The sequence below is a fragment of the Streptomyces odontotermitis genome (genome assembly GCF_050510915.1).
In the GTDB taxonomy this organism is placed as follows: Bacteria; Actinomycetota; Actinomycetes; order Streptomycetales; family Streptomycetaceae; genus Streptomyces.
Window position 1 is genome coordinate 1 of record NZ_JBNJLS010000026.1, and the last position, 54,575, is coordinate 54,575.

Here is a 54,575-nt window from a genome sequence, read left to right on the forward strand (position 1 = left end):
GGTTCAAAGAGCGCCATCACCCGCTCACCGACAGTCTGGGCAAGCCACTGAGGTTCCAGCTCCACGACTTCCGGCGCCTCTTCATCACCGACGCGATCCTGAGTGGGCTACCCCCACACATCGCCAAGTCATCGCGGGTCACCGCAGTATCAACAGCACGATGGGATATGCGGCGATCTATCCGGTCGACGCGATCGAGTCTCACCGGGCCTTCATCGCGCGGCGCCGATCCCTGAGGCCCGTCGAGGAATACCGGGCCGTCACCCCGCAGGAGTGGAACGACTTCCTCGGACACTTCGAGAAGCGCAAGCTCGCACTCGGCAACTGCGGACGAGCCTACGGAACGGACTGCATCCACGAGCACGCATGCGTTCGCTGCCCCGTGCTCATCGTCGATGTCGGCGAGATGCCGCGATTGGTCGAGATCCGCGACAACCTCGCGGACCGGATCGCTGAGGCCGAACGCGAGGGATGGCTGGGTGAAGTGGAGGGTCTGACCACCAGCCTGGTCGCTGCCGAGGAGAAGATCACCGAGATTGCGGCAAGACGCGAACGCACAGAGTCGCCCGTCTTCCTTGGAGTTCCCTCCCTTGAGCAAGTCACGGCCCGCATTACATAGCCGCGGAACCGGGCTTCGCTGACGAGGTGTCGGCGGAGCCCGGCTCCGGTCAGCCTGGCGCTAGCCGAAGAGGTCCCAGAACTTTTCCACGGCCTTGCTCACAGACCCCTGCACGACCCCTCGCGCCGCGGCGTTCCCGAGGTCCCTCCCCGTGTCGGCCCCCTCCCGGGGTGCTTCGCAGGCTGGGGCGGTCTCAGCGTGCTGTTGCGCCGGAGACTCGGCCTCGCGGCTCACCGGCACCTCGGCAGGATGACGGCGGAAGGACTGGAAGAGCTGCTTGATGGACATGCGATCTTTCCCTCGTTGCCTCAGAACATGAGAGGTGAGGGATGCATCACGCAGATCTTCGCGCGCCGTTCGTCTCCCGATAGACGTCGACAATGCGCGCGCACGTGACCACTCCCAACACCCATGGGCGCGGGAGGGAGTTCTTACCTACGACCTCTGGGAGGGCCGACCGCAGCAAGTGCCCGGAATGCCGAGCAGCCCCAGCATCGGGCCACCGGCGACTCAATGAATCCCAGGGCCGCAACCACGATCAACACGAGAAGGAGGAAACCCGAGGGCCAGAGCGAATGCAGCACCACCACGGTGGGCTCGCTTCCGATCTGGTCAGGGTTCATGAATACATGATGCACCACCCGGCAGTCACACAAGGCGAGTTCGGGCACTTTGGACAAGTTCAGAGAACGAGTAGTCGACGACGGAGACGTCCTCGGGCAGCGCCTGCTCCTGGACGTCGAGGAGCCAGGGCACGTCGATGTACAGGATCATCAGGCGGCGCTGGCCCCGTGATCACGTCGCCGGGCAGGCGGGGCCTCGCCGGGGAACTGCTCGTCGAACTCGTCCGCCAGGCGCTCGCCCCACTGCAGGGCGCCCGCGACGAACTGCCTGCGCTGGTGTTCGCGCACGCCGAGGTCGTGCAGGTACTCCTTGAGGCTCTTGCCCGCCTCTGCTGCCGAGGCCCGGACACCGGCCATTTCGTGTTCGGTGAAGGTCACGTTCAAGGACGGCATACCTCATGGTACCAATCAGGTACCAGCTCGGGGGTGGCCGCATCCACATCCGCCCCATGGCCGTCTGCGGGCCTCCGGACCGCTGATGGGTGGGGCGTGGGCTGGGGCTGTTTCCGGGTCAGTAGCGCAGGCGGGCGGAATCTCCGTTGATCCAGACAATGCATTCCTTGAACAGCCTCATGGGCAGCCCGCCGTCTGCGGGGACCAGTGTCAGTCCGAGGTCCATGATCGGCTGGATGACCTGCATCATGCGCAGGCCGTCCGGGTCTGGTCCGCGCAGATCCGCCTTCGCCTCGAACTCGGCGCGGACCGTGCCCCAGCCCGGGCCCGGCGTGAAGCGGCACAGGAACCACGGCTGGTCGATGGAGTCCACCTGTAGTTCGCCGATCCGGGTGTCGCCCCGCATGAGCCACCACGTCCCGTTCACCGATGTCCTCCCTCAGTTCATGGCCTCAGCCGGGCCGCCTCGCCCAGGAATCCAGTACCCGGTGCGCGAGTGTCCTGCGAGGGGGTCGCCGGTGAGATCCGGACACCTCGCGGAGATTTCTGTGAACCGGATGCAGACAGAGCTCCGGGCGAGCCAGGATGGCGCGGTCGGTCGTATCACGACCTGGCGCCGTGGGGGAGCCTTGATTCGGGTTAGGAGCGTGGCCGGAAGCTACCAGCAGACGTAGCCTCACCGTCTTTGGGCCCGGGACGACCCCTGCCTGCATTTTCCCGATCCGCGACGTACCTGAAAGGACGTGGCGCGCCGTCGGGCCCCTTTGGTGCGCGCCCATTTCCTGCCGTGTACGACGTTCTGCACGCCGCCCTGCCCGAATTCCTCGGTTCCCTTGGGGCTGCCGCCGTGCTCTCTGTGGTCGCCGTGGGTGTCCGCAGGTTCCGCGGCCGGCGCCGCGACAACACCGGGGAGCACGACGGAACTTGCTGACTCTTCGTGGTCCGGCCGCCGCATGTGGCGGCCGGACCACGAAGGCCACGAACTCCACTGTGTCGGCGCCGTGATCGATTCAGTGGCGTGTCTCATTGCCCGGCGGATATACGCGGCGGCGCGACTATGCGGCGCGTCGTCGCATGCGGCGTGGCGACCTCACGCCGCCCTGTCGTCCTGGATGGTTTTGATGGCCGACCCCTCCCCCGCCGACCACGGCGTGCCCGCGATCACCTCCGGACTGCTGATGGCGCATCAGGCCCTGGGCGCCGAGCACCAGACTCTGGCCGAGGAAGAGCGGAACATCGCCGCCAAGGAGCGCCTTGGCACGGTGCGGCGCATGCGCCAGTCCCTGGCCGACATGAATCTGCAGCTGGTCGTCGCGCTGCACCGGCTGGCCACGCTGCACGGGATGGACGCGCTCGGCCTGGACGGCCGGATGTCGAAGGACACCGACGGCCGGGACTACTCCCCGCTGCTGCCCGTGGGCCACCCCTGCGAGGCCCTCGAGGACGCGGCTACCCATCTCGGCCTTGCACTGCGGCACCTGGACCAGGCGTACGCGCCGACGAGGAAGCACCCGCGCCTCGCGGTGGCCCGGTGCCTGCACCAGATGCAGGTCGTTTTCTGCGGTCTGCGTGAAGCCGTCGCCGCCTTGCGCAGCGAGTTCGTCACCCGGGACCTGGCCGAGTGCGCCGCTGAATGGGAGCCGCACTCCGCGTTCCTGGAGGAGTTGGAGGCCCGGGTGTGCCGTCCGGTGCCCGCACAGGCATCCGCGCTCACCGGCGACCAGGTGAGTGCCGCGATCCTCGCGGATCCCGCGATCGCGCGGGCAGCCGCTGCTGCCCTTGCCCGCACCGCCTGATCTGCACTCCCGGGGCTTCACGCACGAGGGCCTCGCCTCGCCCGTGACCGAGGCGAGGCCCTCGGCGCCGACGGCCAACTGCGCCTGCCGCCCCGTCCCGGTCCAGGGCCCGCCTGCGACACGACTGGGACAGCCTCGTCGTTTCCCGCGCCGGGCGGCTGCAGAGCACCCTTCCCACGCTGCTAGCAATTGCTATCATGGGTGGGTGGCCAGTGATCTGAAGCAGCTGAACGTCCGTGTCGATCCCCGCACGCACGAACGGCTCACCGCGCGCGCGAAGCGCCGCGGCATGAGCGTGCAGGCATATGTGTCCGGCCTCGTCGAAAGCGACGTCACCCCCGAGCGCGACGCCTTCGTCTCCGGCCTCGTCGGCGACATGAGCGAGCTGCTGGATGAGTTCGAGGACCGCTTCGAGGCCGGCAACCGCTGATGATCCTGCGCGTCGACGCCCGCTGGATCGAGGAATCCCTCGAAGAGTTCGAACGGCGCAGCGGCCGGGAGGTCGCCATCGATGACTGGGGGGCGCTCGCTGCGGCGGTGTACCGGCATGCCTACGAGCTGCATGCCGGGGAGTCGTTCTATGTGGAGACGCCGGTCCGTGCGGCGGTCCTGCTGCAGATGTTCGTCGTCACCCGCCCGCTGAGCGACTACAACGGCCTGGTCGGCTCCGCGCTTGCGGTCCGCTATATGCGCGACTCCGGCGAGTCTCTCAAGCCCCCGCCCGGCGGCCTGTCCGGCCTCGTCACGGAGATCCGGGACAATCAGCTCGCCCTGCGCGCGATCGCCGCCAGGCTCCGGCACTGGGCCACCCAGTGACCTCCCCCTCGCCCCACCCCAGCGCGGGCGAGGCGACACCGGGGGCGACGGATACCGATCCCACTGCCCGGTCGCACGGCACGGCTCGCCGTGTCCTTGCGGCACCGGCCGACGCCGAGGCCGCTGCCGTCCTTGCCGAGTGGGCCGCCGTCGGTGCCGAGGGCACGCTGGATGCCACGTACCTCAACTGGTCGGGAGCCGACCTGTCCGGCACCGACCTGTCCAGTGCACTGTTCTGCCCCTCGACGGCCCGCGGTGCCGTGCTGCGGGACGCATATCTGTACCGGGCGAACCTCGGCTGGAGCGACCTCACCGGCGCGGTGCTGGCCGGTGCCTGCCTGGTCAAGGCCGAGCTGACCGAGACGGTGCTGCGCGATGCAGACCTGACCGGTGCCGACCTCGCCAGCGCCGATCTGTACGCGGTCGACGCCCGCGGGGCCCAGATGGCGGCGGCACGCCTCGACGGCGCCTCGCTGCTCGGTGCTACCCGGCTGGAAGGCGCCGACCTGCGCGGAGCCAGCCTGCTCGGCACGAGCTTCGACGTAGTCCTCGACGACCACACCCAGCTTGAGGGCCTGCACGGCAGCATGTACGGGCCCGCCACCGTCGCCGAGGATGACGGGTGCCGCGAACTGGCCGGACTTGCCTTGGAGTTGTGGCTGGCCGAGCGCGGCGCGACGGTGGAAGTCCTCAACTCCCCGGCGGACACCACGACGTACTACGCCCGTATCTCAGACGACTATCCGCGCAGCAATCCGGCGGGGATCGTGCGCCGCCGCCGGGCCGGGACCATCGTGCGCGACGACGCCTTCACCCGCAATCTGCGCTGGCAGGAGACGGAGTACCTCTACCGCTACTACCTCGGCCACAACGATAACGACCATGTTGAGATCACCCCCGAGGAAGCCGACGCCTTCATCCGCCACATCACCCGGAAACTCGGACCGAAGAACTGACCGAAGAACTTGGCCGGTCACGGCGATGTCCCGGGGACAACACCCCCGACCGACCGGGCGCAGGAGCCGGATTTTCAAGTCGGCCGGTCACTCGCGGCTCCGGCCACAGCCAGTTGCCAGCATGAGGCGATCGCCGCGGCTCACGCTCCCGAGCGCGCGCGTGCCGGCGCCGCACCCTCACGGCCGAGTGCCAGAGCGACCTCGCCTGCCCCACACCACCCCGTGAACCATGCTCCCGAATGTCCGAAAGCCGGTGCGTCACAGGCGTTATGGGCGAGACGAGCGGGGCAGAAAGAAGCGAACACAAGTACGAAGATCGGGAGTCAACTGTGTTGCACCGCAAGTACTTTGTCGCCTCAGCGGCCGTGGCGGCCTGCGTCATCGCCACCCCCGCCGCGACGGCCAGCCCCGGCCCCATCCGTGACGGCAGCGGCGCGGCGAAGATCGTGGACAGGAGCTTCTACACCCTGTCGTCTCCGGGCGGCGAGGACCCGATCCTGCGGGCGGGGAACGCGAAGTTCGGCCGCGCCCACATCAAGCAGGGCGGCCGCCACCACCACAAGCCCAGCCACCCCTACAATCGCAAGGCCAAGAAGAAGTGGCAGGGCGCCTTCAACAACGGCACCTGCAAGACGGACGGCCGCTACTACACGCTGTATTGCTACCCCTTCCGGGCGGGCACGGCGAAGCGCACGATGTGCGTGTGGGTCGACTACGCCGACTGGAAGTTCCACGGAAAGAACATGGGCCAGAAGGGCATCCAGACCGCCTACGTGGCCAAGGGCCAAAAGGGACCGGGCAAGCACAAGGGACGCGACTCATGTGTGCGGCAAGGCGACTGAAGGACTCCGGAGAGCCGCGGCGCTTCATCCCGGGCGACCGGGTGACGCCGCGGGAGGAACACGACCACCCCGAAGACCCCATCGGAACGGTCATGGTGCGCCTGGCCACCGATGAACTGCTGGTCGACTTCCCCGACGCCGGTGGTGAGATCTATCTGGACGAGCACCTCGACCTCGTCCAGGCGGCGCCGCCGGGCTGGCAGCCACCGCCGCCCGTCCCGGAAATCGAAGTGCCCCGCGACTGAAGGCATGGCAGGTTCGCAGAACCGAGGCCGGCCGTCGGCAGCCGGGAAAACCGGCTGCCGACGGCGCGCCACGATGGCAGAGTCCGGCCATGGCCTTCCTGCGCTGCGCAGCACTGCGATGGGTCGACGATGAGCCCCATCCCGGCCTGATCGAAGTGGGCTTCACCGATGCTGGCGGACGGCAGCGGGTGTTCGTCGACAAGGTGCCCGTCTTCACGAGCGGCGACCTGGGGCCGGACTCCCGCTATCCCGTTGAAGTGCAGGTCCTCTGCGACATCCTGCCCACCGGCAGCGCCTCAGTCACTCCGGACAGAGCCAGGATCTCCGTCGCCCCCTGGGGACTGGAATCGCTGGACGGGCACGTCGAGTTCGAGGTCCGGGCTGATCAAGTGACTACTCTCGGACCTCCATGATTCACGTGCGCCTCTGGCCGTCAGGAGGCGCGGGCTGCTTGTCCCCGTCTTCAAAGAGGTAGGCGAACAGCTTCTGCAGGTAGGCATACAGGGCCCGTTCGTCGTCGAACTCCACGTCCGTGAGCCTGGCGTAGTCGCCGGTGGACAGCTCGCGTTTGGTCAGTACCGTCGCAAGGCCCTCCCGTACGCCCTCCACGTATTCCTTCCGGAAGCCGTGCAATGTCGGGCGCAGATACCCCCGCGTATCGGCAGCCTGCTCCTCATTGAGATAGACCCTGATGAACTTCTCGAGTTCCCTGTTCACTGGCTCCGGCTCCGGTCGCGACAGTTCTCGGCGGCAAGCGGGACCTCGCGCCGCACCTATTCCCACGACAGCTCGGCCTGCGCCTCCTAGCCTGCCTTGATGGGACTGGACATGACGCTCCTGGTCGTCGACTGGGCACACCTGCAGGGCATCCCGCCGCTGGAACGCGAGAGGGGGCTGACGGAGCTGGAGTTTCCCGACGACGAGCAGGGCGGCTACAGGCGAGGGGTGGTGTGGCCTATCCAGGCGGGGACACGCTGGTGTGCCGAGTACGAGTTCTGCACCGGCCTTGGCTCCTACAAGCCGCATTTCTGGGCGGGTGAAGCCTGGGGCGACGCCCGCGCGTTCACCGCACCCGCCCCGCGCGCACTCTTCGACCCATTCCTCGACGGCCTGATCTGGCTGGCCCCCGACACCGAGGAACTCGGCGCGGAATCAGAGCTCCTGCCCCGCTGGAACGGGCAAGGCTTGGTCTCCCTGCTGGTGCTGTGCACCCCGCCCCAGGCCGCCGCCCGGGCCCACGCCTGGCAGCACGCCGGACCCCACCTCGAGGAACTCCGCGCACCGTTCACCGCGCACGCCGCCGGCCGCTGGAGCTGGATGGACACCTTCGACAACTTCGCAGCCCTGCTGCGCGACTGGGGTGAGGTGACACTCGAGGCCGAACGACGCGGCTGGGGACTGATCGGACTGCCGTACTGAACCCCGGCCCGGCAGCGTGCCACCGGGCCGGGGACCGGCGATGAGGCCCGGCTCCGGTGACCGGATGGACGGATCGAACACACCGGCCGGACCGGGCGGGCTGCTGCCTGTGCTGGGCACCGATGCGGAGGTTGTCGCGTTCTTCGCTGCCGTCGCGGACCTCGACGCGACGGACCCGGCCGACTTCGAGCTCAATGACGACGTCCATCTCGCCTCCGGGGCCCGGCTGGAGCAGTTCGCGCGAGGCGCCTCGGGGGACGCTTACTGCTTCGTGGGTGAGGGCGGTGAGGAACGGCCGGTGGTGTACGTGAGCCTCGACGGCGAGGCCGGACTGCTCGCGCTCGGACTGCCGGAGCTGGTGCGCCTGTGTCTCGTGGCGCCCTGGTGGCGGGATACGCACGGACGGTCGGCCACACAACTCCGGGCGGTCGCCGACGAGTACCGCACAGACTGGCCCGACCTCGACCAGCGCCGTGACCGCGCGGCCCAGGTGCTCGGTCTTGACCCGGCCGGGCTGCCGTCCGAGGCAACGGTCCTGGCCCGGCTCGAGGAGCTCTCCCTGGGGCCGGTCGCCGCAGCCTGCCTCGTCCTCGGCTACGAGGGCACGCCGCTGGACCCACTCTTTGATTCCGCCTTCGCTCCCTGACCGTCAGCAGAACGCACACCCGTGGAGGGACCCGTCCTTCTCAAGCCGCTTGTCGCAGCGGGGACAGAACGTCACCTCCTTGAGCTTGGGGTTCCAGCGGCTGCCGGTCAGGATGTGGAGGATCTCCTCGCGGGTGGGGCCGGGACGGGGCGGGCAGGTGCGGCAGCCGCCCTCGCCCTGTTCGAGATCGGTCAGCCGCACCCGCTGCACCTGACGGCACCGCAGACACCGGCTGGTCCACGCCCCCGCGCGGGCCCCGCGGTAGTTCTCGGCGGGCTCCAGCCCGTACGCGGCCAGCAGCGCCTCCGCCTCACGCTGCGGCAGCCGCGCCAGCACACCGTTCTTGGCGCGCGCGTTCTGGTGCGCGCTCGGCGCGTCTGAACGCCCGCTTCCAGGCGGGCCGTTCACGCTCGGGGGCGCCGATGGCGTGCAGACAGGCGTAGAGCATCCGCAGGCTGGTGGGGAATGCCTGACGGGCCAGGAAGCGCTGCGCGGCCGAGCGGGACAGCGTGCCCAGGGCCGCGCTGCGGGCCTCCGCCCGCCGCTCCACGACCCGCTCCCGCACTCTGCCCGAGGCCACCAGCCACTCCCCCGCCCTGGCCCGCACCGCCCTCGACCTCTACACCGCCCTGCACCTGGACCGCGCCCGCGTACGGCACTTGACCCTGCGCGCCGGTCAGCTCATACCCTCCGAGCACACCCACCACCAGCTGCTGCTGGATCCAGCCGACGACAAGGTCCACCGCCTCGAAGCCGTCGCCGACGCCGCCCGCGCTCGCTTCGGCCCACACATCATCCGGCCCGCCGCCATCAGACCGCCCGGGTCCTGACTCGCCGGTGGGGCCTGCTGGATACGCTCCCAGCCATGACGATCATGTGGGCATCACGGTGAGCCAGTACTTCGGTGTGGGGGATGACACCCTGTGGAACCCGTCCAACACGGTGGCCCGGCTGTTCCTTCGGCAGGTAGCGGTATTCGAGGCGGAGCTGGGTCTGCCCTCTGGGATCGGGCCGATAGAGAACGACGAGTGCGACATCGACCCGGACGTCCTGGGCGAGTTCGCCCGCACCTTGCTCGCACACTACCGCCGCACCCAGCACCCCGTCCTCGCGGCGCTCTGCGAAGGGTTCCTCGCCACCCTGCTGGTTCTCGCCGAGCGCGCAGGCATCGACGTGTCAGGGACCGCAGCCGGCAAGGACAATACGTCGGGCCCCGGCGCCGCGGCGCACCGGTTGCACACCACGATGGAGGCAGTGGGCCCGGCGATGGCGCGGTGAGAATCTGCCGCGCGATGGTGGGTTCGTGGTGTCTACGATGCCCGCGCGGTCGGATTCTGCCCGCGCTGTGCCTACCGGATGCGCTCAACCAGCGTCCGGACCTTGGAGTTGAGGAGGTTGAGATCAGGGGCCGGCGTGGTGTCGTATCCGGGGCGGCCCAGGCGGAGAGCGCCATAGACCGGGGGGCCTTGGTGTTGCCCGTGGATGCTGTGCCGTTCAGCGGGACTCTTCGCCCTGGGCGACCTCCACCTCGTGGTGGAAGCTGACGACCCCGGTGGCTCCGACGGTGGCGGAGAGGGCGGCACAGCAGGCGAGCAGGACGGCTATCCAGTATGTGGCGTGCGCCCGGGGTGCGGGGGCGAGCAGGGCGGCGACGCGCTGCGGGACGGGACCGGAGGTGGCCGCGGGGGCAAAGTCGGGGCGTGTGGGGTGCTTGGTGCGGGCGGCGTGTGTGGCGAGTGCGGCGCGCGCGATGGCGCGGGCGGTCAGGCGCCGGTCGCCGGTGGCGCGGGCTGCGGCTTCGTCGGCGGCGCGTTCGACTGCGAGGCGGATGGCGGTGCGGGGTGCGCGCAGGGCGGGGTGGCAGTGGGCGGCGAGTTCGGCCGCGGCGAGGAAGTAGTGGTGGTGGGCTTGGTTGTGGGCGCGTTCGTGGGCGAGGAGGGCGTCGCGTTCGGCGGCGTCGAGGCTGCGCAGCATCGCAGTGGTGACGACGACGCGGTGCGGCCGGCCGGGCAGGGCGTACGCGTCGGGGTGGGGCGACTCGATGACGCACAGATCGCCTGCGGTGGGACGGCGGTCGGCGACGTCGGTTGCCGAGCGGAAGGAGCGCAGTTGGCGCACGGCCCAGCGGGTCAGGGTCCAGGTGCTGATGGCGAGCGCCCCCACGGCGGCGCCGGCCACCGGCAGGGCGAACAGGCCGGTGGCGGTGTGCAGAGGGTGGACGAGTTCGGCCAGTGCGGCCAGGCCGTGGAGGGTGAGCAATCCGGCGAGGACGAGGGTGCCGAGCGTGATGACCGACGCGCCGGCCAGGACGACGGAGCTCGCCGTGAGCACGTACAGCGCGGGAATCGGGGCCAGGCGCCGTGCGGCACACCGGGCCAGTGGATGCGCCGCGATCGGCAGCACGAGTGGCACCAGGAGCGGGCTCACGTGCCGTCGCCTTCGAGGAGCTGACGCAGCATCTGCTCGTCATCGGGCTTGAGTCCGGCCACGAAACGCGCCAGGACCGATTCACGGTCCGTGTCCCGGTCGAGTTCGCTGTGCATGCGCTGCGCGGTCAGGCCCGGCGCGTCCTGCACCGGGTAGTAGGCGAAGCCGCGTCCCTGCCGGTTGCGGGCGACGACGCCCTTGTCGTAGAGCCGCGTGAGGATCGTGGTCACCGTGGTCCGTGCGAGATCGCGCGCGAGGTCGGCCTGTACCTGGCCCGGTGTGAGCGGCCCGTCGGCGGCCCACAGGGCGGCCAGGACGGCGGCCTCCAGTTCGCCCGCCGGCCGGCGTTCGTCGGTGTTGTCTGTGTCGGTCATGGAACTGCCCTCACCCCACTATCGTCTACAGTCACGTAGACCGTCTACAGGATTGTAGTCAGTCGCCGGGTGCGCCTGCGTGCCTCCGGCCGGTCACGACCAGAATGGAGGGCTCACGGCGATGCCCCCAGCCATCCACCTATCGTCGCAGCTCCCTGTCAACGTGCTGGACGCCCGTTCTCTGCTGTCCGCCTTCGGTGTGCTGGGTGTGGCGGCTGTTCTGTTCGCGGAGACCGGGCTGCTGATCGGGTTCTTCCTGCCGGGCGACTCCCTGCTGTTCACGGCCGGGCTGCTCGCCACCGGCAGTGGGGGCAGTCTGCACCTGCCGCTCGACGGTGTGCTGATCGCTGCCGTGGGTGGGGCGCTGCTCGGGGCGCAGACCGGATATTGGTTCGGCCGCCGCGCTGGAGCGTCCCTGCTGGCCCGGAACCGTAGCCGGCATCTGACCAAGGGCGCGGCGCGCGCCGATGAGTTGCTGTCTCGCTACGGCCACGGCAAGGCCATCGTCCTGGCCCGCTTCGTCCCTGTGGTGCGCACCGTGCTCAATCCGCTCGCCGGAATCGTGAAGGTGCCCATCCGCGTCTTCACGCTCTGGCAGGTCGTCGGCGGCCTGGTGTGGACGGTCGGTCTGGTCCTCGCCGGGTACGCGCTGGGCGCGAGCATCCCGAACGTCGACCGCTACCTGCTGCCGCTGGTCGCCGCCATCGTCGCCGTCTCTCTCCTGCCGCTGGCCCTGGAAGTGCTGCGGGCCCGCCGCCACTCCGCCGGGCAGGCCGACGAACCGTCCCGGGAGCCCAGCGCATGAAGATCACCTTCCTGATCCACAACGTGTACGGGATCGGCGGCACGATCCGCACCACGCTCAACCTGGCCTCCGCGCTCGCCGAGCGGCACGAGGTGACGTTGGTGTCGATGCTGCGCCACCGCGCCCGGCCCCGGTTCACCGTCGACCCACGCGTGAGCGTCGTCCCCCTGGTCGACCTGCGCGAGAGCTCCGACGACGCGGCCGATCCGCGCATGCGGCAGCCCGCCGGCATCTTCCCGAGCGCCGAGAAACGCCACAAGCAGTACAGCGTCCTGGCCGATGTACGCGCCGAAGAGTACCTGCGCGGCTGCGATGCGGACGTGATCATCGGCACCCGGCCGGGTGTCAACGTCTACCTGGCCCGCTTCGCTCCGCGCGGCGCCCTGCGGATCGCGCAGGAACACCTCACCCACGACACCCACTCCAAGAAGCTGCGCGGCCAACTGGCCCGCTGCTACCGCGACGTGGACGCTGTGGTCACCATCACCGAAGCCGACGCCGCCGCCTACCGGTCGAAGATGCGGCTACCGGGCGTGCGGATGGTGGCCGTGCCCAACAGCGTGCCGGACCCCGGACTGCCCCTGGACGGCGAGCGCGCACCGGTCGTCGCCGCCGCCGGACGCCTGGTCCGCGCCAAGCGCTTCGACCTGCTCATCGACGCCTTCGCCGACATCGCCGCCGCACACCCCGAATGGAGTCTGCGGATCTACGGCACGGGCACCGACAAGGACCGCCTCCAGCAACTGATCGAGAAGCAGGGGCTGCAGGGCCGCGCCGAGCTGATGGGCCCGGCCTCCCCGATCGAGGCCGAGTTCGCCAAGGCCGCCATCGTGGCCTCCGCCTCCGACGCCGAGTCCTTCGGCATGACCCTGGTCGAGGCGATGCGCTGCGGCACCCCGGTCGTCTCCACCAACTGCCCGCTCGGCCCCGCCGAGATCATCACCGACGGCGTCGACGGCCGCCTGGTCCCCGTCCGCGACAGACAGGCCCTGGCCGGTGCGCTGGCCGACCTGATCACCGACGAGGCCGCGCGCCGCCGCATGGGACGGGCCGCAGCCCGCACCGCGGCCGACCGCTACGACCCCACCCAAGTCGCCCGTACCTACGAGGAGTTGTTCACCTCACTGGCTGCCACCCGACGCTCCCGCGCCTGGCAGCGCCGCACGGCACGCTGGCGTTCCCGCGCGGGTCGGCAGCTGCGCCGTCTGCGGCACCGCTGACCGTCGCTGCGCCGCGCCCTCCCATGGACGCGATACGCCCTGTCCCGCCTCGACCCGCTGACGCGGTCGTCACCCCACCTCGAAACGGATCCAGATGAGCGTCATCAACCTCGGGCAGTCCGTGGTCCTCGGCATCGTCGAGGGCGTCACGGAGTTCCTGCCTGTCTCCTCCACCGGCCACCTGAAGATCGCCGAAGGGTTCATGGACATCCCCGTCGACGACCCCGCCGTGGTCGGCTTCACTGCGGTCATCCAGGTCGGCGCCATCGCCGCCGTACTCGTCTACTTCTTCAAGGACATCGTGCGGATCGTCTCCGCCTGGATTCGGGGCCTGCGGCACAAGGAAGAGCGCCACCACCACGACTACAAGTTCGCCTGGTGGGTGATCTGCGCGACGATCCCGATCGTGATCGTGGGCCTGGCCGCGAAGCCGCTCATCGAGGGCCCGCTCGCCTCTCTCTGGGTGGTCGCGGGCTCCCTGATCGCCGGATCCGTCGTCCTGTGGGTGGCGGACCGGTGGGGTCGGCACAAGCGCGGCGAGGACGACACGACGTTCAAGGACGCGATGCTGGTGGGCTGTTCACAGATCCTGGCCCTGCTCTTTCCCGGCTTCTCCCGTTCGGGCGCGACCATGTCCACCGCGCTGCTGCTCGACCTCGACCGGGTGGCCGCCACCCGCCTCTCCTTCTTCCTCGGCATCCCTGCTCTGACAGGCGCGGGCCTGTACGAGCTCAAGGACGCGGTGGGCGCCGGGGTCGGCGCGGCTCCGATCCTGGTGGGCACCACGGTGTCCTTCGTCGTCGCCTACGCCTCGATCGCCTGGCTGCTGAAGTTCGTCGCCCGGCATACCTTCAACGCCTTCGTCATCTACCGCGTGCTCGTGGGTCTGCTGCTGTTCGGGCTGCTGGGTGCCGGGGTGCTCACCTCGTGAGCACCCAACGCCCGCCGGCCCGAGTGCCGCGCCGCATACCGTGGCTGGCGCTGGTGGCCCTCGCCTACGCGGCGGTCCAGCTCACCCTGGTCGCCCCGCATCTGGGCCTGGGCTGGGATGAGACGGTCTACCTCTCTCAGGTCGACCCGCACCGCCCGGCCGCCTACTTCAGCGCCCCGCGCTCGCGCGGCATCACCTTCCTGACGGCGCCCGTGCTCGGCGTCACCGGCTCCATCACCGCGCTGCGGACCGTCCTCGCGCTGCTGTCCGCCGCCGCCCTCTACGCGGCCTACCGGTGCGGGCAGCCGTTGCTCGGTCACCGGCGAACCGCCCTGGCCGCGCTGTTGTTCGCCGGGCTGTGGGCCAGCGTGCTGTACGGGTCGCAGGCCATGCCCAACCTTTGGATGGCCCTGTCGGCGCTGGCGGCGGCCGGCTGGTTTCTGCGCGCCGTACACCCCCATGAGCAGCGGCGAGCTCTCATCGGCCTGGGCGCCATGGTTGCGGCCGCCACCTGCTTCCGCTTCTCCGACGGCGCATGGCTCGCCCTGTCCCTGCTCGCGGCGTGCGCGGCCGTCTCCTCCTGGCGTCGACCGGGACCCGCACTCGCCGTGGTCACCGGATTCGTTGCGGGTGGCGCAGAGTGGATCACGGAGGCGTATCTACGCTGGGGCGGCGTCGGCGCCCGGCTGCACGCCTCCAGTGCGATCGAAGGCGGCATGGGCCTGCACTGGGCAGGCGGCATGGCTTGGCGCAGCCTCAACGGCCCCTTGTTATGCCGCCCTTGCCAACTCCCGCTCACCCACCCCGCGTTCACCCTGTGGTGGCTGGCCCTGCCCGTCCTCGCCCTGCTCGCCTGCGTCGCAGCCCGGCACAGCCGAGACCGTGCGGTGACCCTGCTCCCCGTCGCCTGCGCGCTCGCGCTGAGCATCCCGTACTTGCTGCTCATCGACTACTCCGCACCGCGCTTCCTGCTGCCCGCATACGCCCTGCTCTCACCACCACTCACGCACCTGGCCGCACTCGCCGCCCGCGTCTGCCGACCGCCCGGTCTCCGCATCCTGACGTCCGGCCTGGGAGCCCTGCTCCTGGCCCTACACCTGGCCACGCAGTACCCGACCCTCGTTCACACCGTCGCGACCGCCCGCGCTGCCACCGCCCGTTACCGCACTGCCGCCCGCGACCTGCACCACCTCGGACTCACCCCGCCCTGCCTGGTCAGCGGCACCCACGCCCCACCCATCGGCTACTACGCCGACTGCGCTTCCGCCAACGTCGGCGGCAACAACCGCGACACCACCTCCCGCGCCCTGCTGCACCGCGCCACCAAAGAACCCACCGCCACCCTCACCACGTCCCGCTCCACCCCTCCCTCCTACGCCCGTAACTGGAGCGCCCACCCCCTGCCCGGCACCGGACTGACCGCCTACGCCCCCTCTGGCCGGGCAGCCCAAGCACGAGAGGCACGCAGATGAACCTTTGCGCACCGCGCCTCGCCCACCACAGGCGACTTGGGAGCACGATGCTTCGGCCCCGGCACGCAGCGTCATGAACCGCCAGGACGTCGCGGACCTGGCCGGCAGCGTCGGCCTGGGTGCCTGGACCGCCTTCAGCCTCCTCACGATGATCGTGATCGGGCGCAACGGTGCCCCGCTGACCCCGGACGATCAGATGCTGGCCTGGTCCCTCCTGCACCGCCCGGATGAGCTGGTGGCCCTCGCCCGCGGCGTGACCGCCACCGGCACCGGCGTCATCCCCTATGCCCTGATCGTCCTGGCGGGCCTGATCACGGGGCGCACCGCGCAGCAACGGCTGGCCACCGCCGCGCTCGGGCTGCTCTGCCTCACCGCGGAACAGGCCCTGCGCTACGGCCTCGTGACCTTGATCCACCGTCCCCGCCCGCCGCACGCCGACTGGGCCGCGCACGCCTCGGGGTGGTCCTTTCCTTCCGGGCACACCACCACGGCCGCCCTCACCGCCTGCGTCCTCGTTCTCGCCATACGGTTGCGCGCGCCGCGCGGCCGAACGCTGTTGACGGTCGTGATCGCGGCCTGGGCAGTCGCGGTCGGGCTGACCCGCGCCGAACTCGCCGTGCACTGGTGCACCGATGTGCTCGGCGGCTGGCTGTTCGCCGTCGGCTGGGCCGGGCTGTGCCTGTGCGCCGCATCCTGGTGGCTGCCTGAGCAGTTCATCCCCCGTACGGCGAATGCGTCGATCAAGCCGGTGGAGGGCCATGCGCCACAAGATCCTGGTCGTTGAGGACGATCATGCGCTGCGCGACGTGCTGCTGCGCGGCCTGCGCGAGGAGGAATTCGATCCGCTGCCCGCCCCGGACGGCGCCACCGCGCTGCGCCTGGCCTCCCCCGATGTCGCCGCCGCCGTGCTCGATGTCGGGCTGCCCGACGCCGATGGCCGCGATGTGTGCCAGGCCCTGCGGGCAGGCGGACTCACCTTCCCCGTCATCTTCCTGACGGCACATCACCGGCTGACCGACCGGCTGTCCGGGTTCTCGGCGGGCGGCGACGACTATCTGCCCAAACCGTTCCACCTCGCCGAACTCGCCGCCCGGCTGCGCGCGGCGCTCAAACGCTCCGCGCCCGCGCACACCACCATGGGTGACGTGACACTGGACGCGGTCGGCCACCGCTGCACCGTCGGCGACAGCGAACTCCCCCTGACACCCACCGAGTTCCGGCTCCTGGCCGCACTGATGGCCGCCTCCGGAGACGTGGTGCGGCGCCGCGAGCTGATCAGAGCCGCCTGGCCGGAGGGGGCCCGGGTCAACGACAACACCCTCGACCAGTACCTGACCCGGCTGCGCCGCAAGCTGCGCCAGGCGGGCAGCTCCCGCACCATCGGCACGGCCCGCGGGATCGGCCATCGCCTGTCATGACTCCGCTGCCCCGCCTCGTACCCGGCACCCTGCGCGGACGGCTGTCCCTGGTGGCGCTCACCGGCGCCGCGCTCCTGATCGCGGTCCTCACCCTCGCCTTCAACGCGGTGGCCCGTCAGCACCTCCAGCGGCAGGCGGACGACGAGCTGCGCACCCGGGCCGCCGCCGTCGCCACCACTGTCGACACCAGCGGACCTGCCGTACACGTCCACGAAGGCGCGCACGACGACCTCCTGGACAGCAACGTCTGGATCTACGCCGGCCGCCGTCTGGTCGAGTCGCCCCCCAACGCCGCCCCTGACAGCCCGGTCAGCCGCGCCGCCCGCGTCCTGGCCACCGCCAGCGGGCATTCCTGCACCACCCTCGGCGGGCCACGACCGGTGCGCCTGTGCGCAGTCCCGCTCCCGGGCCCGGCAGGCGGTGCCACGATCGTCACCGCGCTCGACCTGGCCCCCTACCGAAGTTCGGCGGACACCCTGCTGTTCGGCTCGCTCGCGCTGGACGCCGTGATGCTCGCCTGCACCTACGTCCTGACCCGGCTCGCCGTCGACCGCGCGCTGCGCCCGGTCCGTGCCATGACCGACCAGGCCACCCAGTGGGGCGCCGTCGCCGCCGACGAACGGTTCGGCGCGCCACAGCTGCCCGCCGAACTCGCCCTCCTGGGCGCCTCGTTGGATGCCCTGCTCGACCGCATCCGCGCACTGCTGCGCCACGAGCGGCAGCTCACCGCGGAACTCTCCCACGAACTGCGCACCCCGCTCAGCCGCATCATCGCCGAACTGGACTGGTACCAGACCCGCCCCCGCACCCACGCCGACACCCGGGCCACCCACACGGTGATCTCACAGGCCGCCGCATCCATGCGCACCATCTGCGACACGCTCCTGCGCGACGCCAGCGACAGCATCCCCGCCACCCCCGGCACCACCCTGGCGCTGCCCACCCTGCGCCACGTCGCCACACAGCTGAACGCGCCCGGCCACCTGCGGCTCACCGTCACCACCCAGGACCCGCACCTCGAAGCCGGAGTCAGCGCCGCCCTGCTCGAACGCATCGTCAGCCCGCTGCTCGCCAACGCCGCGCGCTACGCCGCCACCGCCGTCACCCTCCACGCAGCCCGTGACGGCGCCGTCGTACGCATCGAAGTGACGGACGACGGCCCCGGAGTGCCGCCGCACTTCCTCAGCCACCTCTTCACGCCGGGCCGCCGTGCCACCCCGGACGACGGACACGACGGAGCGGGCCTCGGGCTGCCACTCGCACGGCGCCTGGCCCGCTCCGTCGGCGGAGAGGTGCGCCACGACCGGCCGCACCACCCCGGCGCACGGTTCGTGATCAGCCTGCCCGCTGCGTGATCTGCCCCAGCCGGGTCCGCTCGCGCCACTGCGCATAGCCCATCAGGCCCACCAGGACAGCCAGCAGCACCGCCGAGGAACCCGCCGTGCCCAACGCCAGGCCACCCTTGGCGACCGGCTTGGTCAACAGGTCACCAGCCGTGGCCCCCAAAGGACGCGTCAGGACGAACGCGATCCAGAAAAGCACCACGTTCGCCACCACGCGCACCCGCATCAAAGCAGCCAGGACAGCGAGCGCCCCGGTCACCAGGAGCGCGCCACCGGCGTAGCCGAGCCCGGAGCTGTCGGAGAGGAAATCCCCCATCGAGGTGCCCAGGGTGTTGGAGATGAGGATCGCCGACCAGAACAGCGCCTCCGCACGGAAAGTGACGATGTCACGGATGACGAAGGTCATCCCGGTGGCCTTCCACGCAGCGAAGATCAGGAGCAGAGCCGAGACGAGGATCGCGGCGCCGACCGGATAGCCGAGCCCCAGTCCCTGCGGCCCCCAGCCCAGCGACGTGGCGCCGGGCGCGAGATACCTGGCGCTGGCGTCACGATTCATGAAGTCCGACATCGTGGTGCCCGCCATGCTCGTCGAAAGGATGACGGTCCAGTAGAAGAACGGGTTGTAGCGCCGGGACGCGAGCTGAATGACCAGTGTCACCACGAAGACGACGAACAGCGCGACCGTGGTCAGGAAGTAGCCGAGCTTGAGAGTCTGGGCGAAGAGGTCACCCGCCGTCTCCCCCAGGGTCGTCGCGGCGATCTTCATGACCCAGAAGGCCAGGGTGACCTCCGGCAGCTTCCGCACCACCTGTCCCGCGACGGCCGCCGTACGCGCGTCGTGCGCCTGCGTCCGGCCTGCCGCTTGCAGAGCGGTCTCTGACTTCTCCAATGCCGCACACTCCCATACTCCATGCCTGTGCCCTGCGGCCGCCGACCAGGCGCGTCACGAGGCCCGGTCGGCGGATTCCCGCCTCTGACCTTGGCGAAGGCTTCCTGAACAGTTCCTGAACACCCGCCCGCCGCACGGCCGTCGGCTCAGCTGCCCGCCAAAGCCGCGGTGTTGAGGTCAGCTCGTATGGCGGGCGCGCCGCTCCTGCTCGGTGACGTCCCTGCGGGTCGTGGCCAGGTAGACGACCAGGGCCAGGATCACCACCAGGAACAGGGCACTGGTCCCGACCGTGCCCAGCCCCAGGCCGCCGTCCGCGGCAGGCTGGGAGAGGTAGTCGCCCATCGAGGCACCCAGCGGGCGGGTCAGGACGTAGGCGATCCAAAAGCTCCACACCGCGTTCAGACCGAGCGCGAAGTGCACCACCGCGACGGCGGCGATCGCCAGGGCGAACAGCACCGCGGAAAGCCAGTAGCCCACCGCCATCCGCTCGGCGACCAGGTCACCGGCGGCGGTGCCGAGCGCGAAGGTGAACAGCACCGTCAGCCAGTAGAAGCACTCCCGGCGCCCGGTGTCGATGCTGTGGATGGACAGGGTCCGCTCACATCGGTACCAGAGCGCGAAGACCACGGCCAGACACAGCGCGAACACCGCGGTGCTCGTCTCCAGCGGCACCCCCAGGTTGTCGGTGAGGTTGTCGCTGACCAGCGTGCCGACGATGCTGATCAACGCGACCGCCGTCCAGTAGACGCCCGCACGGTAGGCGGCCGTACCGAACTGGACGACGAGTACGACCGCCAGCAGCATGCTCATCAGCAGCGATACACCGGTCAGACCGAGCCCCAGCTTCTCGTTGAGCATGTCGGCGGCGGTCTCACCGACCGTGGTGCACAGCACCTTGATGATCCAGAAGTAGACGGTGACTTCGGGGACCTTGTTCCAGCGCAGTCGACGACCGGGCGCCGTGGCGGCTGTCGTGCTGGTGACGGATGAGGTCCCGGAGATTTCGGATGTCATGGGGACGGACGCTGCCACCGGGAACCTGAACGCATCCTGACTGCCGCCTGGCCCGGCCTGCGCACCGTACCCGTCGCACGCAGCATGAAGGTCATGAACTCCCGTTGCGACCGGGCCACCGGCCTGCCGCGCCACCACCTCGGGTGGGCCGTGTGCGCTGCCTACCTCACCGCGCTGCTCCTGCCCGGCCCCGGCACGTGGCTACGCCAACCGCATGCCCCCACGCTGGGTCCCGCCCTCGCCCCGCGCGTGCACACCACCGCCTCACTGCTGGCCCTGGTGCTCTTCTCGGCCGGACTCCAGGTACCGGTGCGCTCACTGGGGCGGCTGCTGCGCCGCCCTGGCATCCTGCTGGCCGGGACCGCGCTGCACCTGGCGGCCCCGCTGCTGATCATCCCGCCGGTCGTGTTCCTGCTGCGCCAGTCCCCGGACGCCGACGGCGGCAGCGGTCTGGTCACCGCGATGATCCTGATCGTCGCGATGCCGCTCGCGGCCGGTGCCACCGTCTGGACCGGCAAGGGCCAAGGCGACCTTGGTGGGACTGGTCCTGGCCTCCACCCTGCTGAGCCCCCTCACCATCCCCCTGACCGTGACGGCGCTGGCCCCGCTCCTCGGCGGCGGCTACGCCCACACCCTGGCCTCAGACTCGTCGCGCACAGCGAGAACGCAGGGCCAGCGGAGCGGGCCCAGTTGGGGGAGCCGGACCGCTACGCAAGGGCAGCCGACGCGGTGGTGAGGAAGTTGGCGACGTTCCAGGACGCACCTGAACAGCGGATCAGGGCCGCAGACAGAGCTTGATCGAGGTGAGGGTGACGGTGCCGCGGAAGACGTAGGCACGCTTGTCGAACCTCGTGGTCACGGCCCGGGAGTTGTTCAGGGCGTTGATCGTTCGCTCAACTTCGTTCCTGTACTTGTAGATCGTCTTGTCGAAGCCGGCGGGCCGACCACCCCTGTTCCCCCGTCTCCATCGGCACCCACGACTACAACGGCCCTGTCGGCGACGGCACCGACATCCTCGACCAACGCCAAGTCCACGACCCGGGCGGCAACTACACCCCGCCAACCTGCCCGAACTGCACCACGCAGCTCGACGAAAGCGCACACATCACGCTCGTCCAGCACTGGCTTGACCAAACGGAACCGTTTGCGACCTGCAAAAACTGCGCTACTTCCGCCTTACTGGGCGACTGGACCGGCCAGTGGGCCATCCACGTCGCCAGCGTCGCGGTGCACTTCAACAACTGGCCGACGCTCGGCGATGCCGTCCTCCACGGGCTCTCCGATCACCTGGGCCCGCGATGTCGCCTGATCCAAAAGCGAATCTGAGGCGTCTGAAGCCTGGGCACCGCGCCGGCGGCGTGCTCGACTACGCCACACCCCGCACCCTGAGCCCGGAGTACACCTGGCCGCGCTCATGCTCACCCTGCCGGCCGCACGCGCCGGAACCGGCAACATCACCGGCCAGGACATGACCGGCTGACTCCAAGACGACGCCGAGCACGTACTCGTCGCCGACGGCTGGCTGATCCTGCCCGCCACCACCGCCGAGGTGATGGCCTCCCAGCCCGTGCACCACCACCCGACCACACGTGGCGAACCCACCTCCCCCTTGCGACCATCCCGTCAGGTTCACACGACACTGACAAACAGCCCCTCGTCTCAATGCCACGGAATACCACGGAATGCACACCCACGCGAAGAGACCACGAACCTGCAGCGGCACCGCGCGCCAACGCGGACCGCCCCGCGAAGGGGCCAACCACCGTCGGCTCCTTCACACATCCGCTGCCCACATCGAGCTCGACGGGGAGGACAGCCATGGCCGGGAGACGACCGCTGCAGCCGAGGACATGACGCGCACGGTCTGCAGCACCACGCTCACCATGGCCATCACTCAAGCCCAGACCGTATATTCCAGCGCATGAGCCAACAGCCGCCTGTACACAACGAGTTCAACGGAACCATCGAGGGCAACCTCGTGCAGGCGGGCAACCTCGGCAGCAGCCACGCGCCGCCCGAACCGGACAACCCACCCGGAGCCCAAGCCGATGAAGCGCAGGCGGCAGGCCCGCTGTCCGTACGCAACATCGCGAACGGACACTTCACAGGAGACGTCATACAGGCTGACACCATCCACAACCTGAACCTCTCCAGCTCCCCGGGACACGCCCAACCGGCCACCGGAGAACCGCAAGACACGACCGATGAGTCCCGCATCCGCCGCTACCTCCGCAGGACCCGCCGCAATCGCAGCTAGGATCCGGCGCCCGACGCTCACTCACCCGCGCCCTCCAGACAGTCTCGTCCCGCTACGAGCTGGAGATGGCCGTGAAGCAGGCCATCCGGCACCCGGGGCCGCGGGCTGCGACCGGTGCCTGACCGACGTGCCAGGGCACCTGGACGCCTGGGCGCCACCCGCGATCCGCGCGGCCGGCATCGTCCCCTTCAGACGGGCGGGCGCCGCGTGCCGCCCCCGCTTCCATTCAGCGGGATCAGCGTCTCCAGATGCGCACCCTTGACCCAGGAGCCCAGCAGGTCGCGGTGCAGGGCCACGATGTCCTGGCGTACCACCAGGCCGAGCGCGGCCTTCGTGAACGTGCGGCACGTGGTGACGAACAGGGCGACGTCCGCGCCGTGCTCGGGGCGGGCGGTGCCGACGAACCTCTGCATGTCCTGTGAGGACACGCTGCGCTCGGGCGCGTACTTCTTGACCTGGACCACGAGCTTGCGGCCGTCGGCAAGGTAACCGACGACGTCGGCGCCCAGGTCGCCGCTCCTGCCGCTGACGACGACGTCTCGACAGCCGTCCCGGCGGCACAGGCCGGCGACATAGCGCTCGAAGTCCTGCCAGGTCAGCGCGTCGACCTCGGCCATCGACAGCTCCCGCGCCTTCGCCTCCTCCTGCGCCCGCCATTGCCGGTCCTTGTCGACCGCGGACCGGTGCGCACGCAGGAGGCCCCAGCCGATCCCACCCACCACCACGGCGGCGAGCACCGCCGCCATCACGGGCCACACCGTCGCCCAGTTCCCGGCCACCCACACCGCGGCGAGAGCCGCTGCCACGATGCCCCACCCCTGCACCTGTCGGCGGGTCCGCTTCCGCAGCCGCCGTCGCCGTCGCGCCGCCATCAGTCCCCCACTCTCCCGTGCCCGTCAACCGCAGTGTGAAAGTGCTACCCGGCCCCGGCAAGAAGGTCTGCCCCGCACCTGGGACCACCGCACGCATCAGGCGTCGAGAAACTCCTTGGCAGCCTTGATGCGCTCGCTGTTGAAGGAGCTGTACCACGCCCTTGCGGGCACTTATGAGCGCGATGGTCAGGGTCACAGTTGAAGTGAACAGCGCGGCAGCGAGGGGAACCCACGGGGTCATGACGACAGCATTGTTGGGCCGAACCGACCCCCGGTCCACTGAAGGACATCTTGAGGAAACGGACATCAGCTACAGGGCGGGCAGTCCGCCTTCGAGGGCAGCGACGACGAGCAGTCCAGCGCAGCCGTGAGTACGTGATCACTCGCTACTGCGGTCTCCGAGATCGCCTCCAAGGCCGCTGCCCCGGCGATAGGTCGATACCGACCTCGACAGTGATGCTCGACGGGTAACCGTGACGGGGGATGCCCGTAACCACTCGATGTCTCCTCCTACCGAGCCAACGAGCATCCTCCAACTCCCCTACTCGACCCGCCCCGCCTGGGGCAGAGGAGACTCGCGGTGGCCGAGGCATCAGCGCCCCTGCCGCCGCCGCGCATCGAACTGAGACAGCACCCGCACCACACGCCACACTGCCGCAGCCAAACCCAGCACAGCCCCCGCCAGGAACAGGCCCTTGCGCACCGGCCCGGAAACACCAACGATCCATGCTGGGATCAGGAACACGGCGAAAACCGCCCCGCCAACCACCACAGCCGTCACCAGGGCGAACATGATCTCCACCGTCATCGCGTCCTTCTCCCAACGCGACTCACGCCCCATATCCATGCCGCAAGTCTCACACGACCCCCAGAGCCCCAGGCTCGCACCAGCGCGGACCATCCGAGGCGGGGCGTCAGTCCGCGGAGTTTCTCTCCGGCGTCCCGTCGTTCACGGTGTCCGGATGTGCGACGCGGCCGGCGGACTGGTCGTCGGTGTGGTCCGCCCCTTGCGACTCGATCGTGGCCGCCCAGCGTTCCGCCCAGTGGGCGAGGGGGTTCGAGGCGTGGCGTGCCTCGTGTCCCAGCGGGGTGAGTTCGTAGCGCCTGTCGGGTAGTTGGTGGATCACCTGGGCGTCCAGGAGTTCGGTCAGGCGCTGGCGCATCACGCTGGAGGACATGTCGTCGCACCGCTTCTGCAAGGGGCGGAATCCCAGCGGACCCCCTCGGACTGGTCAGCCTAGACTTGGGTGTGGGCGAGACGGTAGGAGTCGGTACCGCCTCCAACCGCAGAAGGGTGTGGCTCTTCCTTAGAGAGTTGCCAATCCGTAGTTATCCACCGGAGTGCTGCGCGATGCTGACGAGATGGAAGACGAGTCCTTTGAGGTGTGGGCACGGCGGCGCGAGATGGCACGGCAGCGTAAGAAGGGGCGGCTGCGCCTCAGCGCGCTGACTTCAGGGCCGGAGCGAGGCTCGCATGTGGACCCACAGGCCCCGCGGGTGATCTCGCGATGGGATGGATACGGGTGGGAACCAGTCGCCGTCGCTCAAGACTGGGCGGCGGCCGCGGAGATGCAGCGACCGCTCGGTGATGCGGACGAGCGTGCTGGCCGGACGGACTCAACTCGCGCCGGTGGCTCGCGCGCAGCCCAGACGCGCGAGAGAAGCGGACTGACGACCACTGAGCGAAAGCGGGGAAGAGTACGCGAACTACTCGATGAAGCAAGCTGGAGATAGCTCTTCGGCCGGGGCTTGTTGAGCAGGCATGACGTCTGGGTGGACTGTGGTGACGGGCTCGTGTCTCCTACTGTTGCGGCAGGACTTTGGGGGCTGCGATGGGCTCGTTGAGTGAAGAGCTGGAGCATCGAGAGGAGACCGGCTCACCTTGAACGCCACCCTGATCGAGACCGGCACCGAGTCCTATCGCCTTGCCCGCACCAAGGCCAAGAACACCGGACTCCGCTGACCACCGTCGTCCAGGGACAGCGCACGCCGTGTCCCACTGCGGTGGCTAGATCCAGTTCGCCCACCCGAAGGTGAAGAGGTATGCCCGCCGCAGCGCGTCCTCTCCCCGCACGCCTCGCAGGAACATGACCAGCAGTGTCGCGAAGAACAGCACGGCAAACGCTCCGCCGATGCCGGCACTGACCGCGGGTCCTGCCGCAAAGCCCGCGGTCACGCTCACCACGATCACAATCACCAGACCGAAGTTCGCGGCAGGCAGGTCAGCACGAAACACCTCTCTCAGTGCCCCACGGGCCGCCTTCATGTCGGAGTCATACCGCTCTCGTGCTGCCACCGGATCGGCTGCTGGACCCTCGGGCCACTGCTGCACCAATTCATCCCCTCTGCGTGATCAAGCCGTACTCTCCGCCGGCCCCAAATCACGCCGCCCTACGGGGCTGCACTACTACGCCCCAGCTTCACTGATTATCCACAAAGTGGGGCCATCTCAACTTGCTCCAGCGGGGCCACTAATGAACGCCCTGGCAGCGCGCCGAACCCCACCTCGAGGAACTCCGCGCACCGTTCACCCAGCACGCCGCCGGCCGCTGGAGCTGGATGGACACCTTCGACAACTTCGCAGCCCTGCTGCGCGACTGGGGCCAGGTGACACAGGAGGCCGAACGGCGCGGCTGGGGACTGATCGGACTGCCGTACTGACCCCCGGCCCGGCAGCGTGCCACCGGTATCGATGTCATCCGGTGGCGCGACATACCGGGCACCCGTGGTCAGCAGGACTCTGGTCACAGCGAGGGCAGGACGTCAGTTCCCTGAACCTGGAGTCCCCGAGTCGGCCCGTGAGGATGTGCAGGAGCTCCTCGCGGGTGGGGGCGGGCAGGTGCGGCAACCACCCTCGCCCTGCTCGAGATCGGTCAGTCGCACCCGCTGGACCCGACGGCACCACAGACACCGGATCGTCCACGCCCCCGCACGGGCCCCACGGTAGCTCTCGGCGGGCACCACCCGTACACGGCCAGCAGCGCCTCGGGGCTCTCCCTCACGCTCGGGTAGAGACCCAGCCCGCTGAAGCCGCGCACCTGAGCAACAGCAGCACGATGCGAACGAACCTCTTACGAAGAAGAGAGGGTTGAGGACCTCTTTGCCTGCCCGAGTACAACCTCGCGCGGACTTTCCCTGCGTTTGACCGTGTTCTCTACGCGCGTCAGCGCGCGTGACGCACGTCACTGCTGTTGCTCTAAGCGACGAACAGCCGAGGGCCAATACGGGACAGAACTAACCGTTCCGGTCGAATCGCCAAGGCGACATCGAAGGTGCGTCACTTTTAGGTTCCCCCTACATGGGGTGGGCTCTGCGCGGCAGGTCTAGACCGGTTGCCCGTGAAGAGACTGAGTAGCTACTGTCCCCCCGTCTTCACCGAGCCTGCAGATTCAGTCGCGGCGACGGGGGTGAAGGCATTCCACCAACACCACTGTTCCTGGGGGGACTTGTGTTGTCTTTAGGTAGAACTCTGGCGCGTGTGGCTGTAGCAGGAGCGGCGGTGGTCGCTATGGGCGCCGTGGTGCACACGGCGACGGCGGCCGATGCTCCGACTCCGGCGAACTTGCTTGCTGCGAAGGCCACTCCGGAGGCGAAGCGGATGGCGAAGTCCGCTCCGCAGGCGGTCGCGCTGGCCGCCACCGTGTGTGGGGACGGCTACGCGCTGCAGAACGCCAAGCCGCTCGGTGACCCCGACCCGAACAAGCGGATCGCCACGATCTTCAATTACACGAAGGGGGGCAACAGGGGCGGCTGCACCATCTACGACAACAACCTGGGCACGAAGAAATACATGAGCTTGACCGTGTGCGACATGAACAAGAAGTGCGCCTCGGACAAGGGCGTGTTCTTGCAGTACGCGGGGCCGGTGTACACCTCGGCTCCCGTATGCGCCACCGTGGATGCGTTCATGAAGGACTCGTCGTCCGCCTCGGTGAAGTACGCCACGTACCACTCCGACTACGCCTACCTCTGTGACTGAGGCGAGAGGCATGCGTCAGGTGCTGGCCGGGGCCGTGGTGAGTGTGGCGGCCGTTTCGGTCCTCACCGGCTGTGGCGGGAAGGATGACTCATCCGCCCAGTCCAAAGCTGCTGAGGTACCGTCTGTTTCCGCGTCACCCTCGGCCTCGCGTGGTGAGAACAGTGCGGCGCGAGCTGCGGAGAAGCAGGCGCAACGGGGACGGGCGGCAGACGCTCCCAGCGGGGTTCCGGTGAGCGGAGCCCCCAAGGGCGGTGACGACAAGAACTTCGGTCAGCCCCTGTTCTCTCAAGGTGATGTGACGGTCTTTCACCCGCGTTCCACAGGGGACACAGTCACCGTGCCTGTCAAGATCACTAACTCTGGAGATGCCCGGTACTTCTACCGTGTGACGCTCCAGGTGAAGGGGGAGGGAGGCTTCGTGGCCTCGCGGCGCTTTGCCACTGATGTCGTGGGGGTGTATCCCGGGACCTCTGTGCCCACGGAGCTCACCTTCACCAGCGAGGGCAAAGCGGCTCCCCGTAGTCCGAAGGTGTCGCTCACTCGCGTCGAGCGCAGCAAGACCTGACCTTCGTCTGGCGGGGCCGCACCTGGAGCAGGGGGCGACCCCGCCTCTTTCACTCCTGTCACCGCGCCCGGCCACCGGGCCGCGGCGCCTTCGTGCTGGACAGGCCCGGCATGCGAACACCCAAAGCTCGCGACCGGGTTGGCATGTGCTTCCGCTCACGCGGAGCACACGCCGGTGACGACCCTCCACATCACCGCCGACCGCCGCCCGTGTCAGACGGGCTGGTCTCGCGCTCGGGCCCGGCACGGACGATACGCAACAAGAATCGGGGAACATCCTCTTGAGATCCATAAGACGCACGCGCGCGCCCTGGGCCGCCGCTTTGACGTGCGCCGCTCTGACGGGTGGCCTGATGCAGGCCGCCCCGGCCGTAGCCGCAGCCGGCCCCCACCCAGGCGGCAAGCAGGCTGCGCCACCGCAGCCTTCAGACCGGGTGGCCAACCCGGACAAGGAGCTCGGCCGCGGCTGGAAGGTCTCCGAAGACCGTGCCGTCACGGCAGCCGCCGACAGCGATGGCCTGAAGATCCTTGTCGCCGACAGCAGCAAGGCGTACGCCTGGAAGACCGCCGCCACGCTCTCCGAGCCGGGTATGCCCGCAGATTCGTGGATCGGCAACCAGTGCGTCATGGACGCCGAGCATGTCGCGGTCGTGTATGCCCCGCGTGCGTTCACGAACAAGCCGGATCTGATGCAGGGCGGCGCGTTCGCCGCCGTGGTCAACGTCCACAGCGGTGCGGTGACGAAGCTGCCGTTCACTGCGTCGCTGGCCTACTTTGACCCTTCCTGCAACACGGTCACGCACATGGCCGCGTTCACCGCCTTCCGGGACATGAACGACCCTCAGAAGACGAAGACGCGCGTGGTCACCGTGAACACCAGCGGAAAGACCACGGACGCGGCCGCGGCGCACGGCGAGATCACCAGTGCGGTCCCGGTGAAGGGCGGCGCGATCGCCGCCCGCGGCAACCACCTGATCCATCTCGACCGCTCGGGCAAGGTGAGCAACCTCGCCGACGCGGACAGTGTCCCGTTCGACATCCGGCCCACCGTCGGCGGGAAGATCGCCTTCATCGACCTCGAGGGCAACCACACCGCACACGCCAAGGTATTCGGCGGCAGCGGCAAGCCGTCCACGATCGCCTCGGGCAAGCTCGGTGGCCTCGACCTGATGCAGGGCGCGGCGGGCAGAGTCTTCCTCACCGGCCGCCCCAGCAGCACCTCCGCTGTAGCGGGAAGCGGGATCACCCGCATTGACGCGCCGGGTGACACCGCCCTGTCGACACACGGCCGCCTGGCCATCGAGCCGGTCCTCACCCCCGGCGTGCGCGCTGGGCTGGCGCACATCAAGGACGCCGGCCAGGGCTTCACCAAGGCCGAGCCCGCCCCGGAAGGCCGCTCCACCGCGCAGGCCCCGGCGACCATGACCGGCACCGCGCCGGTGACGGTCACCAGCACCGCCACCACCACCGGCACCAAGCTCGTCCAGAGCGTGCGGCAGGAGGCCACCAACGGCTCCGGTACCAACCCTTCCCCGGCGCTTGGTACCGGCTCCGGGACCCGCAAGCCGATGCACACCGCCGCCGCCGTGTCGCACGAGCCGACGGACGGCGACCGCTGGTGCGCCGTCTCGCGCAACGACGTGAAGGTACAGGCCCTACAGCCGACCCCGAACCAGGTCGAGTGGGCCGTCGACATGGCGGTGCGCGGCAAATTGCGCTCCACCTACATCCGGCAGGGCGGCTACCGCGACCAAGCTGGCCTCGGCACGATCGACCCCCAGGGGCTGTTCCCGCCGCCGACGCTGAGTGGCGGGGGCAAGATACCCGCGAACGTGCTGCTGGGCATCATGGCCCAGGAGTCCAACCTGTGGCAGGCCGAGGGCGGTTCGGTCCCCGGCCAGATGGGCAACCCCCTTGCCGCCGTGGACGGTTACTACGGTCACAAGGCCGATCCGAACGACCCGGCCGCGTACTGGCAGATCAACTGGGACAAGTCTGACTGCGGCTATGGCGTCGGGCAGGTCACCGACGGTATGCGGATGGCCGGTCACGAGAAGGACCACGAGACCAGCCTCTCCCCAGCCCTGCAGAAGCTCGTCTCGGTCGACTACGCGTCGAACATCGCCGCCTCCATGAAGATCCTCGCGGACAAGTGGAACGAGGTGCACAAGGACGGGCAGAAGGTCACCGTCAACAACGACGACCCGGCCATGGTCGAGAACTGGTTCACGGCCGTGTGGAACTACAACCTCGGCTTCAACCCGCCCTCCGAGGCATCCAAGCATGCCGGGCACTGGGGCCTGGGCTGGTACAACAACCCGGCCAACCCGCTCTACAAGAAGAGCTGGGGCCACCCCTTCATGAACACCGACGTCGACGGACCCGAGGCCAACAAGGACGCCGCGCACCCCCAGGACTGGCCCTATGAGGAGAAGGTGATGGGCTGGGCCGCCTGGTCCATGGACACCGGCTTCTCCTACAGCACTGACGGCCGACAGGACTGGCCCGGTGAGTCCGGATTCTCCTCGGCCGGATTCCGGCCTGCCTGGTGGACCACTCCCACCGACCGCACCGCCGTCCAGCCCTCACTGGATGTGTTCTGCAACAGCAAGAACAACTGCAACCCTGACACGCCGCCGGACTGCCCGGACGCGGAGTGCTACGCGAAGTACTGGTGGAACCAGACCAATGCGACCTGGAAGATCAACTGCGCCAGCACCTGCGGCCACGAGAACATCAAGTACCAGAGCCTGGTCTCGGAGCCGGGACGGGGCTATCGCCTCAAGACCGGGACACCGGTCTGCTCGGGGGCCCCGGCCGGATCCAAGATTGTCGCCTCAGTGCCCGACGGCACCCCATCATGGAGTGACTGCGGCTCGATCAGCTCGGCGGGCAAATTCCAGTTCACGTTCTATCCGGGCACCGAGAGCCGCTACCAGGCGAAGGCGGACCTGCATTCGGTGGGCGGTGGCTACGGCGGCCACTACTGGTACACCCACACCCGAAACAGCAGCCACTACGGCGGCCTCAACGGCTACATGACCATCGACGGCACCTGGACGCTCGGACAGAGCCTCAACTGGGCCCGCGTCCTGGTCCATCTGCCCGACACCGGCGCCCATACCCGGCAGGCCGCCTACACCGTCGGCGGTACGGACAGCACCAGCCCCACCCGAGTCGTGCTCCAGCGCGCCGGCGGATGGGTCCCTCTCGGTGCGTTCCACTTCACCGGCACCCCGAAGGTCACGCTGTCGAACACCACCAAGGACGGCACAGCTGACGAGGACGTCGCCTGGGACGCGGTGGCCTTCCAGCCCCTGTCCGGCAAACCGGCGAACTCGGTCGTGGCCATGGGCGACTCCTATTCCTCAGGTGAAGGAGCCACCGCACCGGGCGGCAAGGACCTGTACCCGGAGACCGACCACTACGACAAGCAGAACGACAAGCTCATCGACAAATGCCACCGTTCCACGCTCGCTTGGTCGCGACAGACGACCCTGCCTGAGGAAACGAAGTCGATCGGCAACCTGGCCGACAGTCTCGACCCGCGGATGGACTACCACTTCGTCGCCTGCTCCGGAGCACGCACCTACAACGTTCTGGCTGAGGGCCAGTCCAGCGAGGTTCCGCAGATCGACTCCGGCTATCTGGACGGCAACACCACGTTGGTGACGTTGTCGATCGGCGGCAACGACGCCAGGTTCGCCGACATCATGACGAAGTGCATCGACGTCCCGGTCCCGTCCACGACGACGTGCCCGTACGCCGAACTGGACAACATCGACCCTGCTACTGGCGACAAGACAAGCGGGACAACGGGGGACCTCAAGGGCTGGGCCCCCAAATGGCTGCACGACTCGGTTCGGCCCCAGATCGTGAAAACACTCAACGCCATTCACCGCAAGGCGCCCAACGCCAAGGTCGTCCTCATGGGCTACCCGCGACTGGTGGAGAAGGACCACGGCTGTCTCCCCGGCGCCTACGAAACCGTAGAGAACGACTGGGTACGCACACTGGCGGACACACTCACGACCGAGATGAACGGTGCCACGCAGGATGCTGGTTCGTGGGCCGTCTTCTCCGACCCCCGGGACGAGTTCGACGGCAAGGCCATCTGCGGTAATCCCGAGAGCATCCACGGCATCGTGGAGACCGGTCGGGAGCAAGCAGACAACGATGCGCCCGCACCGTCGATGCAATCCTTCCACCCCAAGCCCGCAGGGGCTCGCCTCTACGCGGACGCTCTGGAACACACACTCCAGGGAAAGTGACAGGATTCGAGCCGGGGGCCTGAGTAGAAGTACTCAGGCCCCCGGCCATCGCATAGGGAAACCTGCTGGCATGAACACACCCCGTCCACAGCCCCGGCCCGCCTCTTCACAAGCAGCCGGGGCGGCCGTCACCGGCGCGCTTCTCGCCTACGGCGCCTGCCAGTTCTTCTCCTGGACCAGACACCACAGCAACCAGGCGTGCCAGAAGACGGACGGCCTCTGCTTCACCTGGTGGGACGTTGCCGTCATCCCCCTCAGCTTCACGACAGCCCTGATCGTCCTGACCGTTGTGTATAAGCGGTTGGGCATCAGACCGCTGATCGCCGTCATTCCACCGACCCTCCTGCTGGCGCCCCTTCCTCTGATCGCTGCGCAGACGACCGCCGGCTGGTGGGCTGTCACCATTACGGGTGCGACGTGGTCATTCTTTGTCGCGCTGACCGCGTGGAGCCGCTATCGGATCCTGGGCATCTCAATGTCGGTCGCGCTTCTCCTCGCTGCCCTCATCGCCCTGTATCACTAACGCGTGATACACAAGGCTGGAACGATCTTCGGATCCGGTCCGCGGGCGCCCGCCAAGATGGTGGAAACCGGTACACAGGCGGGCGGTTGACCTTGTTGCCGATGGCCGAAACTGAGCATGATCGCCGTTGTGCAACACCCTTTAAGGCGTGTTGCACACGGCCGTGAGCTGGGCATCTCCGGTGTATGGCTGGAGTGTTGAGGGCCGAGCGGGTGTGGGTGGAGACGTTCACCGGGCTGTCGATGGATCAGTTCGGACGGCTGCTGAAAGCGGTCCAGGACCGCGGCGGCAACGGCACCTTGCGGGGCCGACCATGGAGCCTTCGGCTGGCCGAGCGGGTCCTGGTGGTGGCCGTGTACTACCGCACGAACCTGACCATGCGGCAGCTCGGGCCGCTGTTCGGGATCTCCTCCTCGACGGTGTGCCGGGTCATCCAACGGCTCGGCCCGCTGCTCGCATTGAACGAGCCGCACCCTGCCCAGACTGCTGCCCGTCGGCAGCGATGGGTGGCTGGCGGCCTGGTGGCTGGTCCGCTCACCTGGCGGGATGAGGCTGCGGCATGGCCACAGCCTCTCGAAGAGGACCGTTCGCGGGTGGAGGATCCCGACTCCGTCGGGATCCGCATTACGGGTCCTGCGGATGCCGAGCTCTCTGTGGTGCTGTTCCGAGGTCGCTGGGCCGATGCCGACTTCCTTGCGGGCCTCGCCGACGAGGTCGTGCGTGAGAACCCGCAGGTCGGTTCACCTCAGGTGGTTGGTGAACTCCTCGACGACTACGCGTTCCGGGCACTTGGTCCATCGTAGTCGGCTTCCGGCAGGGGGGCGGAAGAGAGACGGTTGAAAGGCTGCGATCAGTGGCCACTCTGAAGAAGGTCACTGGCGTGCCGGTTCCACAGTCAAGTCACCGTTCGTTGTCGACAGATCCAAGCGGTACTTGCCCGTCGGGTCGTTCTTGAACGCCACCTTCTTGTCGCCGTGGGAGTCGCTCGCTGAGATCTGGTAGTTGGTGGGCGGGGCCGTGACTGTGAGACTGCCGCTGGTCGTGCGGGCCTTGATGTTCTGCGGGGTGGCCGTCTGGATCGTCACCTCGCCGTTCGACGTCTGCGTGTCGATGTCACCGCCCTTGGCCTCCTTGACGTGCACGTCACCGTTGGACGTGCGCAGCTTCACCGGGCCCGTCGCCTTGTTCACCGCGATCTCGCCGTTGCTCGTGTGCACGTCGACCACGCCGACACCGCTCAGTGTGAGGCTGCCGTTGGACGTGCCACCCGTCACCGCCAGACCGGCGGGCACCTTGACGACGTAGTCGACGCCGCACTCCTTGCCGCAGCCGGAGAGCGTGAGGACGCCGTTCTCCACGCTGAACGAGGTACCGCTCGGCTTGTCACCACGGTAGTTGACCTTGCGGTGCACGGAGGTCGTTGAGATGTCCGCCGAGGCGTCCACCTTCACCCCGCCGTTCCCGCTGTCGAGACGGATCGAGGTGATCTTCTTGAGCACCTTGGCATCGTCCTCGAAGGTCTTCTGGTCGAGGACCGAGCACGCGGAGAGCCCGCCGACGGTGAGAGCGGCCAAAGCCACTGCTGCAAGGAGACGCGTCTGCAGGCGTCGCATGAAGTTCCCCCGTGTGGAGTGAGTTGGATCGTGATCAGTCACCGCGACCTTACGCAGCCACAGTCCCGCCCACGATGGGGAAACCCCCCAATGCCCGGACTGGGCTGACCTTCACGGTGACCACAGCTATGCGCACCGGGCCGCCGTACGCAGACGCCTCGCGCGCCAACGCGCTGAGCGCGGCCTCCAGCTTCTTCGACTACCTCGACAAGGTCGACGACACCGCGGTGGTGAAGAACCCCTTCGCGGCCGTGGCCCGGCCGGTCATCGATCCGGACTACAGCCTCACCGTGGACCTCACCGACGAGCAGGGGATCGCCCTGCTGGTCACCGCCCGTGACCACCACCGCGTCAGGGCATACCGCAAGCGTGCCTACGCCCTGCTGCTCAAGCGGTACACGCTCTGCCTGCGCATCAGCACGCTGCTCAACGCCCGGGTGGAGCACCTCGACTACGACCGGGGCCACCACGTGCTGACCATGCACGTCAAGGGCGGCGCCTGGAAGAAGAAGCCGATCCCGCCGCATGTGGGCGACGCGCCTCGGCGTCGACGACTCCACCGTTGCTGTCGCTGCGGATCGTCAGAGACGGCGGCTCGCCGGCGGCCCGGAAGGAACTGTAGACGACCGGCCAGTGGTCGCTGCCCCGGTTGGTCTGGACCGTGGCCGGCCAGTTCGGGGTGTTGACGTTGGACACCATGTAGTCCAGCTCACCCCCGGACACCTGAGTGGCCTGTCCGCTGTTGTAGAGGCGTGCTCCGGGAGGGGTACTCAGGGACTCGGGTTCGCGGTTGAAGTCCCCCAGCACAGCCCAGTTCCAGCCTCGGGCGCTCGCGTACTGCTGGGCAGCGGTCACCAGGCGCGGCGCATCGAACCCGCCGGGGCTCCCGTTGCTGCCCGCGGAGGCGTGGATGCGGCAGTACATCGTGTTGGCATCGCGGTTGAATACGCACAGCAGTGGCCGCACAGCACCAGGGCTGATGATGAGGAACGCCTGCATCGGTGTCGTGGTGACGATCGCCAGGTTCCGCGCGTATACCGAGGACGTGTGCAGCCAGTGGTAGACGTACCGCCACGCGGGGCGGGGGTCGGAGCCGGCGTTTCACAGGGACTCGGTGACCGGGCCGGTTGAATGAGGGTCGGTCCTGAAGCTCGCGTCCGGGAGGTTGTTGGGCGCCTCTTGGAGAGCCACGATGGTGTGGCTGCGCGCCAGTTCACCGACGGCGTCATACTTGTCCGAGTTCTGCTCGACGTTCCAGTTCGCGGGCTGGTCGGCCCCCGGGGCGGCCTGTGCGGTCGCCACCCCCGAGAAGAGTGCCGAGGACGCGGTCAGTGTCGCTGCCACTGCAACGACCAAGGCGCGGAGCATGCCGCGTCGGCGTTGCCTACCCCATGTCAGGATTCCCCTCTGTGCTGGATTGGACATGGCTGGCGATCTCCCGGGTTCATGTGCCGTACGTGGAGAGATGGCGACCGGCGCCATTCCTCCCGCGTTACGGGTGGTAGATCTCGGCGACCGAAACGGCGATGTGGTCCGAGTCCTTGAGCACCTTCACCTTCACCTTGACGGTGCCCATCTTGGCGGCCTTCACCAGGTCGTCGTAGGTGCACTTCCTGTTGGCCGCGCCGGTGTCGTCGACGGAGACCCTGCCGTCCGGGGACCCACAGATCGCTGCGGCACCGAGGATGTTGGTGCTGTTCTGGACCCAGAATGCCTGGTTGCCGACCATCATCTTGTGGTCGGCGAGATAGGTGAGCGTGCCGGTGTACGTGCCCTCGCTGTCGGTCCCGGTGTTGGTGCCGTCCCGCTGGGAGGAGCTGTCGGAGCCGGTGGCAGTGCCGGTGCTGCCACCCTGGTTGCCTCCGCCGCCGGCGGCGGGCTTGCCACTGGTGGAGGCTGAACTGCCGTTGGATGCGGCGGAGTTGCCCGGTGCCGTCGAGGCGGGCGCCGAAGCGGAGGAGTCTCCGGCGCCGGTGTCCTTCGTGCCGTTGCTGTCGTTGCAGGCGGTCAGCGAGAAGGCGAGCGCCGCGGTGGCCGCGACGGCGAGCAGGGCGGAACGGGTGGTAGCGCGCATGGCTGGATCCCCCAAGGAGCAAGGTGCGGACGGAAGTGACGAGTGCTGTTCCTCGTGCATGGACGAGGCTGCCCCGCCCCGCTGGCAGATCACTAATGGCCGTGCCGCGCCCGCTAATGCCTGGCTAACCTTCCAGGTTCCTGGCCCGCGCGGCCTCGTCCCCACTCCCCCGCCCGAGCATGCGGTTCCCCCACAGCCGTGCCGGCAAGCCCGTGAACTCGCCGACGCCGTCCGTGTACTCGGCCTCGACGCTCCCCCAGACCTCACCACCGCCGCACACCACATCGACACAGGGCTGCACCACGACGAGTCCAGCCCGCACGGCACCTAGCCGGCCTTTCAGGGGTCGCCTTCTCGCAGGCGCTGCCCGCCACCGCGTCTACCTGACGCCGGGTCCAGGCGGGGCGAGATCGGCGTATCCGCCCGCCACGGACCGCCGTCGTGAGCCACTGAGATCCAACAGCAGCCTGCGCGAAGGACGGTGAGGCCATGCCGAAGAACCAGGTGTGGCTGTGGACCACCTACGAGAGCCTGGTCCGCGCAGACCAGATCAAGGGCGTACTCCCTGGCCCGGGGAAGCTCTACATACGGATCCCCGGGCCAGCGCGAGCCCGGCGATGGCTGTGTCAGTGCCTTCGGGGTCTAGGGCGCTTCGTTTGGATCACTGGTGGCGGAGGCATCCTTGGGTCGAGGGTGCCGATGGGTCGGGGGTGCCGATCCGGCGCAGTGGAGTGCTGGCGCGGGCGGCGGATTCCAGGTGGTCGTTGCCGGGCATACCGGCGCGGACTTCCCCTTCGATCAGACCGCCGGAGGCGGTGTTGACCCGGATGCCGACGGGTCCGTACTCGACGGCCAGGTATCGGGTGAGCGCCTCGAGTGCCGCCTTGGAAGCACCGGTGCTGGTGTAGGCGGGTAGTACGGTGCCCGCTCCGGACGAGGAGACGTTCACGATGGCCGGCCGCCGGGCCCGCTCCAGCAAGGGACGGGCGGCCTGCGAGCACCACAGGGGTCCGGCCGCGTTGGTGGCCAGCGCCCTGAGCCAGTGCCGTTCATGGACCGCGTCGACGTCGGTGAACCGGCCTGAGGCGGCGTTGTTGACCAGGATGTCGAGACGGCCGTACCTTCCGGTGATCTCGTCGAACAGAGCGGCGACAGCGGCCCGGTCGGCGACGTTGCCAGGGAGCAGTTGCGCAGAACCGCCGCTGTCCAGGACCTCGTTGACGGTGCGCTGGGCGGAATCGGGGTCGCGGAAACAGTTGACGATGACCGCTGCGCCCTGGTCAGCGAACGAGCGCCGCAGGTCTCCGACCGGGCCTTCCCGCTAGAGCCTGTCGGGCAATCAGTGATCGAGCGGGGACGTGGCTTGGTTCAATTTGCCTTGCCGTTCCGGCACCGCGCGGCGATTCTGGGCCGGTGCCAGGACAGGGGAAGAGGAAGCGGCGGCGAGAGGCCGGGAGAGAGCGGCTTGCTGCACTCATTGCGCCGGACGCGGGGAGGTGGGAAGTGATCTTCGAAACACGGGACGAGGTTGAGTTGCGCGCCCAGCTGCGCCGCCTTCGCGAGGCACGAATCGATGCGTCGACGATCCGGATCGACACGCTGTGCGGCCGCCTGGCTCAGCCGACCGCCTATCGGCTGAGCCGGTTCGTTCGTGACGAACCCCGCGTGCAAGTCCGGCCATGAGCACACTGACCCTTGATCTTGTGGCAAGTCGAGGCGAGTCGAAGCACGCGGCGTGAGAGCGGCCAGAGCCGCTGTCGCCGGAGGCAGACGGCCGTGGTCGCCCGTGGCCTGCCGCTCTTGATCGTGCTGTCGCCCGGCAACATCAATGGACGCCGCCGCGTTCGGCCGAGTTCCTCGACGGGACCCGCGTCCCGCGTGCCACAACGGATCGCCCGTGCACAACACCCGAGCGCGTGCCGGGTAACAAGGGCGTGCTCCAGCGCCACGGCCTGGAATGGGCCTGGCGCCTCGCGCTCGAGCCGCGCCGCCTCCCGGCAGAAGGTCCCGCAGAACGGCGTGCAGGCGGTTCGTGGTGCGGGTGCGCTCGTTGACCAGGTCGTTGTGTCGCTCGGTCAGAAGTCGGAGGATCGTGGACTGGTCCTCCGCGGTGACCTTGCGCAAGTCGGTTCGGAAAAGCGCGACTTGAGCGACGTGGAGCGCGTCGGCGGGGTCGGTCTTGCGGTCTCCGCCGGTGGCCAAGAGGCGCGCCCTGGCGGACAGGGTCGAGGGCACGTCGACCACGTCCTCGCCGGCGGCGGCCAGCTGCTGGGCGAGGATTCGTCCGAGGCCGCCGGCGCCTTCGACCGCGAAGCGGCGCTCGGGCCACTGCTCGCTCCAGCGCATGAGCTGGCCGAAGGTTCCGGCGTTGACGACGACCCGACGCTGGCCGGTCTTGTGGCCCGTGGCGTCAATCGCGACGGCGGTGTGCGAAGACTTGTGGGGGGCGATCCCGATGGTGATCACGCGCGTCCTGACCTGGTACTCGAAGCGGCAGAAGTGTGCGGTGGGCACCCTGACTTGAAGTTGCGGTCTCACACGTTCATGCCTCTGTCGAGCCACACCGCGCGGGCGCCGATCGGCGGTGGCACGCTAATCATGAGCCAGCCCTGCGGGGCGGCATGAGGCAATGCGAGCCCGTGCCGACCGGCACCCTGGACGCTACGGCTGCAGACCGGGCGTCTGAGGTCGATACAACAATTCAGGGGCATGACCACCGGCCTTTTCGCACGTCGGGAGGCTCTTCGTAATGTGGATGTGGCGATCAGTGCCGTGGCAGGGCCGGGTGAACAGCACCGAAGGATGCACGACGTGATCGACACCAGTGACATCGACGTCTACCTCGGCCTGGACGTCGGCAAGGGCGAACACCACGCCACCGCCCTCACCCCCACCGGCAAGAAGACCTTCGACAAGCGGCTGCCCAACAGCGAACCCAAGCTCCGCGAGGTCTTCGCCAAGCCGCAGGCCAAGCACGGCACCGTCCTCGTCATCGTCGACCAGGTGGCTTCCATCGGCGCTCTGCCGCTGGCCGTCGCCCGGAACATGGGCTGCCACATCGCCTACCTGCCCGGCCTGACCATGCGGCGGATCGCCGACCTCTATCCCGGCGAGGCCAAGACCGACGCCCGCGACGCGTTCATCATCGCCGACGCCGCCCGGGCAATGCCGCATACACTCCGTTCGGTCGACCTGGACGACGAGACCCTCGCCGAACTCCAGATGATCGTCGGGTTCGACGACGACCTGGCCGCCGAGGCAAACCGCCTCTCCAACCGCCTGCGGGGCCTGTTCACCCAGATCCACCCGCACCTCGAGCGCGTGATCGGCCCGCGCATGCAGCACCCGGCCGTACTCAAAATGCTGGATCAGTTCGGATCGCCGGCCCAGATCCGCAAGGCCGGACGCCGACGGCTGGTCACCCTGATCCGGCCAAAGGCTCCGCGGATGGCCGAGCGTCTTATCAACGACGTCTTCACCGCGTTGGACGAGCAGACCGTCGTCGTTCCTGGCACGGATGCGGCCGCGCTGATTGTCCCGAGCCTGGCCAACTCGCTCCAGGCCGTGCTCGACCAGCGCAAACTGCTGGCCCACCGGATCGAGCAACTCCTGGAGGCACACCCTCTTTCCCAGGTCCTGATGTCCATGCCCGGCATCGGCATCAGGACCGGAACCCGCATCCTCATCGACGTCGGCGACAGCACCGCGTTCCCGTCCGCAGCCCACCTCGCCGCCTACGCCGGACTCGCCCCCGCGACCAGAAGCTCCGGGTCCTCCATCCGCGGAGAACAACCCTCCAGACGAGGAAACAAGCAACTCAAACGCGCCTTCTTCCTCTCCGCGTTCGCCGCGCTGGCCGACCCACCCTCGCGCACCTACTACGACAAGAAGATCACCCAGGGCAAACACCACACCAAGCCCTCCTCTGCCTCGCCCGCCGCCGAGCCGACGTCCTCTTCACCATGCTCCGCGACGGCACCTTCTACCCACCACCAACCCCGATCACCCCTTGGCCAAAGTCATAGGGGCACCCCCCACGCCTTCGACGCCGTGCTCTGCCCCGTCGTCAAGAACGGCTACGCCTCTCTCTGACCTTGAAGATTCCCGTTGTTCAACATACGAGCGGCCGAGGCCGGTGACCGCGAATCGTTGCTCGCTATCGCCAACGAGCGAGAGCTGTCCTTGTCGGCACACGGTCTGACACCCCACCTCAGCCTCTCAGGCATCGCCCGGCTGCGCCTATTCAGCACCCGAGGGCCTCACGCTCCTCGTCCTCAGGGGGACGAGGAGACGGTCATGGGCTGGACGGCTGTGCGCTCGGAGGTGGCCGGAGCGGCATGGACGGATACCGAGCTGGCCGAGCCGACCGTATCCGTCGACTTCGCACTCACCCGGCCGGATGCCACCTGCAGGCAGGCAGCATGGCTCATGACCTGTTGGCTCCTGGATCACGCGGCGAGCTTGGGCAGCAGTTGCGAATGGGGGCGATGCACCGTGCCACATGTGCGACTCCGAGACCAGCTGATGCGCTGGCGCTGGGAGCCCGTGCGACGCGACACGACCTCGGACGGCCCCCATGCCTGTCTGATGCAGCACCGCCCCGGGCCATGCCCAAGGTCGACGCGCTGATCCGCAACAGCAACGTCCGCCATGCGCTACATCCCCGTCCTGTCTGACATCAGCATCCGCTGAGGAACTCACCCTGCCACCCCGAAATCCTCAGCCCAGGAACACAGGACGCACGGATCCCCGAACCCTGCCAGCCGTAGCGAACACGAAGGCGGCCGCACCCGCGCAGTCACAGATCCAGGGTGAGCCGTTCGCCCTTCGCTCGGGACACGCACACCAGCAACGTGTCGTGGCGGGACCGTTCCTGGGCGGTCAGCACACTGTTGCGGTGGTCGACCTCCCCTTCCAGAACGTCCGTCTCGCACGTGCCGCACGTGCCCTCGGTGCAGGAGTAGAGGACCTCGATGCCCGCTTCCCGCAGTGTGGCGAGGATGGATCTCCCGGCCGGAACCGTCAACATGCGCCCCGAACGGGCCAGTTCGACCTCGAACTCCCGGTCGTCGGCGGGATCGTCCACACTCGCCGTGAAGCGCTCGGTGCGCAGCGCCTCGGGCGGGACAAGTTCCTCGACGGCGGCGAGCAGGGCCTCCGGACCGCAGGCGTAGACGAGCTCACCCGGCCGCAGTCCGGCGAGATAGGGTTCCACGTCCAGTGGTCCTTCCTGGAGTTGGATGCGCCCGGCCGGGTGCCGGCCGGCCAACTCCCCGGTGAACGCCATGGACGCGCGGGACCGGCCCCCGTAGAGCAGGGTCCACTCCTCGACGACCGTCAGCATCGGCAGGATCGGCGTGATGCCGATGCCGCCCGCGACGAACCGGTACGCGGGCGCCGGTTCCAGCCGGAAGTGGTTGCGCGGTCCGCGCGCCAGGACCCGGCTGCCGGGGTGGAGCCGGTCGTGCACCTGGGCCGATCCGCCCCGGCCGTCGTGTTCGCGCAGGACGGCGATCCGCCAGGACCGCGCATCTCCGCCGCACAGCGAGTACTGACGTTCGAGGCCGTCTTCGAGGAGCAGATCGATGTGGGCGCCCGGTTCCCAGGCAGGCAGTGGTGCCCCGTCCGGTCGGTGCAGGGTCAGGGAGACGACCTCGGCGGCTTCCTGGCGGCGTGCGGCGACGACGAGGTCGAGCGGCTCGGTCACGGGGCGGTGCCCTTCTGGGTGTCCTGTTCCCGGGGAGGGGTGGGGTGGTCGGGGTGGGCGAGCAGCCATGTCCACATCGCCACGGGGTCGTCACAGATGTGCCGGGCGCCGCAGTGGCAGCGGCCGTTCAGCAGGTCGGTGTCGGGGCGCCAGTCGATGCGGAGGACGTCGCCGCTCATCCTGCGGCCCGCTTCGCGAGGATGCGGCGGGCGGCCAGGCCGCCGGTGTCGATGTTGATGCTGAGTTCCTGGTAGCCGTCGGGTTCGGTGTCCAGGGTGCGCTGCAGCAGGTTGAGGGCGTCGACGTCCTGCATGACGACGGTGTGGTTGAAGTCCCGTAGGAATGTGGTGACTTCTTCGTCGTCGACGACGAAGTTCCGGGACACCGCCCAGAAGTCGTAGACCGTGCCGGGTGTCGACGGCGTGATGGCGTACGTGATCTCCGTACGGAATCGGGGGGCGTCGGCGCCGGTCGGGGTGATGGTGCTGTGGAGCAGATACAGGCACGGCGCGTGGTACTCGATGTCCTGCAGGCGCTTGATGCGGCCCTCGATGCCGGTGGAGCGGGCGTAGAAGGGCGGGCACTCGGCGTCGAGCATGTGCCGCGACACCCGTACGACACCTGCCGCCTCGTCGACCTCCGTCCTGATTGGGGTCTGCGCGACCTCGGGCGTGCCGATGTAGCCGCCGTGCAGGTACGTCTCGTGGGAGAGGTCCATCAGGTTGTCGACCAGCAGCATGTAGTCGGCGTCGATCGGCTCCATGCCCTGCACCGTCGTCCAGCCCGCCTCGGCCAGGTGCGGGGCGCGGGGAATCGTGCCGGTGTCGGCGCGTTCCGGGTCGCCGATCCACACCCACACCATCGCGTCGACCTCCGCCACGGGGTACGAACTCACCCGTGCCGTACGGGGGATGCGCTGCTGCCCGGGTACGTACACGCAGGTGCCGGCGGTGTCGTAGGTGAAGCCGTGGTAGCCGCACACCAGCCGGTCGCCGTCCAGACTCCCGGCCGTCAGCGGGTAGCGGCGGTGCACACAGCGGTCCGCGAGGGCGACCGGCTCGCCGGCCTCGGTGCGGTACAGGGCGAGCGGCTCGCCCAGGATCGTGCGGCCGAGGAGTTCGCGGCCGACCTCGCTCGACCAAGCGGCGACGTACCACTGGTTGCGGGCGAAGGCAGAGTGGCCTGGGTGGGCGGTCATGGCAGGTGTCCCTCCTGTCACCGCGCGGCGCTGTCGCCGCGCGTCACCGCCCAGACTCGGAGCCGGGAACACGGGCCACAACAGCACTTCCGTCAGACGGAAGCCCGAGGCGACGACGAGACGGGGTGCCAGCCGAGAGCCCGGGAGATGCCCCGTCCGGCCACCCGGACCGCCGGGATCAGCGCGGGCGTTCGCGCACCCGCCGCCGGCACGACGACGGAGACCGCTGCGACGACCTCGCCGCGCGGGCCGCGCACGGGTGCCGCCACCGAGAGGGCGTCGTCCGTGATCTGACGGTCGCTCACCGCCACGCCCGCGTGCCGCACGTCGGCCAGCATCAGCCGCAGCCGCTGGGGCTCGGTCACGGTGTACGGGGTGAAGGCCGCCAACTCCCCCTCCCCATACCGCTCTTGGAAGTCCGGTCCGGTGTGCGCGAGCAGGGCCAGGCCCACGCCCGTCGCGTGCAGCGGCCAGCGCGCGCCGACCCGCGAATGCACGCCGACGGCCGAACGGCCGGAGAGCCGCTCGATGTAGACGACCTCCGTGCCGTCGCGCACGGCCAGATGCACGTTCTCGTGAGTGGCCTCATACAGGTCCTCCAAGTACGGCAGCGCGGCCTGCCGCAGTCCCAGACCGCGCGGGGCGAGCGCGGCGATCTCCCACAGCCGCAGCCCCACGTGATAGCAGCCCGCGGCATCCCGCTCCAGCGCACCCCAGCGGGCGAGCGCGCCGACGAGCCGGTGCGCGGTGGCGAGCGGGAGGTCGGCACGCTGGGCGAGTTGGGTGAGTGTCAGGGCGGAATGGGCCTGGTCGAAGGCGCCGAGCACATCGAGCAACCGGTCCGGGGCGGAGCGGTTCACGAGGATCCGCGCGGTGCGGGCCCGTCCCCTGCGAGTCGATCCATGGCACCTTCCTCACACGATGGGGCCGTCGGGTGGTGCCGGAACCGTACGGCGCGACTCACCATTCGATCAAGGGAGTCGTCAGCCGGTCGGCGCCGCTGCGCGGCCGGTCGGCGGGGAGATCATCCCGGCGCACAGGCCGCGCGCAGCGAGTCCCTGCGCGATGCGCGGGATCGCGGCGCGTGTGTTGGCGGCCCAGTCGTGCATGAGGATGACCTGGCCACTGGTGAGCCGCGCCGCCGCCTGCACGATCGCATCGGTACTCGACGATGTGCTCGTCCCCACCGCGCCCGTCTCGGCCGGGGAGCTGATCACGAAGCCGGTCCGGCGTAGGTCTGCATAGTTACCTTCCCCTGCGGCCGCTCTACCCCAGGACGAACCCGCCCCTGGCGTCCGACCAGTAGAAGAGCGGCGCCTGCCCGTCGATGGCAGCGCCCCGGACATTCCGGAGAAGTCCATGATCTTTCTCCATCGTGACCACCAGACCGTCGTAGAAGGAACAGCCGGCCCCGGCAGCAGTCTCCCCTTCCTGGACCCGGTACAGGCCGAACGCCCAGGAGGTATTGGCGATCAGAAGCACCTCACCGCCCTCGGCTCGACGCAGCACCTCAGCAGCCTTGCCGCCATCCCCGGGATAGGTGCCCTCGTCGAGGAGCTGCTGCAGATCCGCGCGGGCCTGGCCTTCCCCCTGGAACACCTCCCACCGGTACTTGGCGACGGACGGCCCCGACCCCGAGAACGGCGCGGACACAGCCATCCAGGACCATCCGGGGCCTGCGTTTGAACCCGCGTGCGGGGGGTTCTTGTTCGGCAGGATGGTCGTGAACGGACCTGGCGAAGGCGGGTATCTCACGAGACGTTTCACGGTGTTTTCCCTTCTTGCCCGCGATGGCCGGTCTCCAGTAGCGACGCCGGGCAACAGCCCTCCGGTTCAACGAGATCCATCCCCTCTGCCCTTGTAGACATACACGACGCCGACGCATTCCTTGTCATGAATGCCTCACGCGCAGGTCTGAGGGCTTTCGGGCCACACCGAAGGCCCTACTCGCGGCTGCGGGGGGGCTGCTGCAGTTCCCCTTCTCATCCGCCCTGTCGGCCGCGCTCGCCGTGCGCGCGGGTAGCCAGGCTGCGTCGTGGAGAGCGGGGCCGCCCGGACCATCCGAGACAGTGCCGGGCGGCACCACGACATCCGGTCTCGATGCCGCACACGGGGGGATGCGGCACCGAGACCGGACCGCCACGGTAGCGACAAACCGCTGAACGGGCCCTGAACTCCGCCGCGATCAGCGCGAATCGAGCGGCTCGGAGCGCTGCACCATGAAGGGAGAGCCGATCGGCGGTGCCGAGCCGTACAGCACCTGCGGCGCTTCTTTCCGTGGTGCGTAGGCTTCCGCCGTGGCCGATGAGAAGCAGTACCGCGTCACCGCCACCACCAGGGAGATCGCCGGATGCAGACCGGGTGGGGGAAGAGCGAGAAGACCGCCGAGGACAAGTACGTCCGGTGGATCGGGGAGAGCGACGGCATCGACGACGTCCGCAGCGAACTCGCCATCCGCGACGGCGACGCCGGCGAGTGGACGGTGCTCACGAGCTCCCCGGCCTGGAAGACGTGAGCGCTCCAAGGCACTGACATTGAGACTTGCGGTGGTGCTGCTCGCGGGCCTGACCCAGGCACTGGCTGACAGGCCGTCGGCGAGCCGGGGAAGCACACTGGCTGCCGCGATCATGCGAAGGAGACGCCTGCCTCATGGCCATCGGCGCGCTGCCGTCCGGGGTGCGGGACTGGCTGCGTGACAGCGACTGGTTTCCGGGGCAGGACATCGGCTCAGAGGCGGATGAGCTCGTCGACATCGTGGTGGCGCACTTCCGGCGCCAGGGCACGCCACTGGAACCAGTGCAGCCCGCAGTCGATGTGCTGCGCAGCTTCGGTGACCTGCGCCTGGTCCACCCCCAGGCGCCGCGCGACGTCATGGTGATGGAGCCCACGGTGGGGTACGAGGGCGACGCCGCGGCTATCGCCGAGTTGGCCGGGACCCTGGGCGCCCGGCTGTTTCCGGTCGGCTACGACCCCATCGAGTGCGGCCTGAACCTGGTCGACGAGGCGGGCCGCTTCTTCCATCTGCACTGGTCCAGCGGCTACTTCCTGGGCCGCGACCAGAACGACATGTTCGAACGCTTCCTGATGCGCGTGACTCCCCCGGACGCCGAAGACTTCTTCAGCTGAGTACGCACACCGGACGCCGGCGAGCCGCCGTCGTGGTGCGGGGCGTTGCGGCAGCGGTCTTCTCCGACCAGGGCCCCTCCCCCACCGAGGGCATGGCGTCCTCCGAGGCCGCCGTGCGGACGTCAATGCCTCGAGTCCGCACCGCCGCGTCCCGGCGGGCGAACCGCTCGGGAAAGATCGCGCAACGGACCGTGCCGGAGAATCTCGAACCCGACGTGCTGCGCATCGAGCTCGGCGACGCCTTCCGCGCCTACCAGCAGCGCACCGAACCCGACCTCGTCCTCCTCTCCGGTCTGCAGGAGCGCAAGGCCCACGCGTTCGCGCTGTGGGCCGACGTCACCGGCGACCACTCCCTGCGCCAGGAAGCGCAGCGCGCCCAGACGGCCGCGCAGACGACCCTCGCTATGCACCACAACCGAGGCGCCACGGTCATCAGCAGCGGCGGCGACGGCGCGGTGGTGGAGCGGCAGTTGAGCCGGACGCAGGCCGAACACGCCCGCAGCGTGCTCGGCTACGTCACCGCCCACACCCCACGTCCCGAGGCAGGGGTGCGTCTGGCCGTGCTCATGCTCACTCTGCGGGCCGCGCGCCGGGACCGGCAACATCACCGGCCAGGACCTGACCGGCTGGCTCCAAGACGACGCCGAACCGGTCCTGGAACAACTGGCCTCGGACGGCTGGCTGATCCTGCCCGGCTCCACCGCCGAGGTGATGGCCTCCCGGTCCGAGAACCCCTGCGCGTTCACCGTCCCCGCGTTGCTGCCCGATCAGCCCAGCCCCTTCGCCTTCGGCAAGACCCACCGCGCCCGGATCTCCGGCTGGGCCCAGAAAGTGACCGGCGCCCGGAAGATCCGCGAGAAGAAACTCGGCCCCGCCGCGAAACTCCTCGCCCTGTACACCGCCGCCCACACCCGCCCCGACGGACAGCTCGGCACCGCCGAGAACGACGGAATCGACCTGGAAGCCGTGGCCGCGTTCTGCGCCCTGCCCGCCGAGGACATCGCCGTGCACGCCGAACTGCTGCTGAACGCCCACTGGTTCACCGAAGCCGACGTTGTCGACGGGCAGCTGCGCGGGCAACTCGCCGAGCGGGTGCTGCCGCTGGGCGGGCTGCTGTAAAACAGCCCATTTTCGGCCTGCCATCAGGCCCGCAGTGGCCGCTCCAAGCGGATAGGGAGAGACGTGGCTGATGTCCCACAGATGAATCTTGTCGTTCTCGCTGATGACGACGGCAACCGCATGCGCATCAAGGTGCTGGGGCCCTCACCATGTTCCCTGGGGATTCAGCTCGTCGACTTTGCTCAGGCGCGCTGGCGCGCGACCACCGGCCCCCATCTGGTGTCTCACGTCCGGGCGGGCGCCCGGTTCGAGAACGGCGTCCTGGTCAAGCGGTCCGAGGCGGCCGCATGAAGCATCTGTCCGCAGCACTCGGTGCCCTGACCGACCGCGATCCTGACCGGCGGGACGTCGCCGCCGCCTCGCTCGGGGATCTCCTGCGCGGCACCGCCCTAGATACCGACACAGCCCGCCAGGTCGTCGGACGTCTGGTCAGCCTGACCGTCAACGAACCCGCCACCCGGGTGCGGGAGTCCGCGCTGAACGCGGTCAGCGAGGCGTTCAACCACCACAGCCTGCCCCTCGACCTCGTCAGACCACTGGCGGCATCCATGCCGACGATGGAACCCGAACTGCGCGGGCACGCGATCTACATCCTCGGCGCCACGCGCGCCCCCAAGGCCCTACCGATGGTCGCCCCGTTCCTCAACCACCCCGGCCAGAACGTGCGCGAGGAAGCCCGCCTCGTCGCAGCTGAGATCACCGCATCACGCTCAGGAGGCACCACCCACAGCTCCTAACGAGTGCTCAGCGCCGAAGGCGCCCCTGGTATCACGCTGCGGACGATGGTGGCTCCGGGTGCTCCCACACCGGATCGTGCGTATCCGGCCGTCCATGGAGCCGACGGGGTACCGGCCCTGGAACAGCGAGCCGATGTCGTGCAATCTCGGTGAACAACCGACGCTGCCCCTCCACTTCGTCGCGGAGCGCAAACCACCGCTCTGCTGTGGACGTACCCCGTACGAGTGCCAGATGGGCCCGCCAGATCTGCTCGTCGATCGCGTGAGCGGCCTCGGCAACGTCATGGTCCGCGACCAGACTCACCATGGCCAAGGCGTCGTTCCACGGACGCCAGTCGACATCAGAGACGGCGCCCGGCGAGCGCGCCGCCTCTTTGGCAACCCGCGCCAAGGCAACAAGGATCGCGGCCGACTCCCGCAGGACCTGAGCACACGCGTCCGTTTGTCGCTCCCAAGACCGCTGTACACGTTGTGTCCGGCTGCTGACGTACGAGCCGGCAACTACACCGAGGAGCGTGGTCACCACGGCGCTGCCCGTGGTGACAAGAGCACTCATGTCAGCGTTCACAGCGGACAGTTTCACCGCTGCTGCCCATGCTGCGGAAGCACCTGCGGACTCGCCCACGCGCAGCGCTCTGATGAGCCCGCGACGTTGGCCCGGCCGGCGTCAGGGCTTCCAGGTGCGCAGGATCGCGGCGTTGGAGGCCACGGTGCAGCGCGGGCTGTTCAACTCGTGGGCGAGCGCGGTCAGCTGCTCGCGGGTGGGGCTGACGGGGATGTTGCTGGCCTCGAGGTACGTGACGGCCACCGCGCAGGCCACAGTCAGGTTCGAGCGCTCCAGCCACCGGCACCGCCCCAGCGTGTGCACCAGGGCGGCCGCGCGGGCGTAGGGCCCGTCGTAGACCGGATGCTCCAGGAGCTCACCGCGGTGACGGGGCACCGCGGCCACCGGCACCCCGTAGTCGTCAACACCCGGATCACGCTGCCCGGCCCGCTCTGCAACTTCGAGGATCCACGACTCATCGACGTACAGGATCACGCGGCCGCACCCGGCCGCCGCGCGTGCGGGGCAGCCAGCTGCTGCTCCAGGTCGTCCAGGAGGCTCCGTACTCTCACCCGGCGGATGAGCGCTTGAGCTGGCGGAGCTGAGCGTTCCAGTTGGCGAGCGGCGAAGAGAGACCTGACAGCCCGCCCTTGACCCGTCCCCCAAGGTCCGGGTTTAGCGTTCTGGACGACGAGGAGGTGCACATGCGTGCAGGTGAGGCGGCTGCGGCCGCAGGCGTGACGATCAAGGCGCTGCGCTACTACGAGGAGTGCGGGCTGCTCAGCCCCGGCCGAGCGGCCAACGGCTACCGCGACTACACCGCGGAGGACGTCCGGCTGGCAGTGGAGATCCGCAGCCTCGGGGCCTTCGGTCTCACGCCCAAGGAGACCGTGCCCTTTCTTGCCTGCCTGCGCGCGGGACACGATGCGGGCGACTACTGCGCGGAGTCCCTGGCGGTCTACCAGCAGAAGATCGAGGCACTTGACCTTCTCATCGCCCGGCTGACGCACAGCCGGGAACAGCTGATCAGCCGCCGAGACGCGGCGGCCCGGCGAGGTTTTCCCTCCGCCACCGAACCATCGAAGGAGCCCGATGAGATGCCGCCCAAGGCCGACCCCCTGCCCGCCGACCTGCCTGCCCCGGTAGACGACGGCGCCGCCGCCCACCTGCCGGGCCAAACGCTCCCAACCTTGTCGTTCACTGCTACCGACGGCAGCAACATACGTCTGGGGGTTGTCTCCGAGGGCCGCTGGGTGCTCTTCCTCTACCCGCTCACCGGAGACCCGGCCGCCGACATTCCGGAGGGCTGGAACGAGATCCCCGGCGCTCGCGGATGCAGCCAGGAAGCCTGCAACTTCCGCGACAACCTTGACGCACTGCGGGCGGAAGGCGTCGACCGTGTGCTCGCCCTGTCCTCGGACCGAGCCGACTACCAACAGGCGCTCGTGGACCGCCTGCACCTGCCCTACCCGATGCTCTCCGACCCCCGGCTCACGCTCGCGGACGAGCTGAAGCTCCCCACGTTCGAGGCCAACGGCCAGGTACTCTACCGGCGTCTCACCCTCGTACTGCGCGGCGCCACGATCGAGCACGTCTTTTACCCCGTCTTCCCACCGGACACCCATGCCGACGAGGTAGTGCAGTGGTTCCGGAACCATCGCGACGCGTGACTGAACCGACGAGGGGTCGCCACACACCTCCCCAGGTGCCCCGCGGCTGTGGCAAGGAAGTGCGTGAGGGCACACTGCCAGGTCCTCGGGGACGCTGACGGGTCCCCGTCGAGCCGTGCGCTTCAGGCGACGAGTCCCGCCATGTGAAGGGCTCAGTCACAGGAACCGCATACCGGCGGCCTGGCAGGGCTCGGTGGCCACGCCCGGGGGCGCGACCACCGAGCCGACTTGAGGGTCATCGACGCGGGACTGCCACCCGGCCGGCCAGGGCCAGCCCCGAGGCTGCGATCAGCTCCCCGCACTTAAGGAACTCCGAGTCATGAAGGCCACCGCCATCGAACGCCGCGCCGAACTGCTGCGCCTGTACACCGCACTGCCCTGGCAGATCGCCCTGCGCCGCGTCGAGGCCGCCGCACCCGGCTCCCAGCTGATCCCGCAGCCGGACACCGACCAACTGCTCCTGGAAGCCCGGGTGATGGCCGCACTGGCCTGGCGCCGGATCACCACCGTGCGCCCGTGGGGCATCGAGTACGTCGACCCGCGGTCCGACCGCCTCCGCATCCGATTCGAAGCCGACATCGAGCGGCGCGACCCGAACGAGACCCAGGCCCTGGACCTGGCAGAGGTGCTGTTGCCGCGCGCCGACGAATACAGCGACATCCAGGTAGTGCCCGGGGCCCGCACTCACATCGAGGACGGAAGGGTGGTGCTGCGCATGCTCGACACATCCGCCTTCATCACCCTGCTGGGACTGGACCTCGACCAGTGGATGCGCTCAGTTGACTTCCGGGACCAGCAGATGGGCACGTATCGCATGACGCCGTGTCACCGCGACCGGCCACCCCAGTGGCACCCCGCCGAGCTCCCCCACCGCCGGCCGAGGCACCGTGGCATCGGCCTGGCTGACCGGCACACGTCGTCAAGGTCGAGACGTGGCTGCGGGCCTAGCTGAACGACCAGGACTAGCGAGCTCCCATGCGTTGCCCCTTCGTGCAATACCGATGAGCTATGGCATGCCCTATTTTCGGGGGGGGGGCGACGAACACACGTGATCCACGGGGAGACGCTGTATGCAAATGAATCGCCGAGCGGGCCTGATGGTCAGCGCGGTCGCAGCCGCCGCCGTCGTCGCACCGGTCGGGGCGAGCGGAGCCACGACGGCTGTCGCCTCCACACAGAGCGACAAGGCGCCCGTGTCCGCCGCCGCCGACGGCTTCCACTCCAAGAAGGGGACGAAGAGCTGCGGCCGCGGCAAGTACGCGCACGTCATGGTCTCGGCCATCGGGTACGCCCGCTTCTCCTGGAAGGTTCCGGGCGGCAAGGTGCACTCCGCGCGCTACGCGTTCGACCCTTCGGGCATCGCCACCCACCCCCTTCCCACCTGGCGCAAGAAGGTGACGTGGAAGGTCACCAGTGAGTGGGGCGCGACCAAGAAGAACCTCACCAAGGTCTACGCCTACTGCAGCAAGACCGGCGGCGAGTCGAAGAAGGGCCGCTCCACGAAGGTCATGGCGAAGAAGACCGGCACCAAGCACTGCGGACGCGGAAAGCAGGTCGTCATCCGCTCCTGGGGCATGGGCTGGGTCCGCCACAAGTTCAAGTCCACCAAGGGCTCGCGCGTGTACACCCATGACCTCGCCCGTCAGGGATACCTCATGGACATGCGCATCACGCCGACCGGTATGCGCAACGTGAAGTACGTCGCCCGGGCCCACGAAGGGGTTTACCCCAACGGCGGCAAGCTCAAGGAGATGAAGGTCTACTGCGGCAAGCTCTCGGGCACGTGAGCCGTGGCCGACAGGCCGCCGCCACAAGGGTCTTGAGCCCGTGAACCTCGGAACGCCACCTCCTCCGGAAGGAATCGGGGGGTGGCGTTCCTGTGTGCTCCGGGCCCGAGCGGCCTCAGGCCCGTGTCACCCGCAGCGGCATCAGCTCGAGCGGGCTGGCTCCAGGGCCCCATCGGCGTGCACGCCCCCTCTCTCCGACTCTCCAACCGCCTCACCTCAGTGTCTCTCAGTAGCGGTTGAGGGCAGTGGCAGGCTTCCTCGGCGCTCCGTCCAGAGAGGTGGACGAGGCCCCCGGGCCTCGTCCGTGCGAGCCTCCGCGAGAGCGGCACGCGGAGGGTTCCTGGCCGAGATCGATGACGCTGTCAAGCGGACCCGTGCGATGAGTGGAGGCGGCGGCCGGGCCGGGCGGCTTAGCACCCGCGTTCCCCAGCCCGCCGGTGACAGAGTCAGCTGTTAGCGTCCTGACGGTCCAGCCGAACGCTCAGGTGGAGGCAGTCGCGCCTTACCCGGTCAGGACGCGTCCACCCCGTACCAGTTCTGGAAGTCCATGCCGTTGCACGGCCACGTACGCAGCCCCGCTCCGCTGTCGTCCAGGCACCGCCCGGTAGCCCGGTTCTGGAGAATGTGGCCCTTGTCGTTGTCGTAGCCGTAGACGCGCCACTCCTGTGCCGGTGTTCCGAAACTTGGGCGCACTCGCTGCTGCTCAGCTGGCGGGCTGCGTAGCGAGCAGGGTGTCAAGGGTCAGTGAGCCCGTCAGGGCGGCGCTCAGCCACTCCGTCAGATTGAGGCCCTGCGGCCACAACTCACCTTGGTCGTTGCACCACATGGGACCGGCAGGGTCTCGGAAGTCGACCAAGGACCAGATGGCGCACCCCCAGTCGTACACCGGGACCAGGCCGACCGGAATCCGGCCGGACGGGTCCGGCCCATGCTGATAGATCTCGGCAAGGTCCTCCCAGTCACCTTGTGATGCCCCTCCACGAACGCCCAGGATGCCTTCGTTCGGCCCGAAACCTCCGTTTGCCACGTCCAGATACAGGCGATGCAGCAACGACGGAAGGGGGAAGCCGATGACCTGCTCCGCTTCCGTGATCGCCTCACGCGTTGCTGGTGCCGGCAATCCGTGTGTCCTGGCGTAATCCCGGACAGCGTCGATGACCTCATCGTCCGTCACAGGGGCATCTTCTCAGTTCCAGGCCAGTTGCACTCGGTCGGACCTAGGCTTCGCAGCACGCGCTCGTCCCCCGTCAGCACCCTCGCGGTTAGAACTCAAGCTCAGAGCCAGTCTCGATACCTCCGAGTCAAAGGCGCTGTGCCGCCTGGTTTCAAGCCGTTACTCATGAAACGACCTGCTACCCGGGATGAGAGAGCCAGGAGGAAGGCAGGACAACCGTTTCAGGAACAGGACTGCCGACGGCAGCGAGGAGCCCATCGGGGACCGGGCCGCTCACACGGTTGAAGGACACACTGCTGCCGGTGAACGTCGCGTCGTAGAAGGACACCGTGCCGCCGGAGAACGCCGCGCCCTTGAAGTTTATGTCGCCGTCGATGGTGACTCTGGTGAGATCGAGGTTGCAGCCCTGCCACGAGCGGTGGCTGCCCTGGGGGATGCGGTAGTGCTCTGCGATGAGGCGCAGAATTGTGTGCCGGACCTCGCGTAGTGCGAGGTACCGGTCCTTCTTGTCGTGGTGAGCCTCGTGTTGTTCCTCGGTGGATGTGTTGGCGGGCGGGTCGCCGGGGTCGGGAGGGGAGGGCAGGCGGAGGTAGGCGCACAGGACGTCGATGCACGTCTGGCGCTGGCCCTGGTCGGGGGCGTCGTCGGCGAGTCCGGCCAGGGCGTGGACGCCGCCGAGCCGGACGGCTGGGGAGTCGGAGCCGAGTTTGTCGACGGCCTGGGAGAAGCGTTCGGTGTGCAGCCGGGTGGATTCACGGTGGGCGCCGGCCTCGTCGACGCGCTGGCGGCGGTAGGCGACGACCAGAGCGACGAGCGCACCAGCTCCGGCGACGACTCCGAAGGAGAGTTTCACCAGGTCGAAGAGGGTCTTTGCGTCGAGCTTCGCGCTGCGGTCGATTCCCCGGAAGTCCAGCAGGGCCACCAGGCTGTAGAAGACACCGGCTGCGACGAGGACCGCGGCGGCGAAGGTGACGGTGAGAGCCCGGCCCACCCTCCATAGCCGCAACTCCCGATCGTCTGGCCCCGGACGCGGCCTCTGGTTGGTTGTCACGGAAAGGGAGACTCGGCGTGCAGACGCGCGGTTGCAGAAGTTGCCGGCGGCACCAGGACCA

62 protein-coding genes and 6 pseudogenes are annotated in these 54,575 nt (G+C 68.8%); 36 read left to right on the top strand and 32 right to left on the bottom strand.

All coding sequences use genetic code 11. From position 1 onward, the window contains the following. A pseudogene (locus ACQB60_RS40430) lies at positions 1-619 on the top strand (site-specific integrase); the annotation flags it as partial. Between the two features lie 60 nt (positions 620-679). On the opposite strand, the gene ACQB60_RS40435 reads toward ACQB60_RS40430, so the two are convergent. The 4 genes and pseudogenes from ACQB60_RS40435 to ACQB60_RS40450 form a co-directional block, all read right to left on the bottom strand. Next, positions 680-907, bottom strand: coding sequence for a hypothetical protein (locus tag ACQB60_RS40435; protein ID WP_496931093.1), 228 nt, complete (start codon positions 905-907; stop codon positions 680-682). A gap of 402 nt (positions 908-1,309) precedes the next feature. After that, positions 1,310-1,393, bottom strand: a pseudogene (locus tag ACQB60_RS40440) (toxin Doc); the annotation flags it as partial. Further along, the gene (locus ACQB60_RS40445; protein ID WP_496931094.1) at positions 1,393-1,635 is read right to left on the bottom strand and encodes a hypothetical protein; all 243 of its coding nucleotides are present in this window, start codon (positions 1,633-1,635) and stop codon (positions 1,393-1,395) included. The pseudogene ACQB60_RS40440 and the gene ACQB60_RS40445, both read right to left, overlap by 1 nt. 118 nt (positions 1,636-1,753) lie before the next feature. Then, the gene (locus ACQB60_RS40450) at positions 1,754-2,062 is read right to left on the bottom strand and encodes a hypothetical protein (RefSeq protein ID WP_496931095.1); all 309 of its coding nucleotides are present in this window, start codon (positions 2,060-2,062) and stop codon (positions 1,754-1,756) included. A 694-nt stretch (positions 2,063-2,756) separates the two neighbouring features. On the opposite strand from ACQB60_RS40450, the gene ACQB60_RS40455 reads away from it, so the two are divergent. From ACQB60_RS40455 to ACQB60_RS40485, 7 genes are all read left to right on the top strand, one after another. Then, positions 2,757-3,431: a hypothetical protein gene (locus tag ACQB60_RS40455; RefSeq protein ID WP_496931096.1), complete on the top strand. Its 675-nt coding sequence runs from the start codon at positions 2,757-2,759 to the stop codon at positions 3,429-3,431. Between the two features lie 205 nt (positions 3,432-3,636). Beyond that, positions 3,637-3,861 (top strand): plasmid mobilization protein, encoded by a 225-nt coding sequence (locus ACQB60_RS40460; RefSeq protein WP_496931097.1) that lies wholly within the window; start codon positions 3,637-3,639, stop codon positions 3,859-3,861. Beyond that, positions 3,861-4,247 carry a hypothetical protein gene (locus ACQB60_RS40465; protein WP_496931098.1) on the top strand — a complete coding sequence of 129 codons (387 nt, stop codon included), beginning with the start codon at positions 3,861-3,863 and terminating at the stop codon, positions 4,245-4,247. Before ACQB60_RS40460 ends, ACQB60_RS40465 begins: the two co-directional genes overlap by 1 nt. Continuing rightward, positions 4,244-5,203, top strand: a complete 960-nt coding sequence (locus ACQB60_RS40470; protein ID WP_496931099.1) for a pentapeptide repeat-containing protein — start codon at positions 4,244-4,246, stop codon at positions 5,201-5,203. Before ACQB60_RS40465 ends, ACQB60_RS40470 begins: the two co-directional genes overlap by 4 nt. A gap of 329 nt (positions 5,204-5,532) precedes the next feature. Then, the gene (locus ACQB60_RS40475; RefSeq protein WP_496931100.1) at positions 5,533-6,045 is read left to right on the top strand and encodes a hypothetical protein; all 513 of its coding nucleotides are present in this window, start codon (positions 5,533-5,535) and stop codon (positions 6,043-6,045) included. After that, on the top strand, positions 6,024-6,290 hold the full coding sequence (locus ACQB60_RS40480; RefSeq protein ID WP_496931101.1) for a hypothetical protein: 267 nt from the start codon (positions 6,024-6,026) through the stop codon (positions 6,288-6,290). Before ACQB60_RS40475 ends, ACQB60_RS40480 begins: the two co-directional genes overlap by 22 nt. A gap of 89 nt (positions 6,291-6,379) precedes the next feature. Then, entirely contained in the window at positions 6,380-6,703 is a 324-nt protein-coding gene (locus tag ACQB60_RS40485; RefSeq protein WP_496931102.1) for a hypothetical protein, read from the top strand. A gap of 1 nt (position 6,704) precedes the next feature. Here the strand turns inward: ACQB60_RS40485 and ACQB60_RS40490 are convergent, their stop codons facing one another. Continuing rightward, the gene (locus tag ACQB60_RS40490) at positions 6,705-7,007 is read right to left on the bottom strand and encodes a hypothetical protein (RefSeq protein WP_496931103.1); all 303 of its coding nucleotides are present in this window, start codon (positions 7,005-7,007) and stop codon (positions 6,705-6,707) included. Between the two features lie 99 nt (positions 7,008-7,106). Between ACQB60_RS40490 and ACQB60_RS40495 the strand changes: the two genes are divergently transcribed. Together ACQB60_RS40495 and ACQB60_RS40500 are read left to right on the top strand one after the other, a co-directional pair. Beyond that, a complete protein-coding gene (locus ACQB60_RS40495) occupies positions 7,107-7,709 on the top strand; it encodes a hypothetical protein (protein ID WP_496931104.1) in 603 nt (200 codons plus the stop codon). A gap of 64 nt (positions 7,710-7,773) precedes the next feature. After that, positions 7,774-8,355 carry a hypothetical protein gene (locus tag ACQB60_RS40500; RefSeq protein ID WP_496931105.1) on the top strand — a complete coding sequence of 194 codons (582 nt, stop codon included), beginning with the start codon at positions 7,774-7,776 and terminating at the stop codon, positions 8,353-8,355. Between the two features lie 3 nt (positions 8,356-8,358). Here the strand turns inward: ACQB60_RS40500 and ACQB60_RS40505 are convergent, their stop codons facing one another. Beyond that, positions 8,359-8,763 carry a hypothetical protein gene (locus ACQB60_RS40505; RefSeq protein WP_496931106.1) on the bottom strand — a complete coding sequence of 135 codons (405 nt, stop codon included), beginning with the start codon at positions 8,761-8,763 and terminating at the stop codon, positions 8,359-8,361. A gap of 101 nt (positions 8,764-8,864) precedes the next feature. Here ACQB60_RS40505 and ACQB60_RS40510 point away from each other — a divergent pair, with 101 nt between their 5' ends. Beyond that, the gene (locus tag ACQB60_RS40510) at positions 8,865-9,185 is read left to right on the top strand and encodes a DinB/UmuC family translesion DNA polymerase (RefSeq protein ID WP_496931107.1); all 321 of its coding nucleotides are present in this window, start codon (positions 8,865-8,867) and stop codon (positions 9,183-9,185) included. Positions 9,186-9,231: 46 nt separating this feature from the next. Continuing rightward, the gene (locus ACQB60_RS40515; protein ID WP_496931108.1) at positions 9,232-9,633 is read left to right on the top strand and encodes a DUF6086 family protein; all 402 of its coding nucleotides are present in this window, start codon (positions 9,232-9,234) and stop codon (positions 9,631-9,633) included. 216 nt (positions 9,634-9,849) lie between these two features. Here the strand turns inward: ACQB60_RS40515 and ACQB60_RS40520 are convergent, their stop codons facing one another. Continuing rightward, positions 9,850-10,782, bottom strand: a complete 933-nt coding sequence (locus tag ACQB60_RS40520) for a M48 family metalloprotease (protein WP_496931109.1) — start codon at positions 10,780-10,782, stop codon at positions 9,850-9,852. Further along, positions 10,779-11,156 (bottom strand): BlaI/MecI/CopY family transcriptional regulator, encoded by a 378-nt coding sequence (locus ACQB60_RS40525; protein WP_496931110.1) that lies wholly within the window; start codon positions 11,154-11,156, stop codon positions 10,779-10,781. Before ACQB60_RS40525 ends, ACQB60_RS40520 begins: the two co-directional genes overlap by 4 nt. A 121-nt stretch (positions 11,157-11,277) precedes the next feature. On the opposite strand from ACQB60_RS40525, the gene ACQB60_RS40530 reads away from it, so the two are divergent. From ACQB60_RS40530 to ACQB60_RS40560, 7 genes are all read left to right on the top strand, one after another. Continuing rightward, positions 11,278-11,961, top strand: coding sequence for a DedA family protein (locus ACQB60_RS40530; RefSeq protein WP_496931111.1), 684 nt, complete (start codon positions 11,278-11,280; stop codon positions 11,959-11,961). Continuing rightward, entirely contained in the window at positions 11,958-13,181 is a 1,224-nt protein-coding gene (locus ACQB60_RS40535) for a glycosyltransferase (protein WP_496931112.1), read from the top strand. The genes ACQB60_RS40530 and ACQB60_RS40535 overlap by 4 nt, the downstream gene beginning before the upstream one ends. Positions 13,182-13,275: 94 nt before the next feature. Beyond that, positions 13,276-14,112 carry an undecaprenyl-diphosphate phosphatase gene (locus ACQB60_RS40540; RefSeq protein ID WP_496931113.1) on the top strand — a complete coding sequence of 279 codons (837 nt, stop codon included), beginning with the start codon at positions 13,276-13,278 and terminating at the stop codon, positions 14,110-14,112. Next, the gene (locus tag ACQB60_RS40545; protein ID WP_496931114.1) at positions 14,109-15,584 is read left to right on the top strand and encodes a glycosyltransferase family 39 protein; all 1,476 of its coding nucleotides are present in this window, start codon (positions 14,109-14,111) and stop codon (positions 15,582-15,584) included. The genes ACQB60_RS40540 and ACQB60_RS40545 overlap by 4 nt, the downstream gene beginning before the upstream one ends. Before the next feature lie 73 nt (positions 15,585-15,657). Next, positions 15,658-16,368 carry a phosphatase PAP2 family protein gene (locus ACQB60_RS40550; protein WP_496931115.1) on the top strand — a complete coding sequence of 237 codons (711 nt, stop codon included), beginning with the start codon at positions 15,658-15,660 and terminating at the stop codon, positions 16,366-16,368. Beyond that, positions 16,343-17,002: a response regulator transcription factor gene (locus ACQB60_RS40555; protein WP_496931116.1), complete on the top strand. Its 660-nt coding sequence runs from the start codon at positions 16,343-16,345 to the stop codon at positions 17,000-17,002. Before ACQB60_RS40550 ends, ACQB60_RS40555 begins: the two co-directional genes overlap by 26 nt. Further along, complete coding sequence (locus tag ACQB60_RS40560; protein WP_496931117.1) at positions 16,999-18,357, top strand: sensor histidine kinase; 1,359 nt, start codon at positions 16,999-17,001, stop codon at positions 18,355-18,357. Before ACQB60_RS40555 ends, ACQB60_RS40560 begins: the two co-directional genes overlap by 4 nt. Here ACQB60_RS40560 and ACQB60_RS40565 read toward each other — a convergent pair. Together ACQB60_RS40565 and ACQB60_RS40570 are read right to left on the bottom strand one after the other, a co-directional pair. Further along, positions 18,338-19,111 carry a COG4705 family protein gene (locus tag ACQB60_RS40565; protein WP_496931210.1) on the bottom strand — a complete coding sequence of 258 codons (774 nt, stop codon included), beginning with the start codon at positions 19,109-19,111 and terminating at the stop codon, positions 18,338-18,340. The genes ACQB60_RS40560 and ACQB60_RS40565 overlap by 20 nt on opposite strands. A gap of 300 nt (positions 19,112-19,411) precedes the next feature. Next, the gene (locus ACQB60_RS40570; protein WP_496931118.1) at positions 19,412-20,248 is read right to left on the bottom strand and encodes a COG4705 family protein; all 837 of its coding nucleotides are present in this window, start codon (positions 20,246-20,248) and stop codon (positions 19,412-19,414) included. A gap of 93 nt (positions 20,249-20,341) precedes the next feature. On the opposite strand from ACQB60_RS40570, the gene ACQB60_RS40575 reads away from it, so the two are divergent. After that, on the top strand, positions 20,342-21,046 hold the full coding sequence (locus ACQB60_RS40575) for a bile acid:sodium symporter family protein (RefSeq protein WP_496931119.1): 705 nt from the start codon (positions 20,342-20,344) through the stop codon (positions 21,044-21,046). Here ACQB60_RS40575 and ACQB60_RS40580 read toward each other — a convergent pair. Further along, positions 21,024-21,227 (bottom strand): annotated as a pseudogene (locus ACQB60_RS40580) (IS5/IS1182 family transposase); the annotation flags it as partial. The gene ACQB60_RS40575 and the pseudogene ACQB60_RS40580 sit on opposite strands and share 23 nt — an antisense overlap. A gap of 942 nt (positions 21,228-22,169) precedes the next feature. Here ACQB60_RS40580 and ACQB60_RS40585 point away from each other — a divergent pair. Then, complete coding sequence (locus tag ACQB60_RS40585; RefSeq protein ID WP_496931120.1) at positions 22,170-22,505, top strand: hypothetical protein; 336 nt, start codon at positions 22,170-22,172, stop codon at positions 22,503-22,505. Between the two features lie 188 nt (positions 22,506-22,693). Here ACQB60_RS40585 and ACQB60_RS40590 read toward each other — a convergent pair whose 3' ends face one another. The 3 genes from ACQB60_RS40590 to ACQB60_RS40600 all read right to left on the bottom strand — a co-directional run bounded on the left by ACQB60_RS40590 (position 22,694) and on the right by ACQB60_RS40600 (position 24,591). Then, positions 22,694-23,311, bottom strand: a complete 618-nt coding sequence (locus tag ACQB60_RS40590; RefSeq protein WP_496931121.1) for a restriction endonuclease — start codon at positions 23,309-23,311, stop codon at positions 22,694-22,696. 658 nt (positions 23,312-23,969) lie between these two features. After that, entirely contained in the window at positions 23,970-24,224 is a 255-nt protein-coding gene (locus ACQB60_RS40595) for a DUF6332 family protein (protein ID WP_496931122.1), read from the bottom strand. Between the two features lie 67 nt (positions 24,225-24,291). Next, positions 24,292-24,591, bottom strand: coding sequence for a winged helix-turn-helix transcriptional regulator (locus tag ACQB60_RS40600; RefSeq protein ID WP_496931211.1), 300 nt, complete (start codon positions 24,589-24,591; stop codon positions 24,292-24,294). Positions 24,592-24,739: 148 nt separating this feature from the next. On the opposite strand from ACQB60_RS40600, the gene ACQB60_RS40605 reads away from it, so the two are divergent. Next, the gene (locus ACQB60_RS40605; RefSeq protein WP_496931123.1) at positions 24,740-25,111 is read left to right on the top strand and encodes a DUF6087 family protein; all 372 of its coding nucleotides are present in this window, start codon (positions 24,740-24,742) and stop codon (positions 25,109-25,111) included. Positions 25,112-25,385: 274 nt separating this feature from the next. On the opposite strand, the gene ACQB60_RS40610 is transcribed toward ACQB60_RS40605, so the two are convergent. Continuing rightward, positions 25,386-25,709, bottom strand: a complete 324-nt coding sequence (locus tag ACQB60_RS40610; RefSeq protein ID WP_496931124.1) for a hypothetical protein — start codon at positions 25,707-25,709, stop codon at positions 25,386-25,388. A gap of 1,176 nt (positions 25,710-26,885) precedes the next feature. Here ACQB60_RS40610 and ACQB60_RS40615 point away from each other — a divergent pair. The 4 genes and pseudogenes from ACQB60_RS40615 to ACQB60_RS40630 all read left to right on the top strand — a co-directional run. Beyond that, positions 26,886-27,356: a hypothetical protein gene (locus ACQB60_RS40615; RefSeq protein WP_496931212.1), complete on the top strand. Its 471-nt coding sequence runs from the start codon at positions 26,886-26,888 to the stop codon at positions 27,354-27,356. Positions 27,357-28,354: 998 nt separating this feature from the next. Further along, complete coding sequence (locus ACQB60_RS40620) at positions 28,355-32,191, top strand: SGNH/GDSL hydrolase family protein (RefSeq protein WP_496931125.1); 3,837 nt, start codon at positions 28,355-28,357, stop codon at positions 32,189-32,191. 70 nt (positions 32,192-32,261) lie between these two features. Further along, positions 32,262-32,714, top strand: a complete 453-nt coding sequence (locus tag ACQB60_RS40625; protein ID WP_496931126.1) for a hypothetical protein — start codon at positions 32,262-32,264, stop codon at positions 32,712-32,714. Between the two features lie 185 nt (positions 32,715-32,899). Further along, positions 32,900-33,175 (top strand): annotated as a pseudogene (locus ACQB60_RS40630) (helix-turn-helix domain-containing protein); the annotation flags it as partial. A 411-nt stretch (positions 33,176-33,586) separates the two neighbouring features. Here ACQB60_RS40630 and ACQB60_RS40635 read toward each other — a convergent pair. After that, positions 33,587-34,294, bottom strand: a complete 708-nt coding sequence (locus ACQB60_RS40635) for a DUF4097 family beta strand repeat-containing protein (RefSeq protein WP_496931127.1) — start codon at positions 34,292-34,294, stop codon at positions 33,587-33,589. 161 nt (positions 34,295-34,455) lie between these two features. Between ACQB60_RS40635 and ACQB60_RS40640 the strand changes: the two genes are divergently transcribed. After that, a complete protein-coding gene (locus ACQB60_RS40640) occupies positions 34,456-35,013 on the top strand; it encodes a site-specific integrase (protein ID WP_496931128.1) in 558 nt (185 codons plus the stop codon). 415 nt (positions 35,014-35,428) lie between these two features. On the opposite strand, the gene ACQB60_RS40645 is transcribed toward ACQB60_RS40640, so the two are convergent. From ACQB60_RS40645 to ACQB60_RS40665, 5 genes are all read right to left on the bottom strand, one after another. After that, on the bottom strand, positions 35,429-35,671 hold the full coding sequence (locus tag ACQB60_RS40645) for a hypothetical protein (protein WP_496931129.1): 243 nt from the start codon (positions 35,669-35,671) through the stop codon (positions 35,429-35,431). Positions 35,672-35,819: 148 nt separating this feature from the next. Next, a complete protein-coding gene (locus ACQB60_RS40650; protein WP_496931130.1) occupies positions 35,820-36,401 on the bottom strand; it encodes a hypothetical protein in 582 nt (193 codons plus the stop codon). 124 nt (positions 36,402-36,525) lie between these two features. Continuing rightward, positions 36,526-36,723, bottom strand: coding sequence for a hypothetical protein (locus ACQB60_RS40655; protein ID WP_496931131.1), 198 nt, complete (start codon positions 36,721-36,723; stop codon positions 36,526-36,528). A 339-nt stretch (positions 36,724-37,062) separates the two neighbouring features. Next, positions 37,063-37,701 (bottom strand): SDR family oxidoreductase, encoded by a 639-nt coding sequence (locus tag ACQB60_RS40660; RefSeq protein WP_496931213.1) that lies wholly within the window; start codon positions 37,699-37,701, stop codon positions 37,063-37,065. Positions 37,702-37,769: 68 nt separating this feature from the next. Continuing rightward, positions 37,770-38,915, bottom strand: coding sequence for an IS110 family transposase (locus tag ACQB60_RS40665; protein ID WP_496931132.1), 1,146 nt, complete (start codon positions 38,913-38,915; stop codon positions 37,770-37,772). A gap of 288 nt (positions 38,916-39,203) precedes the next feature. Between ACQB60_RS40665 and ACQB60_RS40670 the strand changes: the two are divergent. Continuing rightward, positions 39,204-40,426, top strand: a pseudogene (locus ACQB60_RS40670) (IS110 family RNA-guided transposase). 773 nt (positions 40,427-41,199) lie between these two features. On the opposite strand, the gene ACQB60_RS40675 reads toward ACQB60_RS40670, so the two are convergent. The 6 genes and pseudogenes from ACQB60_RS40675 to ACQB60_RS40700 form a co-directional block, all read right to left on the bottom strand. Beyond that, positions 41,200-42,108 (bottom strand): PDR/VanB family oxidoreductase, encoded by a 909-nt coding sequence (locus ACQB60_RS40675; protein WP_496931133.1) that lies wholly within the window; start codon positions 42,106-42,108, stop codon positions 41,200-41,202. After that, entirely contained in the window at positions 42,105-42,287 is a 183-nt protein-coding gene (locus tag ACQB60_RS40680) for a hypothetical protein (protein WP_496931134.1), read from the bottom strand. Before ACQB60_RS40680 ends, ACQB60_RS40675 begins: the two co-directional genes overlap by 4 nt. Then, the gene (locus ACQB60_RS40685; RefSeq protein WP_496931135.1) at positions 42,284-43,306 is read right to left on the bottom strand and encodes an aromatic ring-hydroxylating dioxygenase subunit alpha; all 1,023 of its coding nucleotides are present in this window, start codon (positions 43,304-43,306) and stop codon (positions 42,284-42,286) included. The genes ACQB60_RS40680 and ACQB60_RS40685 overlap by 4 nt, the downstream gene beginning before the upstream one ends. Before the next feature lie 92 nt (positions 43,307-43,398). Beyond that, positions 43,399-44,166, bottom strand: coding sequence for an IclR family transcriptional regulator (locus ACQB60_RS40690; RefSeq protein ID WP_496931136.1), 768 nt, complete (start codon positions 44,164-44,166; stop codon positions 43,399-43,401). 123 nt (positions 44,167-44,289) lie between these two features. Beyond that, positions 44,290-44,475 (bottom strand): annotated as a pseudogene (locus ACQB60_RS40695) (polysaccharide deacetylase family protein); the annotation flags it as partial. Between the two features lie 97 nt (positions 44,476-44,572). Further along, positions 44,573-44,965, bottom strand: a complete 393-nt coding sequence (locus ACQB60_RS40700; RefSeq protein ID WP_496931137.1) for a hypothetical protein — start codon at positions 44,963-44,965, stop codon at positions 44,573-44,575. Positions 44,966-45,656: 691 nt separating this feature from the next. Between ACQB60_RS40700 and ACQB60_RS40705 the strand changes: the two genes are divergently transcribed. Continuing rightward, positions 45,657-45,821: a hypothetical protein gene (locus ACQB60_RS40705; protein WP_496931138.1), complete on the top strand. Its 165-nt coding sequence runs from the start codon at positions 45,657-45,659 to the stop codon at positions 45,819-45,821. Between the two features lie 134 nt (positions 45,822-45,955). Continuing rightward, positions 45,956-46,432, top strand: a complete 477-nt coding sequence (locus tag ACQB60_RS40710; RefSeq protein ID WP_496931139.1) for an SUKH-3 domain-containing protein — start codon at positions 45,956-45,958, stop codon at positions 46,430-46,432. Between the two features lie 122 nt (positions 46,433-46,554). Here the strand turns inward: ACQB60_RS40710 and ACQB60_RS40715 are convergent, their stop codons facing one another. After that, positions 46,555-46,926 (bottom strand): hypothetical protein, encoded by a 372-nt coding sequence (locus tag ACQB60_RS40715; RefSeq protein ID WP_496931140.1) that lies wholly within the window; start codon positions 46,924-46,926, stop codon positions 46,555-46,557. A gap of 217 nt (positions 46,927-47,143) precedes the next feature. On the opposite strand from ACQB60_RS40715, the gene ACQB60_RS40720 reads away from it, so the two are divergent. The 3 genes from ACQB60_RS40720 to ACQB60_RS40730 all read left to right on the top strand — a co-directional run bounded on the left by ACQB60_RS40720 (position 47,144) and on the right by ACQB60_RS40730 (position 48,288). Further along, positions 47,144-47,551 (top strand): hypothetical protein, encoded by a 408-nt coding sequence (locus tag ACQB60_RS40720; RefSeq protein ID WP_496931141.1) that lies wholly within the window; start codon positions 47,144-47,146, stop codon positions 47,549-47,551. 63 nt (positions 47,552-47,614) lie between these two features. Then, the gene (locus ACQB60_RS40725; protein ID WP_496931216.1) at positions 47,615-47,842 is read left to right on the top strand and encodes a hypothetical protein; all 228 of its coding nucleotides are present in this window, start codon (positions 47,615-47,617) and stop codon (positions 47,840-47,842) included. Beyond that, positions 47,839-48,288 carry a HEAT repeat domain-containing protein gene (locus ACQB60_RS40730; RefSeq protein WP_496931142.1) on the top strand — a complete coding sequence of 150 codons (450 nt, stop codon included), beginning with the start codon at positions 47,839-47,841 and terminating at the stop codon, positions 48,286-48,288. Before ACQB60_RS40725 ends, ACQB60_RS40730 begins: the two co-directional genes overlap by 4 nt. A gap of 667 nt (positions 48,289-48,955) precedes the next feature. Here ACQB60_RS40730 and ACQB60_RS40735 read toward each other — a convergent pair. Continuing rightward, complete coding sequence (locus ACQB60_RS40735; protein ID WP_496931143.1) at positions 48,956-49,327, bottom strand: fic family toxin-antitoxin system, toxin component; 372 nt, start codon at positions 49,325-49,327, stop codon at positions 48,956-48,958. A 209-nt stretch (positions 49,328-49,536) separates the two neighbouring features. Here ACQB60_RS40735 and ACQB60_RS40740 point away from each other — a divergent pair, with 209 nt between their 5' ends. The 3 genes from ACQB60_RS40740 to ACQB60_RS40750 all read left to right on the top strand — a co-directional run bounded on the left by ACQB60_RS40740 (position 49,537) and on the right by ACQB60_RS40750 (position 52,289). Next, entirely contained in the window at positions 49,537-50,502 is a 966-nt protein-coding gene (locus tag ACQB60_RS40740; protein ID WP_496931144.1) for a MerR family transcriptional regulator, read from the top strand. A gap of 319 nt (positions 50,503-50,821) precedes the next feature. Continuing rightward, complete coding sequence (locus tag ACQB60_RS40745) at positions 50,822-51,454, top strand: hypothetical protein (RefSeq protein ID WP_496931145.1); 633 nt, start codon at positions 50,822-50,824, stop codon at positions 51,452-51,454. A 124-nt stretch (positions 51,455-51,578) separates the two neighbouring features. After that, complete coding sequence (locus ACQB60_RS40750) at positions 51,579-52,289, top strand: hypothetical protein (RefSeq protein WP_496931146.1); 711 nt, start codon at positions 51,579-51,581, stop codon at positions 52,287-52,289. 510 nt (positions 52,290-52,799) lie between these two features. Here the strand turns inward: ACQB60_RS40750 and ACQB60_RS40755 are convergent. The 3 genes from ACQB60_RS40755 to ACQB60_RS40765 form a co-directional block, all read right to left on the bottom strand. Continuing rightward, the gene (locus ACQB60_RS40755) at positions 52,800-52,982 is read right to left on the bottom strand and encodes an RICIN domain-containing protein (RefSeq protein ID WP_496931147.1); all 183 of its coding nucleotides are present in this window, start codon (positions 52,980-52,982) and stop codon (positions 52,800-52,802) included. Between the two features lie 10 nt (positions 52,983-52,992). Continuing rightward, the gene (locus ACQB60_RS40760; protein WP_496931148.1) at positions 52,993-53,463 is read right to left on the bottom strand and encodes an SMI1/KNR4 family protein; all 471 of its coding nucleotides are present in this window, start codon (positions 53,461-53,463) and stop codon (positions 52,993-52,995) included. A gap of 178 nt (positions 53,464-53,641) precedes the next feature. After that, positions 53,642-54,469 (bottom strand): pentapeptide repeat-containing protein, encoded by an 828-nt coding sequence (locus ACQB60_RS40765; protein WP_496931149.1) that lies wholly within the window; start codon positions 54,467-54,469, stop codon positions 53,642-53,644. Between the last annotated feature and the right edge of the window lie 106 nt (positions 54,470-54,575).

Coding starts and splice junctions, on each gene's coding strand:
- ACQB60_RS40640 (WP_496931128.1), top strand. CDS start 34,456: ATGCGCACCGGGCCGCCGTACGCAGACGCCTCGCGCGCCAACGCGCTG.
- ACQB60_RS40480 (WP_496931101.1), top strand. CDS start 6,024: ATGTGTGCGGCAAGGCGACTGAAGGACTCCGGAGAGCCGCGGCGCTTC.
- ACQB60_RS40615 (WP_496931212.1), top strand. CDS start 26,886: ATGGGCGCCGTGGTGCACACGGCGACGGCGGCCGATGCTCCGACTCCG.
- ACQB60_RS40605 (WP_496931123.1), top strand. CDS start 24,740: ATGGAAGACGAGTCCTTTGAGGTGTGGGCACGGCGGCGCGAGATGGCA.
- ACQB60_RS40625 (WP_496931126.1), top strand. CDS start 32,262: ATGAACACACCCCGTCCACAGCCCCGGCCCGCCTCTTCACAAGCAGCC.
- ACQB60_RS40540 (WP_496931113.1), top strand. CDS start 13,276: ATGAGCGTCATCAACCTCGGGCAGTCCGTGGTCCTCGGCATCGTCGAG.
- ACQB60_RS40560 (WP_496931117.1), top strand. CDS start 16,999: ATGACTCCGCTGCCCCGCCTCGTACCCGGCACCCTGCGCGGACGGCTG.
- ACQB60_RS40575 (WP_496931119.1), top strand. CDS start 20,342: ATGAACTCCCGTTGCGACCGGGCCACCGGCCTGCCGCGCCACCACCTC.
- ACQB60_RS40445 (WP_496931094.1), bottom strand. CDS start 1,635: ATGCCGTCCTTGAACGTGACCTTCACCGAACACGAAATGGCCGGTGTC.
- ACQB60_RS40500 (WP_496931105.1), top strand. CDS start 7,774: ATGGACGGATCGAACACACCGGCCGGACCGGGCGGGCTGCTGCCTGTG.
- ACQB60_RS40530 (WP_496931111.1), top strand. CDS start 11,278: ATGCCCCCAGCCATCCACCTATCGTCGCAGCTCCCTGTCAACGTGCTG.
- ACQB60_RS40700 (WP_496931137.1), bottom strand. CDS start 44,965: ATGGCTGTGTCCGCGCCGTTCTCGGGGTCGGGGCCGTCCGTCGCCAAG.
- ACQB60_RS40745 (WP_496931145.1), top strand. CDS start 50,822: ATGAAGGCCACCGCCATCGAACGCCGCGCCGAACTGCTGCGCCTGTAC.
- ACQB60_RS40705 (WP_496931138.1), top strand. CDS start 45,657: ATGCAGACCGGGTGGGGGAAGAGCGAGAAGACCGCCGAGGACAAGTAC.
- ACQB60_RS40435 (WP_496931093.1), bottom strand. CDS start 907: ATGTCCATCAAGCAGCTCTTCCAGTCCTTCCGCCGTCATCCTGCCGAG.
- ACQB60_RS40680 (WP_496931134.1), bottom strand. CDS start 42,287: ATGAGCGGCGACGTCCTCCGCATCGACTGGCGCCCCGACACCGACCTG.
- ACQB60_RS40595 (WP_496931122.1), bottom strand. CDS start 24,224: ATGGATATGGGGCGTGAGTCGCGTTGGGAGAAGGACGCGATGACGGTG.
- ACQB60_RS40685 (WP_496931135.1), bottom strand. CDS start 43,306: ATGACCGCCCACCCAGGCCACTCTGCCTTCGCCCGCAACCAGTGGTAC.
- ACQB60_RS40455 (WP_496931096.1), top strand. CDS start 2,757: ATGGCCGACCCCTCCCCCGCCGACCACGGCGTGCCCGCGATCACCTCC.
- ACQB60_RS40550 (WP_496931115.1), top strand. CDS start 15,658: ATGAACCGCCAGGACGTCGCGGACCTGGCCGGCAGCGTCGGCCTGGGT.
- ACQB60_RS40750 (WP_496931146.1), top strand. CDS start 51,579: ATGAATCGCCGAGCGGGCCTGATGGTCAGCGCGGTCGCAGCCGCCGCC.
- ACQB60_RS40740 (WP_496931144.1), top strand. CDS start 49,537: ATGCGTGCAGGTGAGGCGGCTGCGGCCGCAGGCGTGACGATCAAGGCG.
- ACQB60_RS40710 (WP_496931139.1), top strand. CDS start 45,956: ATGGCCATCGGCGCGCTGCCGTCCGGGGTGCGGGACTGGCTGCGTGAC.
- ACQB60_RS40495 (WP_496931104.1), top strand. CDS start 7,107: ATGGGACTGGACATGACGCTCCTGGTCGTCGACTGGGCACACCTGCAG.
- ACQB60_RS40465 (WP_496931098.1), top strand. CDS start 3,861: ATGATCCTGCGCGTCGACGCCCGCTGGATCGAGGAATCCCTCGAAGAG.
- ACQB60_RS40555 (WP_496931116.1), top strand. CDS start 16,343: ATGCGCCACAAGATCCTGGTCGTTGAGGACGATCATGCGCTGCGCGAC.
- ACQB60_RS40650 (WP_496931130.1), bottom strand. CDS start 36,401: ATGCGCGCTACCACCCGTTCCGCCCTGCTCGCCGTCGCGGCCACCGCG.
- ACQB60_RS40535 (WP_496931112.1), top strand. CDS start 11,958: ATGAAGATCACCTTCCTGATCCACAACGTGTACGGGATCGGCGGCACG.
- ACQB60_RS40565 (WP_496931210.1), bottom strand. CDS start 19,111: ATGAAGATCGCCGCGACGACCCTGGGGGAGACGGCGGGTGACCTCTTC.
- ACQB60_RS40525 (WP_496931110.1), bottom strand. CDS start 11,156: ATGACCGACACAGACAACACCGACGAACGCCGGCCGGCGGGCGAACTG.
- ACQB60_RS40730 (WP_496931142.1), top strand. CDS start 47,839: ATGAAGCATCTGTCCGCAGCACTCGGTGCCCTGACCGACCGCGATCCT.
- ACQB60_RS40720 (WP_496931141.1), top strand. CDS start 47,144: ATGGCCTCCCGGTCCGAGAACCCCTGCGCGTTCACCGTCCCCGCGTTG.
- ACQB60_RS40585 (WP_496931120.1), top strand. CDS start 22,170: ATGAGCCAACAGCCGCCTGTACACAACGAGTTCAACGGAACCATCGAG.
- ACQB60_RS40570 (WP_496931118.1), bottom strand. CDS start 20,248: ATGACATCCGAAATCTCCGGGACCTCATCCGTCACCAGCACGACAGCC.
- ACQB60_RS40485 (WP_496931102.1), top strand. CDS start 6,380: ATGGCCTTCCTGCGCTGCGCAGCACTGCGATGGGTCGACGATGAGCCC.